Consider the following 55,847-nt stretch of genomic DNA (forward strand, 5'->3'; position numbering starts at 1 on the left):
ATCTCCGGGGTGGTCATGAGGCGATCGTAGCCGTGACCTGCATCCGGACCAGGTCCTTGGCGAAACCCCCAGTCGCAAGTGGTGGCTCGGCGTGCGGCCGCACTCTGACGACGCAGCGCAGGATGTCTCGTCTTGAGCAGTCGGCCGTCATCCATGTGATCGCCGCGGGCAGGCGGGCCCGGTCCGTCGGCATCCACGCGACGGCGCAAGACGCGTGCGGGCACGGCATGGCTGGGACCTCTCGATGGCCAGGATCTTGGGCGTCACGCGATTTCCCGTAAGTGAACGGATCGCTCGCCAACCTTGCCGGGCAGCCCCCGCAGGGGAGCTGGAAAGTTCCGAAGAACCCAGCAGGCGACGGACATCCACCGTGAACCAAGTGCCGCCTGCTTCCCTGTCCCCGAAGTGATATCACCACCGCAATGTCATTGAGACTGCTCCAGCCCCTCACCCAAGACCGCGACGACCGCGCACTTCCCCCACCTGCAGCAACAGCCCAGAGAGACGGCCCGCCTCGACCGCCTGTGTCACGGTGGTGGGCTCTTCGGCGCCTGTCCCTCTGGTGCACCGATGTGTGCGGCAGCTTGAGCAAGTCGGCGGTGACGACCCGGTGCGTGCCCCCGGCTACGAGGTTGTCCCCTTACCGGCCGACCGGTTCCGACCCGTGGTGGGGTGGCAGGCCTGCAGGAGAGCCGCGCAGGGTCCCAGGAAGGAATCGGCGCCTCCGTCACCACCCTCCCTACTGGCAGTACCTGGATCTGCTCCGCCTCGGCGGGGCGCCCTGCGCATTGCGGGCGTGCTGCTGGGTGAGTTCCGGCGTACGGCGGTCCTGGTTCCGCTCGAGGACGACCCCGGCCTCGACGGTGATTACGGCCTTTTGACTGCGGACTTGGGCGGCATCCGTTTCATCCTCGCGTTCTCCGACGAACAGTCCCTGGCCCGTTACGCCCAGGCGCGCGGCGAGATGGCACGCTAGTGGACGTACCAGACGATCCTCGGCGCCTGGCTGCGTGGCGGTACCGGCGGCCGGAGTGCCGTGCGGGGTGGCCCTGTATTGCGCGGACGGTTTGGACGGTGTGCTCTTCCCGCCGGTGCCGACAGGGCGAGGACATCGTGAAGCGCTCACCAGGCCGCCGGTGGACGGAGCCATGGCTGTCGTGCCTCCGCCGACGACGCCGTATACGGGCGTCTGACTGGTATCTCTTCGGGATTCGAACCCGAGACGCCGACCATCCGCGGGCAAGCTCACCAGACGTTGTGCTGCAGCCACAAGTGATGGCATCCCGCCCGTGTGCACCCTGACGAGCCAGGCTGTGACGAGGACTGGAACATCCTGCACGAGCACCTCATACAGTGGCCGACCCGAAGGGGTCGCCCGTCCCTATACTTCTGGGACTTTTCAGGGACTTTCAGCGCTGTCTGGGGGACTTCCGAGGGACTTTTCGCCGCCTGACGCGGCAAGCCCCCGAAAGACCGGAAAGGGCCTCCGACACGGGTCGGAGGCCCTTTCCCAAGCAAAACCGCAGGTGGCGGCAGACGAGTCGGGCTGTACGCCGGGTTCTGTCGCCCGGGCGCCTCGCGGCGGCCGGGGAGACGGCCATCCATCTAGGACCGGCGTTGCCGCCGGTCTCGTGCGGTCTACCCGCGGACTCGGGCGGGCAGCCCTCGATCGTCCGCGCAGAAACACCGAGATGTTTCCTTTTGACCTTGCTCCAGGTGGGGTTTACCTAGCCGCCTGAGTCACCTCAGGCGCTGGTGGTCTCTTACACCACCGTTTCACCCTTACCGGGAACCGAAGTTCTCGGCGGTCTGTTTTCTGTGGCACTGTCCCGCGGGTCACCCCGGGTGGCCGTTAGCCACCACCTTGCCCTGTGGAGCCCGGACGTTCCTCGGGAAGGTCCACAAGGACCTCCACGCGGCCGTCCGCCCGGCTCGTCTGCCGTGTGGACCATGGTACCGGGCGTGTGGTGCGCCTCGGGCCCGCCGTCGCCGTCGCCAGGACCGAGCCGGCCAGGATGAGGGCGAAGGCGGCGAGGACGCCGGGGGTCAGGCTCTCGTCCAGGAAGGCGGCTCCCGCCGCCACCGCGACGGCCGGGTTGACGTACGTGATCACCGTCGCCCGTGTCGGGCCCGCCTCCTTGATCAGTTCCAGGAAGGCCACGAAGGCGACCGCGGTGCAGATGACGCCGAGGCCGGCGAGGGCGGCCAGGATCTGCGGGGAGGGGAGCCCGGAGGGGCGGGTGACGACCGCCGCGGGGGCGTAGAGCAGGGCCGCCAGGGTCAGGCAGGCGGCCGTGAGGTGGAGCGAGGGGACGTTCTTGAGGTGGCGGGCGGCTATGACGGGGGCGGTCGCGTATCCGATCACCGTCAGCAGTACCTCGGCCAGCGAGCGGGCGTCGCCGCCGGTCAGGTGCGGGACGGTGAGGACCGCGACGCCGGACAGGCCGAGGGTCAGGCCCGACACGCGGCGGGCGCCGAGGCGTTCCGTGTCGCCGAAGAGGCGGGCGGCGGCCACGCCGACGATCGGTACGCCCGCGATCAGCAGGCCGGCCGTGGAGCTGGAGAGGTGGCGCTCGGCGTCCGTGAGGGTCCACCAGGGGACCATGATCTCGATGCATGCGAAGGCCAGCATGGGGCGCCAGTGGGTTCGTACGGTCCGGGCGAAGCCGGCAAGGCCCCCTTGGCGGATCGCGAAGGGGAGCAGCAGCGCGGCGCCCACCGCGCAGCGCGTGAACACCACCGTCGACGGGGACACGCCGTCCACCGCCACTTTGATCATCAGGTAGGGGATGCCCCAGACGACTCCCATCAGGGAGAACAGGAACCAGCCGCGTGCGGTCATGGGGGGAGTTTCGGCCGCCGTGCGGTCAGCTGTCTTGAACGCTGTTGCGGTACGCCGTCGGCGACACGCTTGTTCGGTACGCCGCCGGGGTCACCCCCAGCACCCTGCGGAACCAGCGCGTCAGGTGCGCCTGGTCCGCGAAGCCCACGAGCGGGGCGACCTCCGCGGGTCGCAGGCCGCTCTCCAGCAGGGCGCGGGCCCGGTTCACGCGGTACTGGGCCAGCCAGGCGTACGGCGGTATCCCCATCGTCGTACGGAAGGCGCGCAGGAGCTGGTAGCGGGAGAGGCCCAGGTCGGTGGCGAGGGAGGCGAGTGACGGGGGAGCCTGGAGTTCGTCGGCGAGACGGTCGCGTACGGCGTGGGCTATGGGGGCCGCTCCCGGGACCGTGTCGCACGCCGGGCGGGCCGTGGAGTGGCGACGGGCGAGGGCGGCCAGCAGCCAGGGGAGGCGGGACTCGGCCTCCAGGGGGTCGGGGCAGGCGCTCAGGTCCGCGTGGGCGGTGCGCAGGGCGGCGGCCAGTTCGGGGTCGTCGAGGACGGGGTCCCGGAAGTGCGGGAGGCTGCCCAGAATTCCCTCGGTGAGCAGGGAAGGCTCGGCGTACAGCGCCCGGTAGGCGTAGCCGTCGGAAGCGGCCGGGCCGCCGGTGTGCATCTCGCCCGGAGCCAGCACGACGATCGAGCCGGGGCCGGTGTGGATGCGGCCGCCCCGGTAGTCGATGATCTCGGAGCCGCCGACGCAGACTCCGATGGTGAACTCGTCGTGGGCGTGCGGTGCGTAGCGGTGCTGGTCGAAGCGTGCGGTCAGCAGGTCGAGGGGCGGACCTTCATGGCCGAGAGTGGCCCGGGTCCAGCGGGCCTCTTCACGTCGTGCCCCCATGGCCACCTCCCCTGGTCTCGTCAAGGGTGCAACGCCGCAGGCCCGCGTTTCCATGCCGGCGAGGACCTCCTCGCTTGACCTTGCCGCAACGTCAACGTTTCTACTGAGGGCATGCGGATCGGAGAACTCGCCGTCACCGTCGGTGTCACCACGCGGACGGTACGGCACTACCACCATCTCGGGCTGTTGCCGGAGCCCGAGCGGCGCCCCAACGGCTACCGGGACTACACGCTGCGGCACGCCGTCGTGCTCGCCCGGATCCGGCGGCTGACCGAGCTGGGACTCGGGCTCGCCGAGGTGCGGGACGTGCTCGCGGACGACGCGGGGCGCGATCTCGCCGAGGTGCTCGAGGAACTCGACGCCGATCTCGCCCGGCAGGAGGCGGCGATCCGGGAGCGGCGGGACCGGCTGCGCGCCCTGCTGGACCGGGAGGGGAACCTGCCCGCCGAGGGCCCCGTCTCTCCTGAACTGGCCGCGCTGCTCACGGGGATGGCGCACGGCCCCGAGTCCCCCATGGCCGTCAGGGACCGCGAGGTGCTCGCTCTGATCGACACCGTGGCCTCGCCCGAGAGCCGGAAGCGGCTGATGGCGGCGCTGGGCAGCGCCTTCGAGACGCCCGCCGCCGTGGCACGGGCGCACGAGGTGTACGCGCTCCTCGACGCACTCGCCGAGGCCGACCCCGACGACCCGCGCGTGGACGAGGCGGCCCGGGCACTCGCCGACTGCCTGCCCGATTCCCTGCTCCTGGAGACCGATCTCGCTCCCGGCCTCGACGACGGCTTTCTGCGCGCCCTGTACGCCGACGTCGCCCCGGCCCAGGCGGAGGCGATCCGGCGGGCGATGCGGATGTTCACGGAGCGCGGGCGATGAGGATCGTGCGCGGCCTCGTACGGCATGAACTGCGCCTGTTCGCGAGCCTGTTGCTGTGGGTGACCCGGCGCACGCACGGCACGCGCGACGGCCGCCCCTTCGGTCACGCGCGGGGCCAGGGCGCCATGATGTGGGGGCTCGCCTTCGTGTGCGTCGTCGAGACGGCCGGGATGGCGGTGCTGCTGCGCGGGTGGCCGGTCGTCCACGCGGTCGTCCTCGTCCTCGACGTGTACACCGTGCTGATGGTCGTCGGCTTGCACGCGGCCGGTGTGACGCGCCCGCACATCCTCGACTCCACGCACCTGCGCGTCCGCAACGGCGCGCAGGTGGATCTGCGGATACCCCTGGTGGACATCGCGGCGGTGCGCCGCGAGCTGCGCACCACGCACGAGCGCGCCGGGGGCGAACTGAACCTCGCCGTGGGCGCCCAGACCGACGTGACCATCGAACTGGCCGCCCCAGTACCGCACTTCACGCTCCTGGGCCGGGAACGTCGGGTCCGTCTCGTACGGCTGCACGCGGACGACCCCGACGCACTCGCACAGGCCCTCACGCGGGCGCGAACCGTACCTTCGCCGTCCCCGGGTCGGCCTGGGTGAGGCGGACCCGCAACCGCTCCCCCAGCGGCAGCGTCCCGGTGCCGCCCTCGATGCGGGCGACGACCGCGGGGGACTCCAACTGGACGGTGCCGACCGTGGGCTGACGCTCCATCACGTCCACCACGCATCCGTCGAAGATGTCCCCGACCCGGTCCTTGAGGAGCGCGGCCTCGACGATGTCGACGCACTCGCGTTCCACGGTGCCCGCGCGCCGGGAGCCCTCGGCCATCTCCTTGGGGAGGGTGTCGAGGGCGGTGAGCACCCAGTCGGGGGGTGGTTCGTCCGCGGCGGCGGCCAGGCAGAGTTCCGAGGCGTAGCGGTCGACGAGACGGCGCAGGGGGGCCGTGCAGTGGGCGTAGGGCGCGGCCACGGCGGCGTGCGAGGTGACGTCCGGGAGGGCGCCGCCCCGGAACACCGTGTAGCCCGCGCCGCGCAGCAGCGTCGTGCACTCCTGGAGGAAGGCCGCGTGGCGTGGCAGGTGCGGGTCGAGGGAGCGGACGAGCCGCGCGTACGAGACGTGGTGCGGCCAGTCGATGTGCAGGGCCCTGGCCGTGCGGCGAAGGCGGCCGACCGCGCCGTCGGGGGCGGCGGGCAGCGTGCGCAGGACGCCGGTGCCGTGCGCGAGCATCAGGTCGGCCGCCGCCATCCCGGTGAGCAGGGAGATCTGCGCGTTCCAGGCGTCGGCGGGAAGGGGGGCGCGGTAGACGAGTTCGTACGTCCCGTCCGTCTCGACGATCTCCTGCTCGGGGACGTTGAGGGAGATCCCGCCGCGCTCCACCTCCAGACGCTCGCGCAGCGTCCCGATCTCCTTGAGAAGGGCGAGCGGCTCCTCCGCCGTGCCGTCGTCGATCCGCTTCTGTACGTGCGCGTAGTCGAGCTTGGCGCGGCTGCGGACGAGGGCCCGGCGTACGTCGACGCTCTCCGTGCGGCCGTCCGCGTCCAGGTCGATCGTCCAGAGCACGGCCGGGCAGGTCTGGTCGGGCAGGAGGCTCGCGGTGCCTTCGGAGAGCCGGGTCGGATGGAGGGGGACCTTCTCGTCCGGGAAGTAGAGGGTCGTCACGCGGCGGTGCGCCTCGGCGTCCAGGGCGCCGCCGGGGGCGACGAAGGCGGCGACGTCGGCGATCGCGTACCGGACGCGGTAGCCGCGGCCGTTCTCGCGGCGGGACAGGTGCATCGCCTGGTCGAGGTCGGCGGACGTCGGCGGGTCGATGGTGAGGAAGGGGATGTCCGTCGCGTCGTGGGGAGGCAGGCGGGGTGGCCGGGCGGCCTCCTCCAGTACACCGGGCGGGAAGCCCCCGGGCACACCGAGACCGGTCCGCAGGGCGGACAGGGCGGCCTGCAGAGGAGCCCCCGGTACGCAGGTGGCGCGGATGTGGCGGCACGGCATGGGTCGAGCGTAGGTCGCGCGCACGCGGCGGGCACCCCGACCGCACCCCTTAGGCTGGCGCCGGGCCACACCCACCGTTAGGAGAACACCACCGTGCTCGTGCTGCTGCCGCCTTCCGAGGGCAAGGCACCCTCCCGCCGGGGAACCGCGCTGAAGCTGGAGTCGCTGTCCCTGCCCGGGCTCACCGAGGCGCGTCGGGCGGTTCTCGACGAGCTGGCCGAGCTGTGCGCCGGCGACGAGGAGAAGGCCCGCGAGGTGCTCGGACTGAGCGAGGGCCTGCGCGGCGAGATCGCCAAGAACACGGAGCTGCGCAGTGCGGGCGCGCGCCCGGCCGGGGAGATCTACACGGGGGTGCTGTACGACGCCCTGGACCTGGCCTCGCTGGACACGGCGGCCAAGCGGCGCGCGAGCCGCTCGCTGCTGGTCTTCTCCGGGCTGTGGGGCGCGGTCCGGGTGACGGACAGGATCCCGTCGTACCGCTGCTCGATGGGGGTGAGGCTGCCGGGGCTCGGGGCGCTGGGCGCGCACTGGCGTACGCCGATGGCCGCCGCGCTCCCCGAGGCGGCCGGCGACGGGCTGGTGCTCGACCTGCGGTCCTCGGCGTACACGGGCGCGTGGAAGCCGAAGGGCGAGGTGGCCGGGCGGACGGCGACGGTCCGGGTGCTGCACGCGCCCACCCGGAAGGTGGTCAGCCACTTCAACAAGGCGACGAAGGGGCGGATCGTGCGGAGTCTGCTTTCGGCGGGGGCCGCGCCCGCCGATCCGGCAGAGCTGGTGGAGACCTTGCGGGACCTGGGGTACGAGGTGGAGGTGCAGGCGCCCGCGCGGGCGGGGACGGCCTGGGCGCTGGATGTGCTGGTGAACGAGGTGCATTAGAAGCCCCATGGAGGTGTCGTTGCAACATGCGCAACGCTCTTTGCGCATGTTGCGCGACGAGGGCACGATGAGCCCATGAGCTCACCGCTGCCCTCGGTTCCCGCCGCCTCCGTGCTGGATCTCGCCCCCGTGGTTCCCGTCGTCGTGGTGAACGAGGTCGCGGACGCCGTACCCCTGGCCACGGCACTCGTCGCGGGTGGGCTGCCCGCGATAGAGGTGACCCTGCGGACGCCGTGCGCGCTCGACGCCATCCGGGCGATCGCGGACGGGGTTGCGGGCGCGGTGGTCGGCGCGGGCACCGTCATCACGCCGGCTCAGGTGACGCAGTGCGTGGCCGCGGGCGCCCGCTTCCTGGTCAGTCCCGGCTGGACCGACGTACTGCTCGATGCCATGAAGGCGTCCGGGGTGCCGTTCCTGCCGGGGGTGTCCACGACCTCGGAGGTGGTGGCGCTGCTGGAGCGCGGTGTGCGGGAGATGAAGTTCTTCCCGGCGCAGGCGGCCGGCGGCACGGCGTATCTCAGGTCGCTCGCCGGACCGCTGCCGCAGGCCAGGTTCTGCCCGACGGGCGGTATCGGCCCCACCTACGCGCCGGACTACCTCGCCCTCCCCAACGTCGGCTGCGTGGGCGGGACGTGGATGCTTCCCGAGGACGCGATCGCCGCGAAGGACTGGGGGCGTGTGGAGAGCCTGGCGCGCGAGGCCGCCGCGCTCAGGCCACGCGGATGACGACCTTGCCGAAGGCCACACCGGACGCGTAGTGGCGGAACGCCTCGTGGACCTCGTCGAAGCCGAAGACCCGGTCGATGACCGGGCGGGCACCGTGCAGGGTGAGGGCCCGGTTCATGGACTCGAAGTGGGCCCGGCCGCCCACGAACACCCGGCGGATCGTCGCCAGACTCGCCGCGTACACCGGGCTGGAGATCTCGATACCGGGCCGGCGTGGGTTGCCGGTGGTCAGGAGCACGATCTGGCCGTAGAGCGCGGCGGCGCGCATCGACTGCTCGATGGTGTCGGGGCCGTTGGTCTCGACGACGAGATCGGCGCCGCGCCCGCCGGTCGACTCCCGCACAGCCGTGCCCCATTCGGGGTTCTCGCAGTAGGTGACGACGTGGTCCGCGCCGAGTGCCTTGAGGTGGATGCGTCCATGCTGCTCGGACGGGGTACGCCGCTCAATTCCCCGTGAGGTATGGCCGGACGGTCGTACCCGTGACGTACAACTGAGCCATGACCATCAGCACCGCCGCCTCGGTGACCGAACCTCCGCCCTTCGCCCGGGAGCTGCTGCGCTGGCGCACCGCGCGCCGGGTCAGTCAGCTGGAGCTCGCCTCGCGGGCGGGGACGACCCAGCGGTACGTCAGTTTCATCGAGCGTGGGCGGTCGGTGCCCGGCAGGGAGATCGTGATACGGCTCGCCGAGTCGCTCGGCCTGACGCTGCGGGAGCGCAACTCGCTGCTGCTGGCGGCCGGTTACGCGCCCGCGTTCGCGGAGTCACCGCTCGACGCGGTCGCGCTGAAGCCCGTACGGGAGGCGTTGGACAGCATCCTCGAAGGGCATCTGCCGTATCCGGCGGTGGTGGCGGGGCCGCGGGGTGAACTCGTCGCGGCGAACGAGGCGTTCGACGTGCTCACCGAGGGCGCGGACCCCGCGCTGCTCGCGCCGCCCGTCAACGTGCTGCGGCTCGCGCTGCATCCGCGTGGGATGGGATCGCGGGTGGTGAACCTGGACGCGTGGGGGCAGCACATCGTGGAGAACCTGCGGGCCCGTGCCGTGCGCAGCCCCGATCCCCGACTCGCCTCCCTGGTCGAGGAGTTGGCGCACTACGTACCGGCGAGTGAGCCCAGCGCCGACTATCTCGGCTTCGCCGTGCCGCTGCGACTGCGGTGCGCGGAGGGCGAGTTGAGACTGCTCACCACGCTGACGTCTTTCGCGACCGCGGTCGACGTGACGCTCGCCGAGCTCCATCTGGAGGCGTTCCTGCCGGCGGACCGGGAGACCGCCGAGATCCTGCGGGCCCGGGCCGCTCGGCGCGGGTGACCGCCGGGCCCGGGCCGCTCAGCGCAGGTGAGAGGTGTCGTTGAAGAGGCGCAGGCTGGCGTTGCCGTCCGCGTAGTACGCCACCGCCGACAGGGAGGCCGCGGACAGCTCCATCCGGTACAGGGACTCCGGCGGGGCGCCGATCGCGAGCCGGACGAGGCTCTTGATCGGGGTGACGTGGGTGACGAGCAGGACGGTGCGGCCCGCGTAGGAGGCGATGAGCTTGTCGCGGGTGGTGGCGATACGGCGGGCGGTCGCCGCGAAGCTCTCGCCGCCGCCGGTCGGTTCGGCCTTCGGGGAGGCGAGCCAGGTCCTCAGGTCCTCGGGGTGGCGTTCCTGCACCTCGGCGAAGGTGAGTCCCTCCCAGGCGCCGAAGTCCGTCTCGCGCAGGCCGTCCTCGATGGCGACGTCCAGTCCCAGGCGGGCGGCGACGGCGGCGGCGGTCTGGCGGGTACGGGTGAGTGGCGACGCCACGATCGCCTGGACGGTGCCGCGTGCGGCCAGCGCGGCGGCGACGCGCTCGGCCTGTTCCCGGCCCACGTCCGAGAGCGACGGGTCGGTGCCGCCGCTGCCGGAGAAACGCTTCTGGGGGGTGAGGGGGGTCTCGCCGTGGCGCAGGAGCACGAAGGTGGTGGGGGCGCCCATGTCGGGGGCCGCGCCCCAGCCGACGGTCGGTCGCGGGGCGGTGGCCACGTGCTGCGCGGCCCGCACATCGGCGTCGGCCTTCGCGGCTTCGCCACCGGGGTCCGTCGGAGTGCGGGGCTGTGGGGGCTGGTCGCGCCCACGCGGCGGAGCCGCAATGGTCACAGCCCCGCGCCCCTCATGGGGCGACCACTGTTCGCCCCGCTTGCCGGCGTCCATCGCCTCGTTGGCCAGTCGGTCCGCGTGCTTGTTCTGTTCGCGCGGCATCCACTCGTAGGTGATCCGGTCGGGCGGGAAGACGCGGGCCGCCTCCGCGGCCAGGGGCTTCATGTCCGGGTGCTTGATCTTCCAGCGGCCGGACAGCTGCTCGACGACGAGCTTGGAGTCCATCCGGACCCGGACGCGCGCGGCCGGGTCCAGTTCGTGGGCGGCACGCAGGCCCGCCACCAGGCCCCGGTACTCGGCGACGTTGTTGGTGGCGATGCCGATGTACTCGGCACGCTCCGCCAGCGTCTCCCCCGTGACCGCGTCGATGACCACCGCGCCGTACCCCGCGGGTCCCGGGTTGCCCCGGGAACCGCCGTCGGCCTCGACGATGAACTCCCGCACGCCCCGCGCCCCTTACAGACCGGACTCGGACGTACGCACCAGGATGCGACGGCAGTTCTCGCAGCGCAGCACGGTGTCCGGGGAGGCCGCCTTCACGTCGTTGACCTCGGTGATGTTGAGCTCCAGGCGGCAGCCCTCGCAACGGCGCTGGTAGAGCCGCGCGGCGCCGACGCCGCCCTGCTGCTGGCGCAGCTTGTCGTAGAGCTTCAGCAGGTCGGCGGGGATGGAGGCCGCGACGACCTCGCGCTCCTTGGTCACCGAGGCGCTCTCGCCGTCGAGGGACTCGAAGGCGGCGTCCCGGCGGCCGGTCGCGTCGTCGATCTTCGACTGCACGGAGGAGGTCCGCTCGGTCAGCTCGGCGACCCGCTCCTGCGCGGACTCGCGGCGCTCCATGACCTCGAGGACGACGTCCTCCAGGTCGCCCTGCCGCTTGGCGAGGGAGGTGATCTCGCGCTGGAGGTTCTCCAGGTCCTTGGGGGAGGTGACGGCACCGGAGTCCAGGCGCTGCTGGTCGCGGCCCGCGCGCTGGCGCACCTGGTCCACGTCCTGCTCGGCCTTGGTCTGCTCGCGGGCGCAGTCGCTCTCCTCGGTCTGCGCGGCGACGAGCAGGTCGCGCAGCTGCGTGAGGTCCTTGTTCAGCGACTCGATCTCGGCGTGCTCGGGAAGGGACCTCCGCTTGTGCGCGAGCTGCTGCAGGCGTACGTCGAGGGCCTGGACGTCGAGAAGTCGGATCTGGTCGGCGGGCGCGGCGTTCAGTTGGGGGCTCCCATTGCGTTAGGTGTTTCGGTGGACGCCGCGTGGGCGGTCCAGGGGTCGGTGACCGTCTTGGAGACGTGGACCCGCAGGCCCCATCCCTCGCGGTCGGAGATCTCGTCGAGCTGGGCGGCGGCCAGCTCGCACCAGGGCCACTCGGTGGCCCAGTGCGCCGCGTCGAGCAGCGCGAGAGGACTGTGGGCGCGGGCCTCTGATGCCGGGTGGTGGCGCAGGTCCGCGGTGAGGAAGGCATCGACGCCTGCGGCGCGCACGTCGTCGAAGAGGCTGTCGCCGGAGCCGCCGCTGACCGCGACGGTCCGGACGACCGCGTCCAGGTCACCGGCGACGCGGATGCCCTGCGCGGTGGCGGGCAGTCGCCCGGCGGCGCGCGCGGCGAGTTCACGGACGGTCAGCGGGTGGTCCAGCTCACAGACACGGCCGAGGCCGCGGCGGCCCTCGGGGTCGGTGGGGTCCGGCACGAGCGGCCGTACGACCCGCAGGTCGAGCGCCCCGGCGAGGGCGTCGCTGACTCCCGGGTCGGCGCGGTCGGCGTTGGTGTGGGCGACGTGCAGCGCGATGTCGTTCTTGATGAGGGTGTGCACGACCCGGCCCTTGAAGGTGTCGGCCGCGACCGTCGTCGTCCCGCGCAGATAGAGCGGATGGTGGGTGACCAGCAGGTTCGCGCCCAGCTTCACCGCTTCGTCGACGATTTCCCGAACGGGGTCGACGGCGAACAGGACGCGGGTGATCTCCTGGTCCGGCTCGCCGCACACGGTGCCGACCGCGTCCCATCCCTCGGCCCTCTCGGGGGGCCAGAGGGTGTCGAGCGCGGCGATGACTTCAGACAGACGGGGCACGGGGAAAAGGCTACCTGGCTCGGGCCGGTGTCCCACCGGTCGCGGGCCGGTCCCCGGGTGCGCGACCAGGGATCCCGGCGGCGGGCGGCCCCCGGCGATCCGGGCCCCACCCCCTTCTCCACGCACCGTTCAGCACACGCGTCCCCGTTCCCTCAGGCGAATCGCGGCACGGCCACCCTTATGTGTGAAGCGCCCGCCCGCCGGTCCCACGTCTGTGCGTGCGAAAACTAGCTTCGTCGCCGGAGGTGACCGAACGATGACGGCCTGTGCCACCGAACCTGCGGCGGAACCCGGGGACGAGCGGGCCACTCGCCCCACGGATGCGACCGCCCACCCCGCGGACGCGACCGCCTGCCCCATGGATGCGATCGTCCGCCCCGCGGCTGCGATCGCCCGCCCCACCTGTGTGATCGCCGCGGACGGAACCTACGCGGCCCGCCTCGCCCTCGACGGCGAGTGCTGGTTCCCGGAGCGCTGGACGCTGGACGGCCCCGAGCCCTACGCCGTACCGCTGCCGTCCCATCAGCCGGAGGAGCCCGGCACCGAAGTGCTGCCGATGTCCGACGGGCGGGTGCTGATCCACCGCGTCGCGGACGGGCGGCACACGTTCTCACTGTTGTACCCGACCGGTCCCGGCACCGGGGAGCTGCTCCTGGGCGCGGTGGAGTGCCACGACGAGCACACCCGGCTGCGGCTGCTGCCGCCCGCGCCGGACGGGGAGTACGCGTACGCCCTCGCCACGGGCCGCGGCTCCACGGCGGTGTGGCTGGTGGTGGGCGGGGCGTTCGGGCCCGAGCACCTGGCCGAGGTGCCGGGCCGCTGTTCGGGCGGGGTCTGGCTGGACGGCACGGGGCGCCTGCTGGCCCTGGACCGCCACCAGGACGGCCGCACCAAGACGGTGGTCGTCGACCTGGGGCGCGGCGGTGAAGTAACGCCACTGCTGCAGATCGCCGAGGACAGCGACGACCGGCTGCTGCTCGCGGACGCCGACAGCGGACTGCTGCTGGTCCGCTCCGACGCGCCGTCCCCGGGCCACGACCGCCTCGGCTGGGGCGTCCTCGGCAGCACCCTGCCGATCCGCTTCCCCGACTGTCTGCGCGCCACCGACTGCACGGTGACGCCGTTCGCGATCCAGCCGGGGCAGGTACTGACGCCGGAGCGCTGCGCGGTGGCCCTGTGCATCGACGGGCCGGCCGGCAGCTGGGTGGGTGTGTGGCGGCCGGTCGAACGCCAGGTCCACCATCTCGCGGCCCCGGAGGGCTGGTTGGCGGGCGCGGGCCTGTGGACCAGGGAGGGGGTCCTCCAACTGCCGTACGCGACGGGGTCGGTGCCGTGCGGGGTGACGAAGGTGACGGCACCCGTCGCCGCGCCGACGGCGGAGGCACCCCCTCCGCCGGAACGGCCCGCGACGCGCCCGGTCCCCCTCCAACAGGCACCGCTGAGCGGGCAGTCCCCCGTGAAGAGGCGGCCCCTTTCCACCCGCCCGGCACCCGAGGACGAGGCCGTCCGGGCCGAAGGGGGGCCCGGGGGAGAGAACTGGTCACCCGCCCCCGTTCCCGCGTGAGCGACCGGTTAGAATCCCCCGGCTGCAAAGAAGGATCTTGTTGACGGGGTGAACACTTCCACATGAGCGAAACCAGCACCATGGAACCGCCGGCCACCGACGCCCACGAGGCGACGGTCCAGGACGAAGGCCACGGCAAGCACCGCGGCCCGGTCTCCGGCCAGGACGACGAGGCGACCCCCCACGGCCGCCACCGCAAGCCGTCCGACCAGCAGAACACATCGGCCTGACGGTAAGCAGGACCAGCGATACGGCCCCGCCCGCGCTCGGCGCGAGCGGGGCCGTTTCGTGCGGGGCGGACGGGCCGGGGGAAGCAGGGGGAACTGCGGGAACTAGAGGTGCTTGAGTCCCAGTACCTCGGCCGCCGCGAACGTCTCCCCCGGTGGCCGCTCCGCGTAGTACGGGCCGAGCAGTGCGTCGAGTTCGTCGTAGGTGAAGGCGTCCTGCTTGGTGTCGAACTTGGCTGCCACCCGCGGCCGTTCGACGACCGCGACCATGCCGCCGTGCACGACGAGCAGCTGTCCGTTGACGTGCGCGGCGGCGGGCGAGGCCAAGTAGCCGACGAGGGGCGCGACATGCTCGGGGGCGAGGGGATCGAGGCCCTGCTCGGGCACCTCGAAACCGTGGAACACGTCCTCGGTCATCCGGGTCCGGGCACGCGGGCAGATGGCGTTGGCCGTCACGCCGTACTTCGCGAGCGCCAGCGCGGTCGAGGTCGTCAGACCGACGATGCCGCCCTTGGCCGCCGCATAGTTGGGCTGTCCCGCCGAGCCCGCGAGGAACGCCTCCGAGGAGGTGTTCACGATCCGCCCGTACACCGGCCCGTCCGCCGCCTTGGACCGCGCCCGCCAGTGCGCGGACGCGAAGTGGGTCGTGTTGAAGTGGCCCTTCAGGTGCACGCGGATGACGGAGTCCCACTCGTCCTCGGACATCGAGAAGACCATCCGGTCGCGTAGGATGCCCGCGTTGTTGACGAGGATGTCCAGCTTCCCGAACGCGCCGATCGCCAGGTCGACCAGCTCACGGGCCCGTTCGCGGTCGGAGACGTCCCCGGTGTGGGCGAGGGCGTGGCCGCCCGCGGCGCGGATCTCGGCGGCGACCTCTTCGGCGGGGGTGGCCGAGGCCGCGCCGGAGCCGTCCCGTCCGGGCTGCCCGTAGTCGTTGACGACGACGGCGGCACCCAGGCGGGCCAGTTCCAGCGCTTCGGTGCGGCCGAGCCCGCGTCCCGCGCCGGTGACGATCGCGGCGAGCCCTTCAAGTGGCAGTGACATCGAAGTCCTCAGCAATCGTGGCAACGGTCGTGGGGGCAGTCGTGGGGGTCAGCCGGCAGCGGCCGTGGGGGTCAGATCTCGATGCACGTACGCAGCGCGGTTCCCGTCCGCATCTGGTCCAGCGCCTCGTTGATCCCGGCCAGCGGCACCCGGTGGGTGATCAGGCTCTCCAGGTCGATGCGGCCCGCGCGCCACAGGGCGACCGTCCGCTCGTACGACCGCAGAACGTCTCCGCCGCCGTACATGGACGGCAGGATCCGCTTCTCGTCGAAGAACAGCTCGAACATGTTGAGCTGCAGGAAGTCGTCCATGGCGCCCGCGCCGACGATGACGAGGGTGCCGCCGCGGCGGGTGTTCTCGTACGCGGTGCGGGCGGTGGCGGAGCGGCCGACGACCTCGAAGACGTAGTCGAAGCCCTCGCCGCCGGTCACCGACTGCTTCGCGCCCGGGAGTTCGTCGGGCGAGACCGCCTTCGTCGCGCCGAACCGCAGAGCGGCCTCCCGGCGTGAGGCGACCGGGTCGACGGCGACGATCTCGGCGGCGCCCTTGAGGCGCGCGCCCTGGATCGCGGAGATGCCGACGCCACCGCAGCCGATCACGGCGACCGAGGAACCGGCCGCCACGTCCGCGGTGTTGAGGGCGGCGCCGAGGCCGGTCGTCACTCCGCAGCCGATGAGGGCCGCGATGTCGAAGGGCACGTCGTCCGGGATCGGTACGGCGGAGCCCGCGTCGACCACGACCTCCTCGGTGAAGGTGCCGGTCCCGGCGAAGCCGAAGACGTCTCCGCCGGGGCGCCTGAAGTTGGGCGTGCCGGCGTTCATGAAGCCGGCCAGGCACAGCTGGCTCTGGCCGCGCTTGCAGGCGGGACAGACGCCGCAGGCGGGCAGCCAGCAGACGACGACCCGGTCGCCGGGCTTGAGATGGGTGACGCCCTCGCCGACCTCGACGATCTCCCCGGCGCCCTCGTGGCCGGGTACGAACGGCGCGGGCTGCGGCAGTACGCCGCTCATCGCGGACAGGTCGGAGTGGCACAGCCCGGTGGCCCGCACCCGGATCCGCACCTTGCCCGGCCCGAAGCCCACCGCCTCGATGTCGTCGAGGACTTCCAGCTTGTCCTGGCCTATCTCGTGCTGTACGGCTGCGCGCATGGTGCGGCTCCCCTCGACAACGGGCTGATCACTGACGGGCTGGGCTCAGGAGTGTGTGACGACGGTGTCGGCGAGGACCGGCGCGTCATCGCGCTCGGCGGCGCTCACGGCCACCCGGACGCTGCCTTCCTGCCGCCACATACGGATGCGCAGGGTCTCCCCCGGGTACACGACCCCGGCGAAGCGCGTGGTGTACGAGCGGACGCGCGCCACGTCCCCGCCGAGCAGCGTGTCGACGACCGCCTTGACCGTCATCCCGTACGTGCACAGCCCGTGCAGGATCGGCCGGTCGAACCCGGCGAGCTTGGCGAACTCGGGGTCGGCGTGCAGCGGGTTCCAGTCGCCGGACAGCCGGTAGAGCAGAGCCTGTTCCTCGCGGACCGGGCGCTCGACGGTCCGGTCCGGCGCACCGGCGGGCTCCTCGAGGCGGGTGGAGGGGCCGCGGTCGCCGCCCCAGCCGCCCTCTCCCCGTACGAAGATCTGGGCGTCGTTCGTCCACAACGGTCCCTCGGCGTCGGCGACCTCGGTGCGCATGACCAGGACGGCCGCCTTGCCCTTGTCGTATATGGCGGCGATCCGCCCGGTGGCCAGGGCCTTGCCCTCGACCGGGATCGGGCGGTGCACTTCGATGGTCTGGCCGCCGTGCAGGACGCGGGCGAGGTCGACGTCGACGCCGGGCATGGACAGGCCGCTGATCACTCCGGGGGAACCGGCGCCCGCGACGGTGGCGAAGCTCGGCAGGACGTGCAGCTTCGATTCGAGGGTGTAGCGCAGTTCGTCGGGATCCGTCGCCGGGACGCCCGCTCCGAGGCCGAGGTGGTAGAGCTGGACGTCCTTGCGGTCCCAGGTGATCTCACCGCTGCGGGGTTCGGCGGCGAGGGCCTTGGCGGCGTCGATGGGCATGGGGCTCCTGATCAGTAGCGCGAAAGACCTCGGTGCGGCCGTCCGCACCGTCGGCCGCACCGAGGTCGACACTGGCCGATCTAGAACGCGTTCCAGTCCGGCGACCCTTGTATAGCCCAGCACTCGGCAGTTGTGAAGGCTCCTGACGCCCTGTCAGGTCAACGGCCCGTCCGCCCGGCCGTGACATTTGTCCTGCCGGAGTCCGTACAAGCGCATCTGCCGGGCAGGGGCCGCGGATTCGTACCGTCTCAGACATGACACAGACAGGTGGGACAGAGCGTGCCGTGTCCTTCACGGGGGCGGTCAAGGCGTTCGGCGCGGTGCGCGCCGTGGACGGGGTGGATCTGGAGATCCGCCGCGGCGAGACGGTGGCGCTGCTGGGGCGCAACGGCGCGGGGAAGTCGACCACGATCTCCCTGCTGCTCGGTCTGAACGAGCCGGACGAGGGGACGGTCGCGCTCTTCGGCGGCCCCCCGGAGGCGGCGGTGCGCGCCGGGCGGGTCGGCGCGATGCTTCAGGAGACCCGGCCGGTGCCCCGCGTGAGCGTGCGTGAGCTGGTCTCCTTCGTCGCGGGCCGCTATCCCGCGCCGCTCCCGGTCGCCGACGCGCTGGAGCTCGCGGGGATCGCGGATCTGGCCGGACGGCGCGTCGACCGGCTCTCCGGCGGACAGGTGCAGCGGGTGCGGTTCGCGGTGGCGCTCGCAGGGAACCCCGACCTGATCGTGCTCGACGAGCCCACCGCCGCGCTGGACGTGGAGGCGCGGCGCGCGTTCTGGGACTCGATGCGGTCCTATGCGCGGCGTGGCCACACCGTCCTGTTCTCCACGCACTACCTGGAGGAGGCCGACGCGCATGCCGACCGGATCCTCGTCATCGACCACGGCCGGCTCGTCGCCGACGGGACCGGCGAGCAGCTCAAGCGGTCGGTGGGCGGCAACCTGGTCTCCTTCGACCTCGCGGGCCGGGGCACCGAGGGGCTGACCCTGCTGCCCGGTGTGGTGTCGGTGGAGGTGCGCGGAGACCGGGCCCGGCTGCGCACGGACGACTCGGACGCGACGGTGCTCGCGCTGGCGGAGCTCGGTGCGATCCGCGGCCTGGAGGTCGTCCCCGCATCCCTGGACGACGCGTTCATGACGCTCACCTCACATGTTCTGGAGACGGTGTGATGCTGGACTATCTGCGCCTCGAAGTGCGCCGGACGCTGCGCGACACCGGCTTCGTCATCGGCGGCATCGCGATGCCCGTGATGATGTACCTCCTGTTCACCAACCTCGGTGACGGCAGTGACGGCGGCTGGCAGACCGGCTCGATGATCGGCATGGCCGCGTACGGGGCGGTGGGCTCGGCCCTGAACACCGGCGGCGGGGTCGCCGAGGACAAGTCGATCGGCTGGCTGCGGCAGCTGCGGGTGACCCCGATGACCCCGCGCGAGGTGGTGCTCGGGCGGACGCTGACCGGCTCGGTGACGGTGCTGCCCGCGATCGCCGCGGTGCTGGCGGCGGGCGGCCTGGTCAACGGCGTACGGCTGGAGGTCTGGCAGTGGGCCGCCGTCGCGGTGCTGCTGTGGCTCGGCTCGATACCCTTCACCCTGCTCGGCCTCGGCAACGGCTACCGGCTCACCGCGCAGACGACCGGTGTCGCGAACATGGTGTGCAACCTGGGGCTCTCGGTGGTCGGCGGTCTGTGGTTCCCGCTCACGCTCTTCCCGGGCTGGCTCCAGTCCCTGTCCGGCTTCACCCCCACGAACCGCATCGCCCAGCTCGGCGTGTCCGTCGCCGAGGGCGGCGCACCGGCGCTCGGCGCGGTGGCGGTTCTCACGGCTTGGCTACTGGCCTTCGGTTCGTACGCTGTGGTCTCGTACCGCAGGGCCGCGCGGACCATCTGAAGCGGACCGTCCGAAGGGGGAGCGGGGACATGTCCTGGATACGAGAGGTCACTTGTCAGGTGAAGGAGTGGCGAGCGGCGCGGGCGCGCTGGCGGGCCGACATGGAACGCTTCAAGGCCGAGCAGCGGGCCGCCCGCAGAAGCGGCGGGAAGATGCCCGAGAACCCGGGCCCGCCGCCCACCGGCTTCGCGCTGCTGCCGTGGCTGCTGATGGGGATGGGCGCCTTCTCCAACCTCCTCCAGGGCAAGACCGCGAACCCCTGGATCGGCGGCCTGGGTCTGTTCATCTTCAACTCCCTCTACATCTACGTGACGTTCCGCGCCTTCGTGAAGGAGGCCCGCGAGGCCCGGTCCACCAAGGTGGCGCTCGCCTTGATGGGCCTGGTCACCTGTGGGCTGGCCCTCGGATACGGCGGCAGCTGGCTGTACTTCTTCCCGCTCCTCGGCCTGGCCACCGGCGCGGTGCTGCGGGGCCCGCGGCTCGGTCAGATCGGTCTCGGCCTGACCGCGCTCGCGGCGGTGGTCTCCTTCGTCCGGGCGGGCTGGGACGCGGTGAACGTCGCGTACGGCACCTTCCTGTCCACCATGGTGACGGCGGCGATCCTCTCCCTCTCCGAGGCGGTACGAGAGCTGCGCGCCGCCCGCGAGGAGCTGGCCCGCCGTGCCGTGGAGAAGGAGCGCCTGCGCTTCTCCCGCGATCTGCACGACCTGCTCGGCCACACGCTCTCCGTCATCGTGGTGAAGTCGGAGGCGGCCCGCCGGCTGGCCCCACGGGACCTGGACGCGGCCCTCACGCAGATCACGGACATCGAGTCCGTGGGCCGGCAGGCGCTGACCGAGATCCGCGAGGCGGTGACCGGCTACCGCGAGGGCAGCCTCACCACGGAACTGGACCGGGCCCGCTCGGCCCTGTCCGCGGCGAGCGTCGACCCCGTGGTCCGCCAGTCCGGCGCACCGCTGACCCCGCAGAACGAGGCCCTGCTGGGCTGGGTGGTCCGGGAGGCGGTGACGAACGTCGTACGGCACAGCGGCGCGACCCGCTGCGAGATCACCGTCGAGGGCGTACCGGGCGGCCATGTCCGCCTGACCGTCACGGACGACGGCACCGGCGCGGGCGCCTCGACCGGTCCCGCCGAGGGTGTCGGCGGGACCGGGCTGAAGGGCCTGACGGAACGCCTCGCGGCGGCGGGCGGGTCGCTCAGGGCCGGCCCGTCGCCGCGCGGCGGCTTCGCGGTGACCGCCGAACTCCCGGTGGAGGCGGCGGACCTGGCGTCCTCTTCGGTGGCTACGGCGCCCAGGGAGCCGTGACCGCCCAGCTCACATCGTCCGTCCACGAGGTGGCGCTGTCGAAGGTGTTCGAGCCGCCGTCACTCGCTATGTAGACGTTGTAGTTGTAGTGCCGGAGGTATCTCGTCGGGTAGTTGTACGAAGCGAACGAGGTCCCCGTCCCGCTCTTGCCGGTCCCGGCGCAGAACGTGGCATCCTGTCTGAACTGGGTGGTGCCGACCATGGGTTGTCGGTAGAGCTGGTAGTTGTAGTGGCGCAGGAAGTCGCCCGGGTAGTTCCGTGACTCGAAGGAGTAGCAGGAGCTGTCGGCGAGGCCCCTGCGGACGATCCAGGTGGCGTCGCTCTTGTCGAGCGTCGAACTGCTCGACGTGATGGCCGAGATGACCGCCGCGTTGTTCTGGTGGCGGATGTAGTCGGTCGTGCAGCACGAGGTGGTCGCGCGCAGCGAGATCTCCGACCCGGCCGTCAGTGAGCCGGTGCTGCCGGTCGCACCGCCGTAGCCGGCGGAGACGATGTTGGCCTGGACGGAGTCGTCGGCGGCGTCCGTCGGGATGCCCGAGGTCATGACGCCCTCGAAGAAGGACCCGATGGAGCCGTTGCTGTTGTCGCCGCCGGTGCCCAGGACGATCGCGCCCTCCTGATGCATGGGCGAGTAACCACTGGTGGTGGGTTCACCCCCGGAATAGGTGGTCGTGAGACCGCCCGATTGGGCGTTGCCGTATTTCAGCGCGAAATGGTTCTGACCGTTGTTCTTCAGCAAAGCGGTCACGAACGGCATCGACCCGGTGCCGGTGTTCGATGTGTTCTTGCTGTAGCCGGAGTCCGACTGGAACAGGCCGTTCTCCAGGTCGGCCTGCACCCAGGGGCCCTGGCCGTAACAGGGCGAGAACCAGCACTCGGTGCCGAAGTTGATCGCGTCCATGTGGCCGTTGCCGGTGTCCTTGTTGTTGGTCTCGGCGTTGCCGTAGTCGAAGCAGCAGCTGCCGTTCACATGGGTGCCGGAGGTCACCATGTACATCCCCTCGGCCGCCCCGTTGGTGGCCACTCCCGAGGTGGAGTTGTCCCGGTAGCCCATGCCGGCCGAGATCTCCAGGCCGTAGACCTGGTGGCCGCCGACGGTCACCGGCAGCGCGTCCGCGGGCGCCCCGACGTCGGCCGCGCCCGCCCCGCCCGCGCCCTCGACGGTGAGGTCGTTGTGGCGCGCGGACTGGTCGTAGATCTTGGTGATGATGCAGGTGGTGCCGGAGCAGAAGGAGTCCTGCGCCGCCGCGTTCGCGTACCCGCCGGCCGTCAGGAGACCGATGTTCGCGGTGGCGCTGTCGGAGGCGCGCTGCACCTGGTAGAGCGAGCCGTTGTACGACGAGTAGAGCGCTCTGACGAGGCTGTGCGCGGCGACACAGGGCGTGCTCGCGGCGGCGTAGACGTCACAGGGCAGCGATCCCGCGGCGGTGGCCGCCGGGGTCCCGACGGCGAGCGCGACGACGGCCGCCAGCACCGACAGCACGGCCAGCACGGCGCTTCTCGGGCGCGACGATCTTGGTAACACCATGCACCTCTTCCGTTCCTGGTAGGACAGTGCGGGTATCCGGTCGAAATACCGGACATCGTTCGATCGAAATACCGAACCATTCCCGGTCGAAATGCCGAACGTTTGCGAATATCGGCCCGACACAGGAACGGCAAAGGCGATCGCGGAATGTCGAGGCGATTGTTTGCCCGGAGTCAAGGGCCGTCAAGATGCGCGGAGTCGAACCATGGAGAGTTTTTAATGACCGGCGAAGTGCGCACCACGACGGGTCACGCGTCTTCCCCCGCCTTACGCTTGGCCCCGTGAACGAGATGCCCCGGGACCACCGGCCCACGAAGTCCGTGCGTGTCCTGCTTGCCGAGGATCAGGGAATGATGCGGGGCGCGCTCGCCCTGTTGCTGGGGATGGAGCCGGACATCGAGGTCGTCGCCCAGGTCGCGGCGGGCGACGCCATCGTGGACGCGGCGCTGATACACCGCCCGGACGTGGCCCTGCTGGACATCGAGCTGCCCGGGATGAGCGGCCTGGACGCCGCCGCCGTACTGCGCGAACAGGCGCCGGACTGCCGCGTGTTGATCCTCACCACCTTCGGCAGGCCCGGGTATCTGCGGCGTGCGATGGAGGCGGGCGCCGCCGGGTTCCTGGTCAAGGACGGACCCGTGGAGGACCTGGCCGAGGCGATCCGGCGGGTGCTGACCGGCGAGACGGTCATCGACCCGGCGCTCGCCGCCGCCGCGTTGAGCGCCGGACCCAATCCGCTCACCGCCCGTGAGTGCGACGTCCTGAAGGCCTCGGTGGACGGCGCCACCGTCGCCGACATCGCCTCCAAGCTCCACCTCTCCGAGTCGACCGTCCGCAACTACCTCTCCTCCGCGATCGGCAAGACGAACACCCGCAACCGCATGGAGGCGATGCGGGAGGCCCGCCAGCAGGGCTGGCTGTAGTCACCGAGGGGGCGACAGCCCGCGCTGCCACTCCCGTCCCGCGCTCCCCGTCACTTCGTCACCGCCACCGACTTGAAGGTCGTGCCCTTCGGCGCCAGGCACACGAACCAGTTCGCCCGGGACCCGGCCACCGGGCGGATCACCATCTCGTCGCTGTTGACGCCGTATCCCTCGGGCACCCTGCGCACATCGGTCGTCGTGCCGTCCTTCCAAGTGCAGGTGACGCGCTGGGCGGCCTTGCCGACCTGACCTGCCACCAGTCGCTCGGGGCCGTGGGCGGCGGTCCCCAGCAACGGGCCCGCGAAAGACTGGAGGTCCGTGCCCGAGAGACCTTCCTCCTTCGCCGTGTTGAACATCATGATCTCCGTGCCCAGCCCGCTCACGCTCCGGCGCAGGAAGTACGTGGTCTTACCGATCAGGTCGGAAGCCTGACGCACGTCCGCCGGCCGCTCCCGGTACCCGCCCATGGCGTCCAGTTGAGCTTCTGCTTCCACTTCGTCCTGCGCGGCTCCCCACACATCGATGAACACCTCCCACGTCTTGCCGTCCTCGTATCCGACCGCGAGCGTGGTCCGCTGAGCCGCGAACACGTGCCGCTCCTCAGCCGTCGGCGGCCGCGTGGCCACCGGCGCCACCCGGCGTCCCTCGCCGTCCAACCCCCCGGCCAGCGCCAGCGTCCCCGTCGAACCGGCGATCACCAGCGCCGCGGCTGCCGCCAGTGCCCAGCGGCGGGCCTTGCGGCGGCGGCCACCGCGGACCACCGCCTGGTAGGGGGCTATGCCGATCTCCGCCTCGTCCGCGGCGTCGGCCAGCAGGAGGGCGATGTCCCTGTGTGTCATGTCGTGGTTCGTCTCCCGGTCCGCGCTCATCACTTCCGCCCTCCGTGCGTCACCATGTCCGCCAGGCCCGGTATGGCGCGCAGCTTCGCGATCCCCTTCGCCGCGTTGCTCTTCACCGCGCCCACCGAACAGCCCATCGCCTCCGCCGCCTGGCTCTCGCTCAGGTCCTCCCAGTACCGCAGGACCACCGCCTCGCGCTGGCGCGGCGGCAGTTGGACGAGCGCCGTCAGCAGGGCGCTGCGGTCGTCGGCCTGGGCGATCCGGTCACCTTGGTCGGGCAGCTCGTGCGTGAGCCCCGAGTCGTCCTTCGGCGCCAGGAACTCCTTGAGCCTTCTGCGGTGTTTCCGGGCATGCGCGTTGATCATCACGCGCCGTACATAGGCCTCCGGGTCGTCGGCCGCGCCGACCCTGCGCCAGGCCACATAGACCTGCTCCAGCGTCGTCTGGACCAGGTCCTCGGCGGCGTGCTGCTCCGCCGTAAGGAGAAATGCCGTACGCATCAACCGCGGCCAGCGGCCGATGACAAAGCGCTGGAACTCCTCGTCCCGAGCCTGCTTCCGATCCCCCATGGGCACCTCCTAGATGTACAAAGGAGTCCACGAGGACCGGATTTCGTTGCCTCGACGGCAGGAGATCTTCGGTGGCCTCAGCGAGCGGAGATCCTCGAGGGCAGCCACAGCAGCATCAGCACCACCCCGCCGAGCAGTACGTACCCGCCCGTACGGAAGACCAGCGCGTACCCCGCCGTCAGGGCCTGGGCCGACGAGCCGCTCCCCGTGCGGGAGGCCGCGATGGTCGACATGACGGCGAGTCCGAGTGAACCGCCCATCGTGCGGGAGGTGTTGACCAGCCCGGACACCAGACCGGCGTCTCCCGGCGCCGCGCCGGAGGTCGCGAGCGAGGCGAGCGGAGTGGCGGCCAGCCCCGCGCCCGCCATCATCAGGATCCCGGGGAACATGACCGCCGTCAGGTACGAGCCGTCGGCCGTCATCGTCGACTGCCAGCCGAAGCCCGCCGCCGCGACCAGCGACCCGATGACGGCGACGTTGCGCGCCCCGACCACCGGCATGAGCCGCGGCGCGAGCTTCGAGCCGAGGACCACCGCCAGTGAGCTCGGCACCAGCGCGAACCCGGCGCCCAGCGGCGAGTAGCCGAGCACGTTCTGCGCATACAGCGTCATGAAGAACCACATGCAGAACATCGCGGAGCCGCACACGAACATGGCCGCGTTCGCCGACGCCACCGCCCGCACACCGAGCAGGCGCAGCGGCATCAGCGGCACCCGCGTCCGCGCCTCGACCAGGAGGAACAGGCCGATCAGCGCGATCCCGGCACACAACGGCACGAGGGTCGCGGCCGCCGCCCACCCCTCCGCCTCGGTCTGCACGATCCCGTACGCGAGGGTCGCGAGCCCCGCCGTCACCAGCAGCGCGCCCGGCAGATCGAGCCGCCGCCCGTCCCCGGCCCGGCTCTCCACGAGCCACCGTGCGGCGCCCGCCAGCACCACCGCGCCCACCGGCACGTTGATCAGCAGCACCCATCGCCATGACAGCCCGTCCACCAGCAGGCCGCCGACCAGACCACCCACCGCCCCGCCCCCGGCGCCGACCGCCGTCCAGGTCGCGATGGCCCGTGCGCGGGCGGCGCCCTCCGGGACCGCCGAGGTGAGGATCGTCAGCGTCGAGGGCGCGAGCACCGCCGCTCCGAGCCCCTGCGCGGCCCGCGCGAGCAGCAGCTGCCAGCCCGCCTGGGCGAGCCCGCCGCCGAGCGAGGCCACCGTGAACAGCGCGAGCCCGACCAGGAACATCCGCTTGCGCCCGTACAGATCACCGGCCCGCCCGCCGAGCAGCATGAACCCGGCGAAGGCGATCGCGTACGCGTTGACCACCCACTGCAGCCCCGGCGCGCTCAGCCCCAGGTCGGTCCGCATGGACGGCAGCGCCACGTTCACGACGGACACGTCGAGCACCACGAGGAACTGTCCGGCGCAGGCGAGCGCCACCACCAGCCAGGTGGGCGGCGCGACGCGGGCTGATATTCGGGTGTCTTCCGCGGCTCGAAGCATGAGTGTCATGCTCTCAACCGCCCTACGGTCCTTGCATCGGGATTTCGCCGCACTCGCCCTGGGCCACAGGTCCTAGGGCCACAGGTCCTAGGGCCGCCCGTGTACCGGGCATCGAGGCTGCCTCGAACCCGGCATCGCGGCAGCCTCGAACATCGCGGCAATCTGGAGCGGACCCCCTGGTGATCAGCCCGCCGCCCGGAGCAGCGTGACCACCGCCGCCCCGCCCAGCCCGATGTTGTGGGCGAGCCCGACCCGTGCGCCCGGCACCTGCCGAGCTCCCGCCTCGCCCCTCAACTGCCACACCAGTTCGGCTACTTGGGCGATCCCGGTCGCCCCCAGCGGATGCCCCTTGGAGATCAGCCCGCCGGACGGGTTCACGACCCACCGCCCGCCGTACGTCGTGGCCCCCGACTCGACGAGCTTGCCGGACTCCCCCTCCTCGCACATCCCGAGCGCCTCGTACGTCAGCAGCTCGTTGATGGAGAAGCAGTCGTGCAGTTCCACGACGTCCACGTCGTCGATGCCGAGTCCCGACCGCTCGTACACCTGGCGCGCGGCCTCCCGCGACATCGGCTGCCCGACGACGTCGACACAGGAGCCGGACGCGAAGGACTCCTCGGTGTCGGTGGTCATGGCCTGCGCGACGATCTCCACGGCCTGGCGCGCCGGCTCGTGCCGCTCCAGGAACCGTTCGGACACGACGACCGCGGCGGCGGCCCCGTCCGAGGTGGGCGAGCACTGGAGTTTCGTCAGCGGCCGGTGCACGACCCGGGCGGCGAGGATCTCGTCGACCCCGTACACGTCCTGGAACTGCGCGTAGGGGTTGTTCGCCGAGTGGCGGTGGTTCTTGGCGCCGACGGCGGCGAGCTGTGCCTCGGTGGTGCCGTACTTCTCCATGTGCTCGCGCGCCGCGTCGCCGAAGATCTGCGCGGTGGGCGGGGACATCTCGAAGCCGTGCCGGGCGGCCATGACGCCGTAGTGGCGGGCCACCGGTGACGTCGAGAAGTCTCCCCCGTCCGCACCGCCCCCCAGCGCCCCGCGCTTCATCTTCTCGAAGCCCAGCGCGAGTACGCAGTCCGCGACCCCGCCCTCGACGAACTGCCGGGCCAGCATCAGCGCGCTCGATCCGGTGGCGCAGTTGTTGTTGACGTTGTAGACGGGGACGCCGGTCAGACCGAGTTCGTACGCGGCGCGCTGGCCGGCGGTCGAGGGCTGGAAGCAGTAGCCGACAGGAACCTGTTCCACCTCGGTGTAGGTGATCCCGGCGTCCGCGAGCGCGGCACTCCCCGCCTCCCGCACCATGTCCCAGTACTGCCAATCACGGGTCTCGGGCTTCTCGAACCTGGTCATCCCGACCCCGGCGACGTAGGCCTTCATGGCGCGCAGACTAGAACACGTTTCACTTACCCGCCAGGTCTGATGCCGGGTCAGTTCTTCATGGGAAGGTCAAGATTTCGTTAGTACGCCGAAGCATCGGAATAGTTGCCCGGGCGCACCGGGTTCCTCTTGCACGTATCCCGCACGGATCGCCCACCGCTCTCCTCCTCCTTCTTCCTCCCTCTCTCTTTTGGCCTGGAGGCCTCACGCAATGACGCACACGACGACCGCCCAGCCCACCCGGAGGCCCGGCGGCGCGATCGTGCCGGTACTGGCCTTCGCGGGCATCGTTGTCGCGGTGATGCAGACCCTGCTCGTTCCGGTCATCAAGGACCTGCCGGAGCTGCTGGGCACCGCACCCAGCAACGCCACCTGGGTGATGACCTCGACACTGCTCGCGGGAGCCGTGGCCACGCCGATCATGGGTCGGCTCGGTGACCTCTACGGCAAGCGGCGGATGCTGCTCGCGAGCCTGTCCGTGATGGTCGTCGGCTCGCTCATAGCCGGTTTCACCAGCGCACTGCTGGTGATGATCGTCGGCCGCGCCCTGCAGGGCTTCGCCATGGGCGCGATCCCGCTCGGCATCGGTCTGATGCGCGACATGCTGCCCCGCGAGAAGCTCGGCTCGGCGATGGCCCTCATGAGCTCCTCCATCGGCGTCGGCGGCGGACTCGCGCTGCCGGTCGCGGCCCTGGTCGCGCAGCACGCCGACTGGCACGCCCTCTTCTTCCTCGCCGCCGGTCTCGGCGCCGTCGCGATCGTCCTCACCCTCGTCGCCGTACCGGAGTCCCCGATGCGCGCCGAGGGCACCTTCGACGGGCTGGGCGCGGCGGGCCTCTCCGCGGGCCTCGTCCTCTTCCTGCTGCCGATCACCAAGGGCAGCGACTGGGGCTGGACCTCGGCCACCACGCTCGGCCTGTTCGCCGCGGCGGCCGTCGTCCTGCTCCTGTGGGGCGTGATGGAGCTGCGCGTGAAGGCGCCGCTGGTCGACCTGCGCACCACCGCCCGCCGCTCGGTGCTCTTCACCAACCTCGCCTCGATCATGGTCGGCGTCTCCTTCTACGTCGTCTCGCTCGTCCTGCCGCAGCTGCTCCAGCTGCCGAAGGCCACCGGCTACGGCCTCGGCCAGTCGATGGTGGTCGCGGGTCTGTGCGTGGCGCCGCTCGGCCTGACGATGATGCTCACCGCGCCGGTCTACGCCCGGATCTCCGCCAAGTACGGCCCCAAGGTCACCCTGATCCTCGGCATGCTGATCATCGCGATCGGCTACGGCGCCGGCCTCGGTCTGATGAGCGCCGCCTGGCAGACCATCGTGATCTCGGTGGTCCTGGGCGCGGGCATCGGCCTCGCCTATTCCTCGCTGCCCGCGCTGATCGTCGGCTCCGTCCCGGCCTCGGAGACGGGCGCGGCCAACGGCCTCAACACCCTGATGCGCTCGATCGGCACCTCGGTCTCCAGCGCCGTCATCGGCATGGTCCTCGCCAACACCGCGAACAACGTCGGTGGCCTCCAGGTCCCCACCATGCACGGCTTCCGGGTCTCCTTCCTGATCGCCACCGGCGCGGTCGCCATCGGTCTGCTCTTCGCCCTGCTGCTGCCGGGCCGGCGCCCGGCGACCAAGCCGCAGCTGCGCGCGAGCAGCGAGGAGGACGCGGCCCTGGAGCGCGCCCACGAGGTGCTCCGTGGCTTCCGCGGCCGGGTGCTGGACGCCGACGGCGGCACGGTCGCCCGTGCCAAGGTCACCCTGATCGACCGGCGGGGCCGCCAGGCGGGCGCCACGCTCTCCGAGGCGGACGGCAGCTACACGCTCGCCGTGCCCGCCGAGGGCGCGTACGTCCTCGCCGCCAGGGCACCGGGCCACGGCCCGCTCGCCTCCTCGGCGACCCACTCCGGCGACGACCGCCCCGTCGAGCTGGACCTCGCGCTGCCGAGCGAGACCGTGCCGGCCCAGGCCTGATCCGAACGACAGGCCCTGGGGCCCGGCCCGACCGCGCCACACCCCCGTCGCCGCTGCGGCGGGGGTGTGGTGCACCATGGGGCGCTCACAGGCACGTACACGCGCACCCGCACTCGCACAGGCACAGGCAGACGTGCGACGCCGCCGTTCGCACCCGATGGAGGACCCCCGATGCAGGACCCCATGCCCGCGGCACCCAAGCCGGAGATCCTGGCCGCCTTCGAGGCCGCGAAGGGGTTCATGCCGCTCCATGAGGGGCTCGCGCTGTACGAGGCCGCGGTCGAGGCGGGCCGGCTCGGACTGCCCCTGCTCGAGGTCGGCACGTACTGCGGGCGCTCCACGATCCTGCTCGCGGACGCGGCGCGCGCGGCCGGGGTGACGGCGATCACCGTCGACCACCACCGGGGCAGCGAGGAGCAGCAGCCCGGGTGGGAGTACCACGACCCGGCCACGGTCGACCCCGAGATCGGCCGGATGGACACCCTTCCCACCTTCCGCCGCACCCTCCACCAGGCGGGGCTGGAGGACCAGGTGGTCGCGATGGTCGGCCGTTCGCCGCAGATCGCCGCCTTCTGGCGCACGCCCCTCGGTCTCGTCTTCATCGACGGCGGCCACACGGACGAGCACGCCTGCGGCGACTACGAGGGCTGGGCGCCGCACGTCACCGAGGGCGGCCTCCTCCTCATCCACGACGTGTTCCCCGACCCGGCCGACGAGTTCACCGGCCAGGCCCCCTACCGCGTCTACCTCCGGGCCCTGGAGTCCGGCGCGTTCACCGAGGTCTCGGCGACCGACTCGCTGCGCGTCCTGCGGCGAACGGGAGCGGGGATCTGAGAGCGCGGTTAGAGTCGCTGACGTGTCGTACGTAGGTCCTGACTTCGATCCTCCCCACCCCCGTCGCTCCCGGCGTGGGCCGATGACGCTGGCGGTCGCCGCGCTGGTACCGGGGGCGCTGGTGGGGTGGCTGGTGTGGCAGGCGGTGGGTGACTCGGGCGGCGGGGGCAGTACGTCCGCCACGTCGACGACCTCCTCGGGCACAGCCGGGGCTTCCTCCGCGGCACCCGGATCCGCCTCCGCCGCGGCGCGGACACCGAGCGCGTCCGGGACGGACGACGGGAAGCCGCCGAGCTCGACCTTCTCCGGCCCCGCCACTCCCGCGGCCTCGGACCTGCCCGCCGCCGCGGGACCCCTCAAGGGCAAGGTCGTCGTCATCGACCCCGGGCACAACCCCGGCAACTTCCGGCACTCGGCCGACATCAACCGCAAGGTGGACATCGGCACGAACCGGAAGGAGTGCGACACGACCGGCACGTCGACCAACGCGGGTTACACGGAAGCCCGGTTCACGCTCGACGTCTCCCGCCGGCTGCGTACGCTCCTGCAACAGGAGGGCGCCACGGTGAAGTTCACCCAGGACGGCGACCGTTCCTGGGGCCCGTGCGTCGACGAGCGGGCCCGCATCGGCAACGACGCGCACGCCGACGCGGTCGTCTCCATCCACGCGGACGGCTCCGCGGCCGGCAACCGCGGCTTCCACGTCATCCTCCCCGCGTCCGTCCACTCCGGCGGCGCCGACACCCGCGCGATCGTCGCCCCCTCCCGCGATCTCGGCGAGCGCATCGCGGGCAACTTCGTCCGCGACACCGGCAGCGCGCCCTCCAACTACATCGGCGGCGGCACCGGACTCGACGTCCGCAGTGATCTCGGCGGTCTCAATCTGTCAACGGTTCCGAAGGTGTTCATCGAGTGCGGCAACATGCGCGATAGCAAGGACGCCGCGTTGCTGACCAGCGGCGCATGGCGGCAGAAGGCGGCGCGTGGGATCTCTGAGGGAATCGTGAGTTTCCTGCGCGGGTAGTGATCGGCGGATCGAACCCGACGGACACCCTGATCGGACGGGCGATAGTGTCGTCCCTACGATGAGGGGCCAGCCCCGCGCTTCACACCACGGCCTGAGGGCGCCATGCCCGACGACAACACGGTGTCAGCGACGCCTCCACCGATGACGAGACGACTGAACCGAAGGACCTTGAAGTGAATATCCGCTCCCTCACTCGAGGCGACGGCGTGGTGATCGGAGCAGCGGTGTTGCTGTTCATCGCGTCGTTCCTCCACACGTACGACAGCTCCGGCAGCAACGCCCCCAATGCCTGGGACAACCTGGGCCTCGTGATGAGCATGTACGTCGGCGGCATCATCGGTGCGGCTCTGATCATTGTCTCCCGCTCGCTCCCGCAGCCGCGCAAGGTCATCGGGCTCGACCTCGGCCAGGTCGGGGTAGCGCTGTCCGTCTTCGCCGCGTGGACCGCCTTCTGGACCATCGTCGACCCCCTGGGGGCGTTCAGCGACAGCTTCGGCAGCGCGAACATCAGCTCGGGCTCCGGCCTCATTCTCGGCCTGATCGCCACCCTGCTCCTGGCCGGCGCCGCCATCGCCACCCCCCTCGTCCCGGCCCTCCAGGCCGCGCTCGTCCCCGCTCCCAAGCCCGCCGCGCCCCAGCCCTACGGCGCCCAGCCGCCCGGGGGTTACGGGTATCCCGGTGCCCAGCAGCCGGGTCAGGCCTTCGGCGGTCAGCCGCAGCAGGGGCAGGCGTTCGGCGGTCAGCCCAGCCAGCCGCAGCAGGCGCCGGCCCCGCAACCGCAGCCGCCCGCCGGTGACTTCTCGCCGTTCTGGTTCGCCGTACCGGTGCCGCGTCCACTGTTCTCGGAGGACGGTTCGCAGGCGCCGATCGCCGAACTCGCGCCGGGTACCTGGTACCTGGCCGTGGAGCAGCGCGGCGCGAACCTGGTGGCGCAGACGCAGGACGGCCGTCGCGGCGTGCTGCAGGACACCTCCGGGATCCAGCGCGGCTGATCTGCCGCGTCCGCTCCCGTACGGCCTCCTACGGCCCCTCGTCCTTCCGGGCGGGGGGCCGTTGCCGTACAGTCGGCTGGCCCGCACGTGACTGACGTCCCGTCAGAACCGGACATCTGGAGGGTTCATGCGGCTCGGCCTCGCACTCGGCTACTGGGGGCGCGGCCCCTCCGCGGACCATCTGCCGCTCGCCCAGGAGGCGGAGCGGCTCGGCTATCACTCCGTGTGGACCGCCGAGTCCTGGGGCTCGGACGTCTTCACCCCGCTGACCTGGATCGCCGCGCACACGACCCGTATCCGGCTCGGCACGGCCGTCGCGCAGATGGCCGCCCGCTCCCCCACGACCACCGCGATGCACGCGCTCACCCTCGACCACCTCTCGGGCGGGCGCATGATGCTCGGCCTCGGGCTGTCGGGGCCACAGGTCGTGGAGGGCTGGTACGGTCGTCCGTTCCCGAAGTCGCCGCTGACCGCGACGCGGGAGTACGTCGACGTCGTACGCCAAGTCCTCAGGCGCGAAGGGCCCGTCGAGCTGGACGGCCGTTTCCACAAGCACCCCTACCGGGGCGAGGACGGCACCGGGCTCGGCAAGCCGCTGAAGCCGATCACGCATCCGCTCCGCGCCGACCTGCCGATCCTGCTCGGCGCCGAGGGGCCGAAGAACATCGCGCAGACGACCCGGATCGCGGACGGCTGGCTGCCGCTGTACTGGTCGCCGACCCGCCCAGGGGCCTACGAGGCGGCGCTGAGCGATCTCCCCGCCGACTTCCTCGTCGCGCCCATGGCCCATGTCCGCGTCTGCGACGACGTCGCCGAAGGGCTGCTGCCCGTGAAGGCGATGCTCGGCTTCTACATCGGCGGGATGGGGCACGCGGCGCGCAACTTCCACGCCGATCTGATGGCACGGATGGGGTACGAGGAGGAGGCCCGGCTCATCCAGGAGCTGTTCCTCGCCGGACACCGCCAGGAGGCGGTGCTCGCCGTCCCGGACGCGTTCGCCGACGAGATCTCCCTCGTCGGACCACGTGAACGCATCGCCGAGCGGCTGGAGTTGTGGCGCAAGGGCCCGGTGACGGACCTGCTGGTCCTGTCACCGGACCCTCACACGCTACGGGTCCTCGCCGAGCTCAACTCCTAGCCGCGGCACGGTCCTCGCCGGGCTCGACTCCTGGGAACGGTAGGGCGGGCGGGCTCAGCCGCCGGACAGCTGCGAGGCCGACGGCACCTTGTCGGTGACCGGGGCGCCCGCGCTCTTGCCCGCGTCCTTCACCTTGTTGATGATGTCGCCGAACGAGCCCACGGTCGCGTCCGTCGACTCACCCTTGCGGAGCTTGGACGGCAGGCTCTTGAGGGAGTCGATGCCGGCGCTGAGCGGGGCGAGGGCCTTGGAGAGGGTGGGGTCGCCCTCGGCGTTCCTCTTCGCGGCCTTGAGCCGGTTGTACGCGAACGTGCCGGCGAGGGCCGCCTTGATCAGGGCGGTCCTGCGGCCCTTGGCGCCCTTCTTGAACTTGCCGGCCTTCCAGGGCTTCACGATCCACTGGTAGGTGGCTCCGGCGGCCAGGCCCGCGTTCGCCACGAAGCGGGTCTTGGAGAGCTTCTGTTTCTCCACGGTGCTGCTGCTGGACGGGGTGGCGGCCGCCACGACGGCGGCGGTGTTCTTGGTCGCGTTGCCGCCACTGCCGCAGGCCGTGGCGCCGGCGAGCAGGGCGCAACAGACGGTGAGCGCCACAGCGAGGCGCCGTATCGGTACGGGCACGGTGTCCTCCCGGGAAGGGAACGGTTCTCCCGGTTTCCGGGAGACACGGCTCTTCCAGCAGGCTCACCCGAACACGGCCGCTGCGCCACTCGGGCGAGGCGTTCGGGTTCCGTCCCCCAGGGGTTTCATCCGCGGATACGCGGCAACCCGGAGGTCATGTCCCCTCGATATCGCAACGGTTCCAACCAAGCGGGCACGGTCGTCGCGATCGTCGCCGACGTGATGGCCGTCATCCTCGGCCTGTGGATCCTGATGTACCTCCTGGACGCGAACCGGGCCAACGACCTGGTCCAGTTCGTCCACAACGTGGCGAGTTGGCTGGCCGGCTGGTCCCGCGACCTGTTCACCTTCGACAGGGCGTGGGCTCGCGTGGTCGCGGGTTACGGCCTGGCCGCCGTCGTGTACCTCTTCGTCGGCCACGCCATCGCCAACCGCATGCACCGCCACTGAGCCGCCCCCGCAGCGCTGCCGACAGGCCCCAGGCCGGACTGGGCCCAGGGCCGGACTGAGCCCAGGGGCCGGACAGGTCCTAGCAGCACTCCGCGTCGAGGCCCAGCGGCAGGCGCTCGCCGCCGAAGACCGCGCAGGTCGCCTCGTCGCCGCCGAGCGCGGCGACGGCGAGGAGCAGCGAGCCGGCCGTCCAGCTGGTGAGTTCCTCGGGCCAGATCGTCCGGGCGTCGAAGACGTAGCCCGTCCAGTAGAGGCCCGTCTTCGGGTCGCGCAGGTGCTGGATGGACTGGAGGATCTCCAGAGCACGGTCGGACTCGCCCACGGCCCACAGCGCCAGGGCGAGTTCGGCCGACTCACCGCCGGTCACCCACGGGTTGGGCACCACACAGCGCACGCCGAGCCCCGGAACCACGAACCGGTCCCAGCCCTCCGCTATCCGGGCCTCGGCCTCGGCGCCGGTCAACGCGCCGCCGAGCACCGGGTAGTACCAGTCCATCGAGTAGCGGTCCTTGTCGAGGAACCGCTCGGGGTGCCTGCGGATCGCGTGCCGCAGCGCGCCGACCGCCAACTCCCAGTCGGGCTGCGGCTCTTCGCGTTGCTCGGCGATGGCGAGCGCGCAGCGCAGCGCGTGGTGGATGGACGAACTCCCGGTCAGCAGGCCGTCCTCGACCGCCGTGCCGTCGTCCTCGCGCTTCCAGCCGATCTGCCCGCCGGGCTGCTGGAGGCGCAGCACGAACTCCACGGCCGCGTAGACCGCGGGCCACATCCGGTCGAGGAAGGTGTCGTCGCCGGTCGCGAGGTAGTGGTGCCAGACGCCGACCGCGATGTAGGCGCAGAAGTTGGTCTCGCGGCCGCGGTCGGTGACGTCGTCCGCGTCCCCGTCGGCGTAGGCCGCGTACCAGGATCCGTCCTGGTTCTGGTGCCGGGCCAGCCAGTCGTACGCCCGCTCGGCCGCCTCGTGCTCCCCCGCCGCGTCCAGTGCCATGGCCGCCTCGGTGTGGTCCCACGGGTCGAGGTGGTGCCCGCGGAACCACGGTATGGCGCCGTCGGGTCGCTGCACCCCGAGGATGGCCCGCACCGTGGCGGCGGCCTCCTCGGCGGTGAGGACCCCGGGCAGGACGAGGTGTTCTGTCCGGGGCGTGGTCACGAAGCGTCCACCGCGGCGGCGTCGAGGGGCAGGTGGGGCTTGGTCGCGTACGCCACGAAGCTCTTGCCGATCAGCGGGTTCAGCGCGTTCTCGGCGACCCGGGTGGCCAGGGGCTTCTTCATGATGTCCCAGACCAGCAGCTTGTGGTACGCCCGCACGGGCAGCACCTTGTCGTTGTCGACGCCGAACGCGCACTTCAGCCACCAGTAGGGGCTGTGCAGGGCGTGGGCGTGATGGGTGCCGTACGGCTTGAGCCCGGCCTCCTTCATCTTGCCCAGCAGTTCGTCCGCCTTGTAGATGCGGATGTGGCCGCCCTCGACCTCGTGGTACGCGTCGGACAGGGTCCAGCAGACCTTCTCCGGTCCGTAGCGCGGCACGGTGATCGCTATGCGCCCGCCCGGCTTCAGCACGCGCACCATCTCGGCGAGGACGCCCTTGTCGTCCGGGATGTGCTCCATGACCTCGGAGATGATCACGACGTCGAAGGACGCGTCGGGGAAGGGCAGCGCGAGCGCGTCGCCCTCCATCGCGGTCGCGGTGGCGCCGGCCGGGGCCTCGCCCGCCTCCTTCATCGCCGCGAACCACTTGGCGACCTCGCGGATCTCCTCGCCGTTCTGGTCCAGCGCGACGACCTGGGCGCCGCGCCGGTAGCACTCGAACGCGTGCCGGCCGGCACCGCATCCGAGGTCCAGTACGCGGTCGCCCGGGGCGAGCGGGAACCGGGAGAAGTCGACGGTCAGCACGTGGCCCTGCTTTCACGATCGGAGGTGGGGGTGACGCCCGTCGCCGGGCCGAAATCTACGGGGCCAGGGGTCCCTGCGGGGCCGGTGGTGGAGCCGGCGCCGGGGGTGGAGACAGCGCCCGCACCGACCGTGGCGACGGCTGCCGGGGCGGGGGCGTCCGCCGTGGCGGCCTCGCGGGCGGAGGCCGCCGCCACGGCGGACGCCTGCGTGTCCGGGGCCGCAGCGCCCGTCAGGGCGGTACCCGGCGCGACGAGGGTCCCCCCGCGCGAGCGGAGCCGAGCGTGGGAGAGGGCCATGGCCTCGCGGTAGTGGGCCACCGTGCCCTCGGCGGCGCGGGCCCAGGTGAAGCGGTCCAGTACCCGCGCGCGCCCGGCGGAGCCGAGCCGTGCCCCGAGTTCCGGGTCGCCCAGCACCCGGCTCAGCGCGGCGGCCAGCGCCCCGGAGTCGCCGGGCGAAACCGCGAGGCAGGTCTCGCCGTCGGGTCCGGCGACCTCCGGGATCGCCCCGCCGGTGGTGGCCACCAGCGGCGTCCCCGTGGCCATCGCCTCGGCGGCGGGCAGGGAGAACCCCTCGTACAGGGAGGGCACGCAGGCGACCTCGGCGGAGCGTACGAGGTCGACGAGCTCCGCGTCCGAGATGCCCTTGACGAACTCGACGGCGCGCTCGAGGCCGTAGCGCTCTATGGCCTGGGCGACCGGCCCGTCCTCGGCACGCTTGCCCACGACGACGAGATGCGCGCCGGGGTGCTCGGTGCGCACCTTGGCGAGGGCCTCGACGAGGTGGATGAGCCCCTTGAGGGGCACGTCCGCGCTGGACGTGGTGACGATCCGGCCCGGCACCTGCGGCACGGACGGATCGGGCGAGAAGAGGTCGGTGTCCGCGCCGATGTGCACGACGTGGACACGGTCCCGGGCGACGCCCAGATGGTCGACGATCTCCTGCTGCGAGCTGCCGGAGACGGTGAGCACGGACGGCAGACGGCGCGCGACACGCTTCTGCATGCGCGTGAAGGCGTACCAGCGGCGTACGGACGCGCGGCGTCTGCGCCCCTCGGCGGCGTCGAGCTCCAACTGGCGGTCGACGGTGATGGGGTGGTGGATGGTGGTGACCAGCGGCGCGCCGACGTCGCCCAGCAGCCCGTACCCGAGCGTCTGGTTGTCGTGCACGACGTCGAAGTCCCCGCGCCGGGCACGCAGATGGCGGCGGGCGCGCAGGGAGAAGGTCAGGGGTTCGGGAAAGCCGCCGGTCCACATCGTGCCGACCTCGACCGCGTCGATCCAGTCGCGGAACTCCTCGCGCTTCGGGGTGCGAAAGGGGTCCGGCTGGCGGTACAGGTCGAGGCTGGGCAGTTCCGTGAGGGTGAGGTTGTGGCTCAGCTCGGGGAGGTTCTCGTCCAGCACGGGGTACGGCTGGGATCCGATGACCTCGACCCGGTGGCCGAGGCGGGCCAGTTCGCGCGAGAGGTGCCGTACGTACACGCCCTGACCGCCGCAGAACGGGTTCCCCTTGTACGTGAGGAGCGCGATGCGCAACGGTCCGTCACCGTTGGTGGCCGCGCCCGCTCCGGGGCCCGCCTCCATGGCCTCAGCGGTCACTTACGGCCCCCTTCTCCCTGCACTTTCCCGCGAGATTACGCCGGGACGCTAATCTAGAACAAGTTTCAGACTTGATCGTTCGAGGAGCACTGAATCTACCGGCAGGTAGCGTCTCTGTGAGCAGTGGATCAGGTGATCCGCGCCACGACGGAAGCGTCGGAGCGGATGACATGACGGATGTGTTCTGACCCACGGAAGTGTCTGCCATGCTGTCTCGTCGCTCCTCCAGCTGAACCACGGAACGGGACCCATGCCTGCGGAAGTCAAGGTGGAAGCCAAGTCCGCGCGACCCGCCGCGCAGCCGGCCTCTCCCCCGCTCACCGAGCGGCAGGAGGCACGCCGCCGCCGGATCCTGCACGCGAGCGCGCAGTTGGCCAGCCGGGGCGGCTTCGACGCCGTGCAGATGCGCGAGGTCGCAGAGTCCTCGCAGGTCGCCCTCGGCACGCTGTACCGCTACTTCCCCTCGAAGGTCCATCTGCTGGTCGCCACCATGCAGGACCAGTTGGAGCACATGCACGGCACCCTCCGCAAGAAGCCGCCGGCCGGGGACACGGCGGCGGAGCGGGTGGCGGAGACGCTGATGCGGGCCTTCCGCGCCCTGCAGCGCGAGCCGCACCTCGCGGACGCCATGGTCCGCGCGCTGACCTTCGCGGACCGCAGTGTGAGCCCCGAGGTCGACCAGGTGTCCCGGCAGACCACGGTGATCATCCTGGACGCGATGGGGCTGGACGACCCGAGCCCCGCCCAGCTCTCCGCGGTCCGGGTCATCGAGCACACCTGGCACTCGGCCCTGATCACCTGGCTCTCCGGCCGCGCCTCCATCGCCCAGGTCAAGATCGACATCGAGACGGTGTGCCGCCTGATCGACCTGACGGAGCCGACCGAGAAGCCCTAGGCATGCTTGGTGCACGAAGGGCCGGTGCACGAAGGCACGTGAAAACCTACGAGACGGGTTCCCTTCGCCGGCATGGTCCGGATCAGGTAATGGAGGTCGCCTTCCGGTCCGACTACTACCTTCAGGCCTCTCAGCCCGACCGTCGACGTCGGCCCCGGCGGAAGTTGCTGCCTCTCGCCAAAGTCGGCTACTCCGGTTGAACTCCCTCACTCGCCTCGTAGGCCACTACCAGCATAGAACGCCTACAGCCGAATGAAACCACCCAAAGAGGTACTTTTTTTCGACATCGCGCCCCACCTCAGTCCTCCGGTGGAAACACCGGCTCCCCGCTGCCCAGCAGCGTGATCATGATGGCCTCCACCGGACAGCTCTCCGCCGCCTCCAGGATCTTCTCGTTCGCGTCGGTCTCCGCCTCGGCCGGATGCGACTGCATGGCGGTGTCGAGCCGGAAGGCCTCCGGGGCGCGGTGGACGCACTGGGCGGAGCCGATGCAGACGGAGCGGTCGACCTCGACCCCCCAGCGGTCACCCATCCTCAGGCCTCCCAGCCGGCCGGCAGGTGGATCATCTTGTGCTCAAGGAACTCGCCGTACCCTTCGGGCCCGAACTCCCGCCCCAGCCCCGAGTTCTTGTAGCCGCCGAAGGGGCCGAGCATGTCGAGGCTGAAGGTGTTCACGGAGTACGTGCCGGTACGGACCTGCCGCGCGACGTCGATGCCGTGCGCGACGTCCGCCGTCCAGACGCTGCCGCTCAGCCCGTAGTCGGAGTCGTTGGCGATCTTCACGGCCTCCTCCTCGTCGCCGTACGGGAGGAGGCAGATCACCGGCCCGAAGATCTCCTCCCGAGCGATCCGCATGGAGTTGTCGACGTCTCCGAAGAGGGTCGGCTCGACGTACCAGCCCCGGTCGAGCCCGTGCGGACGGCCACCGCCCGTGAGGATCTTGGCGCCTTCCTCCTGGCCGATGCGGATGTAGTCGAGGTTGCGCTGCTGCTGGCGCCTGGCGACCAGCGGACCGACCTGGGTGGCCGGGTCCAGCGGGTCCCCGACGACCAGCGCGCCCGCCGCCGCGGCGAAGGCGTCCGCGAACTCGTCGTAGCGCGAGCGCGGCAGCAGGATCCGGGTCTGCGCGACGCACGCCTGCCCGTTGTTCATCCAGGCCGCCGAGACGATCCCGGGGACGGCGGTGGCGAGGTCCGCGTCCGGCAGGACCACCGCCGCCGACTTCCCGCCCAGCTCCAGCGTCACACGGGTGAGGTTGCGCGAGGCGACCTCCATCACGCGCCGGCCGGCCGCGACCGATCCGGTGAAGGAGACCTTGTCGATGCCGGGGTGTCCGACCAGGTACTCGCTGACCTCGCGGTCGGCGGGCAGGATCGACAGGACGCCCTCCGGCAGCCCGGCCTCCTTCGCGATCTCGCCCAGCAGATAGGCGTCCAGCGGCGATTCGGGCGACGGCTTCAGTACGACCGTGCAGCCGGTCAGCAGCGCGGGCGCGAGCTTGGCGGCCGCCACGAACTGCGGCACGTTCCACGGCACCACGGCCGCGACCACGCCCACCGGCTCGCGCCGCACGAGGATCCGCCCGAGGACGCCGTCGCGTGTCTCCTCGTACGTGAAGTTCCGCGCGACCGTGAGCGCCGCGTCCCACACCATCATCGCGCCGAGGGCCTGCGCGAGGACGCTCCAGGAGTACGGGGAGCCGTTCTCGGAGGAGATGACCCGAGCGATCTCCTCGTGCCGTACCGCGATCCCGTCCTTGATCCGGGTGACGACCTCGATCCGCTCGTCGAGGCTCATCCGGGGCCAGGGTCCTTCGTCGAACGCCCGGCGCGCGACGGCGACCGCCCGGTCCACGTCCTCGGTCGACGCGTGCGGGACGCGTCCGATGACCTCCTCGGTGTGCGGCGAGATCACCTCGATGACGTCCTTGCCCAGGGGGTCCGTCAACTCCCCGCCTATGAACAGCTGTCCGTGCTCCACGAGCTCGGTCATGACCGACCGCCTCCCTGGTTTCTGACGCTTCATCAGATATGAGAACTGATACCAGCTCCGGTCGACGGAGTCCACGGGCCGGACCCATGACGCGCGCACCGACGCACACACCGCCCACAGAACGGTTGGTTTGAGCACCCAATGGAATCGGTTCTAGTTATAGTGGCGAGAACACGGCGATTGGTGGGAACCCATGACGCAGGTGACCGATCACGGCGGGGGCGTACGGTCGATCAGGGTCCCCATCCCGGACAACCCGCTCGGCACGACGCTGGTCCATCTCGTCGACACCGACCTGGGCCCCGTGCTGATCGACACCGGCTGGGACGACCCGGCCTCCTGGGACGCCCTCGCCGCCGGGCTCACCGCCTGCGGCGTCTCCGTCGCCGAGGTGCACGGCGTGGTCATCACCCACCACCACCCCGACCACCACGGTCTGTCGGGCAAGGTGCGGGAGGCCTCCGGGGCATGGATCGCGATGCACGCGCTGGACACCGCGATCGTGCGGCGGACCCGGGAGAACCGGCCCGAGCGCTGGTTCTCCTACATGGCGGACAAGCTGGCGTCCTCCGGCGCCCCCGAGGAGCACGTGGCCCTGCTGCGCGCGGCCCGCACGGCCCGGCTCTCCACCGGCCTGCCCGCCTTCGCCCCCGCGCTCCCGGACCGTGAGATCGTCCCCGGCGAGCTCCTCGACCTGGCGGGCCGCCGCCTGCGTGCGATCTGGACCCCGGGCCACACGCCCGGCCACGTCTGCCTCCACCTGGAGGAGACGCACCCGGCCGCTCTCCCCGGCAACGGCCGCCTCTTCTCCGGCGACCACCTGCTCCCGAAGATCACCCCGCACATCGGCCTGTACGAGGATCCCGACGACGCCACCATCGCCGATCCCCTCGGCGACTATCTGGACGCCCTGGAGCGCGTCGGCCGGCTGAACCCGGCCGAGGTACTCCCGGCCCACCAGCACGCCTTCACCGACGCGCCCGGCCGCGTACGGGAGCTGCTCGCACACCACGAGGACCGGCTCACCGGCCTGCTCGCCCTGCTGTCGACCCCGCTCACCGCCTGGCAGCTCGCCGAGCGCATGGAGTGGAACCGCCCTTGGGAACAGATCCCCTTCACCTCCCGCAACATCGCGGTGTCGGAGGCCGAGGCCCATGTGCGCCGCCTGGTGAAACTGGGCCGGGCGGAGGCGGTGCCAGGGAGCGATCCGGTGACGTACGTGGCGTTGTAGTGCGTGGGAGACGGCGGGAACCGAGCTGATGGCAACGGCTCTTGGACCCCCTGGAAGCACGTCTCGCCGAGCGCGCCTGCGAGCGTCTCGTCCTCGACTTCGTCCACCGTCTCGACCTCGGTGAACATCGGGCACTACGACGACGATGCCACCTTCCGCCGGGTCGACGGGACCTGGCTGCTCTCGACCCGCACCCTGTTCCTGCCCTTCGGCGGCCCCACCCCACGTCAGCGGCCCTCCGCCGCGTAGTCGAGCCCCTCCTCGTACGGCATCCCGAGCCCCTCCTCGTACGCCGCGCGGTAAGCGCGGTCGCCGATCTCGGCGCGGATGCGCAGTTCGTGGGAACGGCGGGTGGCGAGGAGGTCGGGCGAGCCCATCTGGGCCCGGCCGGTGAGTTCCCAGACGCGTTCGCCGATGCCGAGGAGGCGGGCGGCGCGCGGGCCGTCGCCGGCCGCGACGACCGCGGCGGCCAGGACGTCCAGCGCCATGGCCGCGCCGACCGTGTTGTGCAGCAGGCCGTGCCCGGCGAGCGCGGTGCGGGCGTTGTCGACGGCGGCGCGGACCTCGCCGCGGGCCAGGTCCGTCTGGGCGACGATGCCGTCGGCGAAGGCGCCCGCCCACGACTCCCCGCACTCCACGCTGGCCTCGCGCACCTCCTCGGCCACCGTCCGCGCCCCGTCGTCGTCGCCGCGCAGCAGGTGCGAGAAGGACAGCGCCACCCGGACCTGGAGCTGGGAGGCCCCGAACCCGTCCTGTCTGATGGGCAGTCGGGGCGTGGCGGACAGTACGTCGATCGCCTCGCCCAGCCGTCCGCTCAGCGCCAGCTGGCCCCCGGTGAGATACGCGGCGGCCACCACGGCCACCGGGTCGGCCTGGGTGTCCGCCGCGTCCGTGCAGCGCTCCGCCCAGTCCGCCGCGACCTCCAGGTCGCCCTGGAGCAGCGCCACCGCGCCGCGTGCCCACAGGGCGCGGGTGCGGTCGGGTCCGGGCGGCGGGTCGGCGGCGAGCGCGAGGTCCAGACAGTGCTGGGCGTCGCGCAGAGACCCGCAGTGCCGCCACAGGAAGCCGAGGTCGGCCGCCATCCCCAGGGCGATCCGGCGGTCGGGGTCGGTGAGCGCGCAGTCCATCGCGGCGCGCAGGTTGGCGTGTTCGGTGAGGGTGCGTTCGCACCAGGCGACCTGCCGTCCGGTGTTCCACTCGGTCCATCCCTGGCGGACCAGCCGCCGGAAGTGGTCGCGGTGGCGCAGCCGTACGGCGTGTTCCTCGCCGAGGGCGCGCAGCCAGTCGGCGCCGAACTCCCGGACGGTGTCGAGGAGTCGGAAGCGGGCCGGGTCGGTGCGGTGGCGCTGCACGATGGACTGCTCGACGAGCCGGGCCAGCAGTGCGGCGATCCGTCCGGCGGGCAGCGGGCCGCCGGCGCAGACCTCCTCGGCGGCGCCCAGGCAGAAGCCGCCCGCGAACACCGAGAGCCGGGCCCACAGCAGCCGCTCCAGCGGTGCGCACAGTTCGTGGCTCCAGCCGATCGCCGTGCGCAGTGTCTGGTGGCGTGGCGGTCCGGCGCCGTCACGCGGGGCGCTGAGCAGGTCGAGCCGGGACGGCAGGCGTTCGCCGAGCTTGCCGTGGAGCTGGGCCAGGGACAGTTGGCAGAGGCGGGCGGCGGCGAGTTCGAGGGCGAGCGGGATGCCGTCGAGGCGGCGGCAGACGGCCTCCACGGTGGGGCGGTTGGTGTCGTCGAGGGTGAACCCGGTGATGGCGGCGCGGTCGGCGAACAGGGTGACCGCTTCGTCGGCGACCGGCAGCGGGTCCAGGGGCAGTACGAGTTCGCCGGGCAGTCCGAGCGGTTCGCGGCTGGTGACGAGGACACGCAGGCCGGGGAGGGCGGGCAGCAGGGTCTCGACGAGTGCGGCGCAGTCCGCGAGGACGTGTTCGCAGGAGTCGAGCACGAGCAGCAGCCGTTTACCCTCGGCCCATTCGGCCACCACCTCGGTGACGGGGCCGGTGGACTGGTCGGTGAGCCGCAGCGCCTCCACGACGGCGAGGCCGACCAGGCCCGCGGTGTGCAGGGGGGAGAGTTCCACCAGCCAGACGCCGTCGGGGTAGGCCTCCTGGACCCGGCCCAGGGCGCGCAGGGCGAGCCGGGTCTTGCCGACCCCGCCGACGCCGACGACGCTCAGGAGCCGGTGCATGCCCACCGAGGGGCCCAACTCCGTCTCCAGCCAGTGGAGTTCCTCCCGCCGTCCGACGAAGCTGTGCGTCTCGGGCGGGAGATTGCCGGGGCCGCCGCCGGTCGGATGCGTCGGCTCGGTCGTTTCGTCGGACACAGCGACCAGTCTGGACGGATCATGACCGGCTCCGGCGACTGTCCGGGAACTCGGACAGAAAGGCGTCGGCACCACGACAGTTGCGGGCACCTTTCGACGAGATGCGATCAACTCCCTGTGGGTGAGCATGCGGCGGTCTCTGTTCGGAGATCGTCGGGTGATGGGCACGAGGGAGCAGGGGCAGCGAGATCGACGAGAACGCCAACACGACCAAGGACATCAAGAACAGTGGGATCGGCCGGAGCGGCGGGAACACCGGATGCTGCTCGCGCCGCTCGTCACCTGTCTGCTGATCGCCGTCCCGGATCTGCTCTTCGACCGGGTACCGCCGCTCATCGCCCTGCTGCTCATCGGCCCGCTGCTGGCCTGCGCCCGGCTCGGCGTCCGGCACACCGTGCTGGTGTGCTGCTGGTCGGCGGTCCTGGGCCTGGCCATGGGGATCGGCGACGGCGCGGTGCCGAGCGCCGGCTTCGGCGTCCGCTGGGGCGGACTCCTCGTCGGCTGCGCGCTCACCGTGTACGCGGCCCGGCAGCGCGACCGCCTCCACGACCGGCTGGCGCGGGCCCGCGAGGTGGCCCGGGTCACCCAGACGGCGGTCCTGCGGCCCATCTCCCGTACCTTCGACGGCACCCGGGTCTGTACCCGGTACCACAGCGTCTCGCACGAATCGGCCGTCGGCGGCGACCTGTACGACGTCGCGGTGACGCCGTACGGCCTGCGGGTCCTCGTCGGCGACGTACGCGGCCACGGCGTCGAGGGGCTGCGGCTGGCCGCCGACACCCTCACGGCCTTCCGTGAACTCGCCCACGCCGCACCCGACCTGACGACCCTCACCGCCGAACTCGACGCCCTCCTCACGCCCGGACTGGGCCCCGAGGACTTCGTCACCGCGGTGCTCGCCGAGTTCGCGCCCGGCGAGGTGCGGCTCGTCAACTGCGGCCATCCGCCCCCGCTGCGCTCCGGCCACCGCATCGAACTCCTCGAACCCCTCGTCCCCACCCCGCCGTTGGGCCTCGGTCCCGATCCGCGCCAGTACCGCGTACGGCTCCAGCCCGGCGACCGGCTGCTCCTCTACACCGACGGCCTCACCGAGGCCCGCGACGCGCAGGGCGCCCCCTTCCCCCTCCTCGGCGAGGCGGCGCTCGCCCTGCGCGAGGCGCTCCCCGACGAGGCCCTGCGAGCCCTGCACGCCCGCCTGCTCGCCCACACCGGCACCGCTCTCGCCGACGATCTCGCCCTGGTCCTGTGCCAGCCCACGGAGACAACGGTTCCGGCACCGGTGCCGTGACCGACGCATCTCCTACCGGGCGAGTACCTGGCGTGCGAGGCGGGCTCGGGCCGGGGCCAGCTCGGCGTCGAGCGCATGCCGTCGCTCGTCGTCCGCGACCACCGCGGCGGCCACGGCGGGCCTGGCGACCAGGCAGGCCCGGCGCAGGTGGGTCGGTGGGTGGGTCGAGTCGACGCTGTGTCCGCGCAGGACTCCGGCGCGGCGCTGGCGCTCGTACTCGTGCGCGGGGATCGAGTCCACGTGAGCGGCCAGTTGGTCCCACAGATCGCGCCACGGCTCGCGACGCTCCGCGTCCTGGGTCCGGATCACCTGGCCGGCGTTGGACATGCGCAGCAGCAGGCTCTCCGCCGAGTCGGTCACGAGGAGGCGGTCCATGAGTGCCACGGCGGCTTCGGTGGAACCGGCCCGGGCCGCGGCGGCGTCGGCCAGGTACTCGGCGCGTTGTTTCGCGCGCATCGTCAGCTGGTCGAGCAGCATCAGCAGGCCCTGGGCGGCACCGTAGGGCAGCAGATAGACCACGTTGAGCGCCATCTCGGGGACGGTGGGGTGAGAGATCGGGCGCATCAGATAGCGCCACGTGGCGAGGGACTGGAGCGCGTTGGCGATGATCAGTCCGTGCCGGGCGTCCCCGTTGGCGTAGTGACCGAGTTCGTGTCCGAGCAGCGCGATCCGCTGTTGCGGGGTGGTGATCTCCCAGAGCCCGAGCCCGATGGTCAGCAGGCGGCGTCGGCGCACTCCGTAGGTGGTCACGCTCGCGTTGACGTCGGTCGTCAGGGCGATGGCGTGGACCCCGGACGTACCGACGACGGAGGCGATCTCATCGACCAGGGCGAACAGTTGGGGCGCCTCGGCCCGGAGCAGCACAGGCGCGTCGTCCGGCAGCCGTCCGAAGCGGGGCCGAAGGAGCCAGGCCAGCAGGAGGAGGATCACTCCGACCACCGGCAGAGCGGTGCCCCAGCCGAGTGTCACCAGCAGGATGCCCGTGCCGAGCAGGGCGATCGTGGCACCGTGGATGGCCAGCGCGACGGCGTACGCCAGGACGCCGGCCGTATCGCGGCGCGGACGCGGCGCGCCGTCGGTCGACACCTCGGCCAGCAGTGCCTCCCCGTGCTGCCGGGCCAGCGACCGCCGCAGTCCCTCCAGCCGCCCCGGTCTCTCTTCCGGCTCGCCGGGATCCACGTTCCATCCGCAGGCCGCACACCACGCCGTGAACCGCGGGTCGGTGCGCACCTCAGTGCTGCATTCCGGGCACGACTGAGCCCTCTCGTCCACGGTGCCGCGCATCTTCGTGTCCCCCCTGGACTCCAGGTCCCCCCCGGGACCGGCGAATTTCGACGTGTTCGAACAGAGCACATCGCGAGCGCAGCATAGGCCCGCGAGGGGGCGCTCACAGCCACTCCTCAGGCGATTCCTACGGGCCGGTACAGTAAGCAGGTCGTCATCACACCCGTACGCGGAGAAGCCGGTGCAATTCCGGCGCTGACCCTTCCCCAAGCTCTCGACTGCGCTTGAGCAGGGGAGGCCCCAATCGTGAGCCACCCACAAGCGTGGCGAGCCGGATCGCCTCGTCCGGGACGTGACCGGCTCGTGCCACCGGCAGCCTGCCGGTGGCCGGCACCGTCGAGGGATACGGGGTCGGAGCCGCTCGGGGCCAAGCCTGCGCCCGGTGCTGCCCGGCTTCCGCAGGGAGAGTCATGATTGTTCGCCGCAGCGCCGCGGTACTGGCCGCCACCGTAGTGATCGGTACGGCCCTGGCCCCGGCCGCCGTGGCCGAGGGCGCCTCGCCTTCGCCCGCCCCGGCGATACCCTCCGGCCTCTACGGCACCTCCGACCCCACCTACGACGGTGTCTGGCGGCAGTCCCTCGCGCTGCTCGCCCAGCACACCGTCGGCGTGAAGCCCGCGGCGAAGGCCGTCGACTGGCTGACCGGGCAGCAGTGCGCGAACGGGGCGTTCGCGGCGTACCGCGCCGACGCGTCGGCGAAGTGCGACGCCAAGACGATGGTCGACACCAACAGCACCTCGGCGGCCGTGCAGGCCCTCGCCGCGCTCGGCGGCCACGGCGGCGAGACGGGCAAGGCCGTCGCATGGCTGAAGTCAGTGCAGAACAAGGACGGCGGCTGGGGCTACACGGCGGGCGGCGCGAGCGACGCGAACTCCACGTCCGTGGTGATCGGGGCGCTGGCGGCGGTGGGCACCAAGCCGGCGGACGTCTCCAAGGACGGCAAGTCGCCGTACGACGCCCTCGTGAAGCTGTCGATCCCGTGCGGCGGGGCCGACGGGGGCGCGTTCGCCTACCAGCCGGACAAGAAGGGCAAGCTCGCGGCCAACGCGGACGCGACGGCGGCGGCCGTGGCCGCAGCCCTGGGCAAGGGCCTCGCCGGTGAGCCCCTGAAGCCCGTGGCCGACCCCCTCTCCTGCAAGGCCGCCGACAGCCCCGAGAAGGCGGCCCAGAACGGTGCCGCGTACCTCGTCAAGGCGCTCACCAAGGACCAGCACCTCACGTCGGTGATGCCCGGCGCCAAGAACCAGCCCGACTACGGCAACACGGCGGACGCGGTCGTCGCGCTCGCGACCGCCGGGCACGGCGACAAGGCGGCCGACACGATGCGCTGGCTGGAGACCCACTCCGCGCAGTGGGCCGAGCAGGCCGGACCCGCCGCGTACGCGCAGCTCGTCCTCGCCGCCGACGCGGCGACGTTCGACCCGCGCGACTTCGGCGGCCAGGACCTCGTCAAGCAGCTCAACGCCACCGGCCCCGCACCCGCGTCCCTCCCGGCCGAGCCCACGGCCTCCGCGTCCGCGTCCGCCGCGGACACCGCGAAGAAGAAGGACGACGGCGGCGTCAGCGTCTGGTGGATCATCGGCGTCGGTCTCGTCGGCGGCATCGGCATCGGCTTCCTGATCAGCGCCCGCAACAAGAAGCAGCAGCCGTGAGCCGCCGTCGGACGTGCGCACTGGTCCTGTCCCTGCTCCTGCTCATACTCGGCGGCGCGGGACAGGCCCGAGCCGTCGGCTACCGCTACTGGTCGTTCTGGGACCTGACCGGCGGGAAGTGGACGTACGCGACGCAGGGCCCGTCGACCGCGCGACCGTCCGACGGCGACGTACAGGGGTTCCGTTTCGCGGTGAGCGCGGACTCGCAGGACGCCTCCAAGCCGCGCGGCCACGCCGACTTCGCGTCCATCTGCGCGAAGACGCCCGCCCAGGCGGGCCACAAGCGGGTGGCCCTCGTCATCGACTCCGGCACGACCGCGGACGCCCCGGGCGGCGAGACGCCGCCCGCACCGCGGACGGTCTGCGCCCGCGTCCCCGCCGACGCGACCACGGCCGAGGCGCTCGCGACGGTCGCCAAGCCCCTCCGCTACGACACCAACGCCCTCCTGTGCGCCATCGCGGGCTACCCGGGTAAGGGCTGCGGCGACCAGGTCACGACGTCACGCACCACGCCTTCCGCCACCAAGAAGGCCAACACCGACGCCGAGTCCGCGCCGGACCGGCACGGCCCGTCACTCGGCCTGCTCGCGGGAGTCGTCGCGGTCGCCGCGCTCGGCGGGGCGGCGGTCTGGCAGACCCGCCGCCGCCGGCCCTGAGCACGGCGACCGACGATGGCACGCGCGCCGAAGGCACACCGTTCCAACGCCCTCCCCCCAGGAGCCTGGTGGATCTGGGCCCTGGGCCTGGGAACCGCCGCCTCCCGCACCACCAACCCCCTCCTGCTCGCCCTCCTCATAGCCGTGGCCGGCTATGTGGTGGGCGCCCGCCGGACCGACGCCCCCTGGGCCCGCTCCTACACCGCGTTCGCCAAACTCGGCATCGCCGTCCTCGGCATCCGGCTGGCGTTCGCCGTCTTCCTCGGCTCCCCCATTCCCGGCACCCACCTCCTGGTCACCCTCCCCGAACTCCCCCTCCCCCACTGGGCCCAGGGCATCCGTGTCGGCGGCCGGGTCACCGCCGAGGGCCTGCTCTTCGCGCTGTACGACGGCCTGAAACTGGCCACGCTCCTCATCTGCGTCGGCGCGGCGAACGCCCTCGCGAACCCGGCACGGCTGCTGAAGTCGCTCCCGGGCGCCCTGTACGAGGCGGGCGTCGCGGTGGTCGTCGCGCTCACCTTCGCGCCGAACCTGATCGCGGACGTCCAACGGCTGCGCGCCGCCCGCCGTCTGCGTGGCCGCCCCGACCGTGGCCTGCGTGGCCTGCTGCACGTCGGACTCCCGGTCCTGGAGGGCGCGTTGGAGCGTTCGGTCGCCCTCGCGGCGGCGATGGACGCCCGCGGCTACGGCCGCACCGCCGAGGTACCGCCCGCCGTCCGCCGTACGACCACCGCCTTGACGCTGGGCGGTCTGCTCGGCGTCTGCGCGGGGACGTACGGAGTGCTGACCGCCGAGGGCGGCACCTACGGCCTGCCCGTGCTGCTCGCCGGAGTGGCCGCGGCGCTCGGCGGGCTGTGGCTGGGCGGGCGCCGCTCGGTCCGCACGCGCTACCGCCCGGACGTGTGGGGCGTACGGGCCTGGCTGGTGACGGGCTCCGGAGCCGCGGTCGCCGCCGGACTGATCGTCTCCGCCACGTACGACGCCTCGGCCCTGAGCCCCGGTGTCCTCCCGCTGACCGCCCCCGCCCTGCCCCTCTGGCCCGCGGCGGCGATCCTGCTCGGCCTGCTCCCCGCCTTCGTGGCCCCGACACCCCACGCGCGGGAACCCTCCACCCCCAAGGACCCCTCATGATCCGCTTCGAGGATGTCTCCGTGACGTACGACGGAGCTGTCGAACCCACCGTCCAGGGCGTGGACTTCGAGGTCCCGGAGGGTGAACTCGTCCTGCTGGTGGGGCCCTCCGGTGTCGGCAAGTCGACCGTGCTCGGCGCGGTCTCCGGTCTCGTGCCGCACTTCACGGGCGGCACCCTGCGCGGCCGGGTCACGGTCGCCGGACGAGACACCCGCACCCACAAGCCGCGCGAGCTCGCGGACGTGGTCGGCACGGTGGGCCAGGACCCGCTGTCCCACTTCGTGACGGACACGGTCGAGGACGAACTCGCCTACGGCATGGAGTCGTTGGGCCTCGCGCCGGCCGTGATGCGCCGCCGCGTCGAGGAGACCCTGGACCTGCTGGGCCTGGCGGACCTCCGCGACCGCCCGATCGCCACGCTCTCCGGCGGCCAGCAGCAGCGCGTCGCCATCGGCTCGGTCCTGACCCCCCACCCGCGCGTCCTGGTCCTCGACGAGCCCACCTCGGCCCTGGACCCGGCCGCCGCCGAGGAGGTCCTCGCCGTCCTGCAACGCCTGGTCCACGACCTCGGCACGACCGTCCTCATGGCCGAACACCGCCTCGAACGGGTCATCCAGTACGCCGACCAGGTCGCCCTGCTCCCGTCCCCGGGCGCCGCGCCGGTGCTCGGCACCCCGACCGAGATCATGGCCGTCTCCCCGGTGTACCCGCCGGTGGTGGACCTGGGCCGGCTGGCCGACTGGTCCCCGCTCCCCCTCACGGTGCGCGACGCGCGGCGCAGGGCGGGGTCCCTGCGGGAGCGGCTCACGGAACTCGTCCCCGAGCCGAGGACCCCGCAGCCGACAACCCGGCGACCGAGGGCCTCGCAGCCGACAGCCCCGCGGGCGACGGTTCCACGGGCGACGGCCCCTGCCTCGATCGAGGCCCTCGCCGTCCGCCACGGCCGCGTCGAGGCGCTCCGGCGCGTCGACCTCCTCACCGCCCCCGGCGAGATCATCGCGCTGATGGGCCGCAACGGGGCCGGGAAGTCCACCTTCCTCGGCACGCTGGTCGGGCTGGTCCGACCGGCGGCCGGTTCGGTCCTGGTCGGGGGCGCGGTCCCGCACCGGACGGCACCACGGGACCTCGTACGCCGGGTGGGTCTCGTACCGCAGGAACCGCGCGACCTGCTGTACGCCGACACGGTCGCCGCCGAGTGCGCGGCGGCCGACGAGGACGCGGGGGCCGAGCCCGGTACCTGCCGGGCGCTGGTGTCGGAACTGCTGCCGGGCATCGGGGACGACACCCACCCCCGTGACCTGTCGGAGGGGCAGCGGCTGGCGCTCGCGCTGGCCGTCGTCCTGACGGCCCGCCCCCCGCTCCTGCTCCTCGACGAACCGACCCGCGGCCTGGACTACGCGGCGAAGGCCCGTCTGGTCACGGTCCTGCGCGGACTGGCCGCCGAGGGTCACGCGATCGTCCTGGCCACCCACGACGTGGAACTCGCCGCCGAGCTCGCGCACCGTGTCGTCGTCCTCGCGGACGGCGAGATCGTCGCCGACGGCCCCACGGCCGAGGTGGTCGTCGCCTCCCCGTCCTTCGCCCCCCAGATCACGAAGGTGCTCGCGCCGCAGCCGTGGCTCACGGTCACCCAGGTCAGGGAGGCCCTCGCATGACGACACCGGAGGTCCGGACCAGAGCCGTCCGCCTCGGACCCCGCTCCCTCGCCGCCCTCTGCCTCGTGAGCGCCGTCGGGGTCGCCGGGTTCGGCTGGCCGCTCTTCGCCGATCCCACCTCGCAGGTCGCCGCGCACGCGCAGGACGCGCCCTGGCTGTTCGCGGGCCTGCTGGTGCTGCTCGTCGCCGTCGTCACGGCGACGATCTCCGAGTCCGGGCTCGGCCCGAAGGCGGTGGCCATGCTCGGGGTGCTGGCCGCGACCGGCGCCGCGCTGCGGCCGATCGGTGCCGGGACGGCCGGGATCGAGCCGATGTTCTTCCTGATGGTGCTGAGCGGCCGGGTGCTCGGACCGGGGTTCGGGTTCGTGCTCGGGTCCGTGACCATGTTCTCCTCCGCGCTGCTCACGGGCGGGGTGGGTCCGTGGCTGCCGTTCCAGATGCTCGCGATGGGCTGGTTCACGATGGGTGCCGGGCTGTTGCCGGGCCCCGACCAACTGCGGGGGCGCGGGGAACTCGCCCTGCTCGCGGCGTACGGGTTCTGCGCCGCGTTCGCGTACGGCACGGTCATGAACCTGGCCGGCTGGCCCTTCATGGGCGCGCTGGCCTCGAACGTCGCCTTCGACCCGCATGCCGACGTGACCGCCAACCTGGCCCGTTTCCTCGCCTACTGCCTGGCCACCTCCCTCGGCTGGGACCTGGGCCGGGCCGTCGTCACCGTCGTCCTGACCCTCGCGCTCGGCGCGCCCCTCCTCAAGGCGCTGCGCAGGGCGACGCGGCGGGCCGCCTTTGAGACCCCGGTCACCTTCGAACCCCGGTGACGTGCGGCCCAGGTCACACCACCCGGACGCGCTCCGTAGTCACCCGCGCACCTTCCGCCAGCCGCGGGGTGAAGCACCCCATAGGACCCACGTCACATACGACGCGCGCTAGTAGCGCCAAAGGCGTGGCATGCACGCGTCGTCAACCCCTCTGACCTGGGGTTTGAGACCCAGGTCACACGAGGCACGTTTCCCCCAGATGCGACCACCACTAGTAAAAGGGGTCATTGCGGACACCCCCCTGAGCCTGTTTCTCTGAAGCAGTCGCAAGGCGCCACGAACCCACCCGGGTCGCGGCGCCGATGTACGCCCCCACCACACGTCGTGTGGTCACGGCGCACCGCGACCGCCCTGTTTCCTAAGAGAGGTTCTCCGCGTGTCCGTCTCCTTCATCCGCAACATCGCCGCTTCCCCGAAGAAGGTCCTCACCACCGCCGCCGTGGCTGCCGCCGCCACCGGCATGGTCCTCGCCGCGAGCCCCGCTCAGGCCGCCACCGGCCAGGCCTCCTCCGCCCAGGCGATCGCGCACCAGATGATCCCGGACGCCGCGCAGTTCAGTGCCTTCAGCAAGATCGTCGAGCACGAGAGCGGCTGGAACCCCAGCGCGACGAACTCCTCCTCCGGCGCCTACGGCCTGGTCCAGGCCCTGCCCGGCTCGAAGATGTCGGCCGCCGGTGCCGACTGGAAGTCGAACCCGGCCACCCAGATCAAGTGGGGTCTTGACTACATGAACTCCCGCTACGGCAGCCCGGCCGCCGCCTGGAACTTCTGGCAGGCCCACAACTGGTACTGAGCGGCCCACCGGTCACCACCGGAGCCACACGGCACCCGCATACGCGAAGGCGGCGGCCCCCCGATCCCCGGGGCCGCCGCCTTCGCCATGCCCATCCATGCCCATCCATGCAATCGGGCTACTCGGTCTGCTCGGTCTGCTCGGTCTGCTCGTAGAAGTGCTGCCGCCGGCCGACGAGCCGCTCGTACATCTTCCGCTGCTCGGCGACGTCGTCCTTGTTCTTCTCCAGCTCGTCGAGCCACTCCCGCTTGATCTGGTCCAGGAACGCGCGCCAGTCCCCGCTTCCCTGGGCCTTCCCCAGCTCCCGCAGCTCCACCAGTCGCTCGTTGTGCTTCAGCCCGCCGCTGCCGACCTTGTCCCCCTTGTGACCGTGCAGGACCGACTCGGGGTTGGCCGTGGCCTCGGTGGACCGGGCGTTGTGCACATAACCGACCGGGCTCTCGGCATGGGGTTTGATCGTCTCGATGCCGACCAGCAGGGAGCCGTCCTTGGCGGCGGTGGGCGGGGTGAGAATCAGCAGCATGTGGCCGTACGAGCCGTTCGGCAGGACCACGTCGCCGTTCCAGTCCCGCGAGCCGAACCCGCCGCCGGAGATGTCCATGCCCATGAGCTGCGGACGCTCGGGCCCGACATGGGGCACAGCCGGCGTCAGATAGTTCGTGACGGACGCGCCGATGCCGCCCTTCTCCTGGAACTTGCCCGGCTCGCCCCCCTTCTTGTTCTTCTCGATGGCGGTGCGGTGCGTGGCGAAGTCGCGCTTGTCGACGAACCCCGCGCGTCGGCCCTGGTCCGTGACGCCCAGGAAGTCCGTCAACGACTGGGACGACTCGCCCGCGCGCAGGGCGGGGATGCGGATGTTGACGCGGCCGCCGTGGGCGAGCGCCCGCACGACGTCACCCTCGCGGTAGTCGACATGCGCGGCCACGCCCTCCCGCGGGTCGTAGGTCTTCAGCCCGTGCTGCAGCAGGAGCAGGACGGAGGTGAAGACGTCACGGGCCTTCGCGTCCTTCGCCGCGTGCTTCACCGTCTCGGGCTTGTCCACGTCGGGGTGGCGGCGTTCGGGCGGGAGTCCGGCCGGGTGCAGGGTGTCGACGGCGGTCTGCCGTATCTGCTCGTCCCGCTCGGCCCGCAGGGGCTGCTTCTCCTCGTCCGGGACTCCGGGAGCCTTGGTGGTCATGAAACGGCCGAGGGTGTAGTCCGGGGCGATCGGGGTGGGCGCGCCCGCCGCGCGCGTGCCCGGCGCGTTCTGCTGGAAGGCCAGGGTCGCGGCGAGGATGCGTTTGCCCGGAAGGTTCCGCAGCCAGTCCTTGTGGTCGCCCTTGATGTAGTCCTCGGACTCCTTGAAGGTGCCGATACCCACCTTCGCGAGCCACCGAGGGTTCAGCTCGGAGAGCGTCCTGATGTCCTCCAGGTCCTGGGCGCCGAACAGCTCGCCGCTGATCACCCGCCGTTCCAGGGTGCGCTTCAGGCGCGCGGGCCCCTCCGACATCCAGTGCTCCGGCCACCACGTGCCCGGCGCCAGGGGGTTCACCTTCATCTTCGCCACGACGACATGGCCCTCGATCGACCGGCTCAGCCGCGTGATCACGGCCGAGCCCTGGTCCTCCCGGCCGGACTCCTCGGCGGCGGGAGGCGCGCTCGTGCTCGACTCCCCCACCCTCTGCACGGTCACGGACGCCGCCCGGTTGCCGGCCGTGCGCTGGATCGCCGCCATCTCGGCGGGCGTCCTGGGCGTGGCGTCCGACCCGGTCCGGGCCTGGTGGGGGCTCGGGGAGGCTGGGCGTGGCAGGGGCGCGGTACGTGCCGGTGATCCCGCCCGTGAGCGCCCGCCCTCGCCGTACTGCCGCCTGTCCATACGTCTCTCCACCCACCTCTTCATCCACCGGGCTCCCGCCGTACGCCTGAGCGCCCGCTTCCGTTGTCCCCAGAGGTATAAGGAGTCATGGTGACTCCGGGGCACACCCGGACGGAAGGACACAAGGGGCAGCACGCGGGACCTCACGGGCACGGTTGCCCCGGGGCGCGGCGCACCGGCCGGACACGCGGGGCGCCCTGGTGTCCGGGAGTCCTCCGCGTCCGTGGTGGACTTGAGCACACCGTGCCCGTCACTCCCACCGGAGCCCCCGTGAGCGAACAGAGCGCAGAGGGTGCAGAGGGCGCGGAGAACACCGGGCCGCCGTCCGCCGACCCCGAGGCGCCCGGGGTGCGTCTGGTGGTGGTGCTGCTGTCGCTGACCGTGGTCAGCGGGCTGATCGACGCGGTGAGCTATCTCGGACTCGGGCATGTCTTCACGGCGAACATGACCGGCAACGTGGTGGTGCTCGGCTTCGCCGCGGCCGGCGCCCCCGGCTTCTCCGTCCCGCACACCTCGACCTCGCTGGCCTTCTTCCTGGTGGGCGCTGCGGCCGGGGGCCGGATCTCGGCGCGGTTCGGCGGGGGCTCACGCCGGACCTGGGCACAGGTCACGCTCACCG

Annotated in this window: 52 protein-coding genes, 1 other RNA gene, 3 pseudogenes and 1 riboswitch (2 of these 57 only partly in view); of the genes and pseudogenes, 30 read left to right on the forward strand and 26 right to left on the reverse strand. The window is 71.9% G+C overall.

What is annotated here, in order from left to right; genetic code table 11:
* Positions 1–17, reverse strand: partial view of a DUF262 domain-containing protein gene (locus ACIRA5_RS05635; RefSeq protein WP_403687594.1) — the start only. 1,150 nt of this gene lie to the left of the window's left edge; only the first 17 of its 1,167 coding nucleotides appear in the window; the start codon lies at positions 15–17; its stop codon lies beyond the left edge, outside the window.
* A 779-nt stretch (positions 18–796) separates the two neighbouring features.
* On the opposite strand from ACIRA5_RS05635, the gene ACIRA5_RS05640 reads away from it, so the two are divergent.
* Positions 797–976: a hypothetical protein gene (locus ACIRA5_RS05640; protein ID WP_403687596.1), complete on the forward strand. Its 180-nt coding sequence runs from the start codon at positions 797–799 to the stop codon at positions 974–976.
* A gap of 557 nt (positions 977–1,533) precedes the next feature.
* Here the strand turns inward: ACIRA5_RS05640 and rnpB are convergent.
* From rnpB to ACIRA5_RS05655, 3 genes and pseudogenes are all read right to left on the reverse strand, one after another.
* An RNA gene (gene rnpB, locus ACIRA5_RS05645) (RNase P RNA component class A) lies at positions 1,534–1,935 on the reverse strand.
* Between the two features lie 118 nt (positions 1,936–2,053).
* A pseudogene (locus ACIRA5_RS05650) lies at positions 2,054–2,842 on the reverse strand (DMT family transporter); the annotation flags it as partial.
* Between the two features lie 25 nt (positions 2,843–2,867).
* The gene (locus ACIRA5_RS05655; protein WP_403687598.1) at positions 2,868–3,719 is read right to left on the reverse strand and encodes an AraC family transcriptional regulator; all 852 of its coding nucleotides are present in this window, start codon (positions 3,717–3,719) and stop codon (positions 2,868–2,870) included.
* A gap of 111 nt (positions 3,720–3,830) precedes the next feature.
* Here ACIRA5_RS05655 and ACIRA5_RS05660 point away from each other — a divergent pair, with 111 nt between their 5' ends.
* Together ACIRA5_RS05660 and ACIRA5_RS05665 are read left to right on the forward strand one after the other, a co-directional pair.
* Positions 3,831–4,589, forward strand: a complete 759-nt coding sequence (locus ACIRA5_RS05660) for a MerR family transcriptional regulator (RefSeq protein ID WP_403687600.1) — start codon at positions 3,831–3,833, stop codon at positions 4,587–4,589.
* Positions 4,586–5,188, forward strand: a complete 603-nt coding sequence (locus tag ACIRA5_RS05665; RefSeq protein ID WP_403687602.1) for a hypothetical protein — start codon at positions 4,586–4,588, stop codon at positions 5,186–5,188. The genes ACIRA5_RS05660 and ACIRA5_RS05665 overlap by 4 nt, the downstream gene beginning before the upstream one ends.
* Here ACIRA5_RS05665 and ACIRA5_RS05670 read toward each other — a convergent pair.
* Positions 5,139–6,575: an RNB domain-containing ribonuclease gene (locus ACIRA5_RS05670; protein WP_403687605.1), complete on the reverse strand. Its 1,437-nt coding sequence runs from the start codon at positions 6,573–6,575 to the stop codon at positions 5,139–5,141. The two genes, ACIRA5_RS05665 and ACIRA5_RS05670, sit on opposite strands and share 50 nt — an antisense overlap.
* A 93-nt stretch (positions 6,576–6,668) precedes the next feature.
* Here ACIRA5_RS05670 and yaaA point away from each other — a divergent pair, with 93 nt between their 5' ends.
* A complete protein-coding gene (gene yaaA, locus ACIRA5_RS05675; RefSeq protein WP_403687608.1) occupies positions 6,669–7,451 on the forward strand; it encodes a peroxide stress protein YaaA in 783 nt (260 codons plus the stop codon).
* A 75-nt stretch (positions 7,452–7,526) separates the two neighbouring features.
* Complete coding sequence (gene eda / locus ACIRA5_RS05680; RefSeq protein ID WP_352045632.1) at positions 7,527–8,177, forward strand: bifunctional 4-hydroxy-2-oxoglutarate aldolase/2-dehydro-3-deoxy-phosphogluconate aldolase; 651 nt, start codon at positions 7,527–7,529, stop codon at positions 8,175–8,177.
* On the opposite strand, the gene ACIRA5_RS05685 is transcribed toward eda, so the two are convergent.
* On the reverse strand, positions 8,161–8,625 hold the full coding sequence (locus tag ACIRA5_RS05685; protein ID WP_403688586.1) for a zinc-binding dehydrogenase: 465 nt from the start codon (positions 8,623–8,625) through the stop codon (positions 8,161–8,163). The two genes, eda and ACIRA5_RS05685, sit on opposite strands and share 17 nt — an antisense overlap.
* Positions 8,626–8,675: 50 nt before the next feature.
* On the opposite strand from ACIRA5_RS05685, the gene ACIRA5_RS05690 reads away from it, so the two are divergent.
* Positions 8,676–9,485 (forward strand): helix-turn-helix domain-containing protein, encoded by an 810-nt coding sequence (locus tag ACIRA5_RS05690; RefSeq protein WP_403687611.1) that lies wholly within the window; start codon positions 8,676–8,678, stop codon positions 9,483–9,485.
* Between the two features lie 18 nt (positions 9,486–9,503).
* On the opposite strand, the gene ACIRA5_RS05695 is transcribed toward ACIRA5_RS05690, so the two are convergent.
* From ACIRA5_RS05695 to ACIRA5_RS05705, 3 genes are read right to left on the reverse strand one after another with little or no spacing between them, the layout of a single operon-like run.
* On the reverse strand, positions 9,504–10,736 hold the full coding sequence (locus tag ACIRA5_RS05695) for a bifunctional RNase H/acid phosphatase (RefSeq protein ID WP_403687614.1): 1,233 nt from the start codon (positions 10,734–10,736) through the stop codon (positions 9,504–9,506).
* A 12-nt stretch (positions 10,737–10,748) separates the two neighbouring features.
* Positions 10,749–11,492 carry a zinc ribbon domain-containing protein gene (locus tag ACIRA5_RS05700; RefSeq protein WP_403688589.1) on the reverse strand — a complete coding sequence of 248 codons (744 nt, stop codon included), beginning with the start codon at positions 11,490–11,492 and terminating at the stop codon, positions 10,749–10,751.
* Entirely contained in the window at positions 11,489–12,346 is an 858-nt protein-coding gene (locus ACIRA5_RS05705; protein WP_403687617.1) for a Nif3-like dinuclear metal center hexameric protein, read from the reverse strand. The genes ACIRA5_RS05700 and ACIRA5_RS05705 overlap by 4 nt, the downstream gene beginning before the upstream one ends.
* A 256-nt stretch (positions 12,347–12,602) precedes the next feature.
* Here ACIRA5_RS05705 and ACIRA5_RS05710 point away from each other — a divergent pair, with 256 nt between their 5' ends.
* Positions 12,603–13,910, forward strand: coding sequence for a hypothetical protein (locus ACIRA5_RS05710; RefSeq protein ID WP_403687619.1), 1,308 nt, complete (start codon positions 12,603–12,605; stop codon positions 13,908–13,910).
* A gap of 62 nt (positions 13,911–13,972) precedes the next feature.
* Positions 13,973–14,140 (forward strand): hypothetical protein, encoded by a 168-nt coding sequence (locus ACIRA5_RS05715; protein WP_403687621.1) that lies wholly within the window; start codon positions 13,973–13,975, stop codon positions 14,138–14,140.
* Between the two features lie 102 nt (positions 14,141–14,242).
* Here the strand turns inward: ACIRA5_RS05715 and ACIRA5_RS05720 are convergent, their stop codons facing one another.
* From ACIRA5_RS05720 to ACIRA5_RS05730, 3 genes are all read right to left on the reverse strand, one after another.
* Positions 14,243–15,181: a 3-oxoacyl-ACP reductase gene (locus ACIRA5_RS05720; RefSeq protein WP_403687624.1), complete on the reverse strand. Its 939-nt coding sequence runs from the start codon at positions 15,179–15,181 to the stop codon at positions 14,243–14,245.
* Positions 15,182–15,252: 71 nt separating this feature from the next.
* Positions 15,253–16,329, reverse strand: coding sequence for a Zn-dependent alcohol dehydrogenase (locus tag ACIRA5_RS05725; protein WP_403687627.1), 1,077 nt, complete (start codon positions 16,327–16,329; stop codon positions 15,253–15,255).
* A 45-nt stretch (positions 16,330–16,374) separates the two neighbouring features.
* On the reverse strand, positions 16,375–17,232 hold the full coding sequence (locus ACIRA5_RS05730; protein ID WP_403687629.1) for a MaoC/PaaZ C-terminal domain-containing protein: 858 nt from the start codon (positions 17,230–17,232) through the stop codon (positions 16,375–16,377).
* A 254-nt stretch (positions 17,233–17,486) separates the two neighbouring features.
* On the opposite strand from ACIRA5_RS05730, the gene ACIRA5_RS05735 reads away from it, so the two are divergent.
* Genes ACIRA5_RS05735 through ACIRA5_RS05745 form a run of 3 tightly spaced genes read left to right on the forward strand, consistent with a single transcriptional unit; the run spans position 17,487 to position 20,424 of the window.
* Positions 17,487–18,398 carry an ABC transporter ATP-binding protein gene (locus ACIRA5_RS05735; RefSeq protein WP_403687632.1) on the forward strand — a complete coding sequence of 304 codons (912 nt, stop codon included), beginning with the start codon at positions 17,487–17,489 and terminating at the stop codon, positions 18,396–18,398.
* Positions 18,398–19,117, forward strand: coding sequence for an ABC transporter permease (locus tag ACIRA5_RS05740; protein WP_403687635.1), 720 nt, complete (start codon positions 18,398–18,400; stop codon positions 19,115–19,117). Before ACIRA5_RS05735 ends, ACIRA5_RS05740 begins: the two co-directional genes overlap by 1 nt.
* 29 nt (positions 19,118–19,146) lie before the next feature.
* Positions 19,147–20,424, forward strand: a complete 1,278-nt coding sequence (locus ACIRA5_RS05745) for a sensor histidine kinase (RefSeq protein ID WP_403687638.1) — start codon at positions 19,147–19,149, stop codon at positions 20,422–20,424.
* Here the strand turns inward: ACIRA5_RS05745 and ACIRA5_RS05750 are convergent.
* Positions 20,402–21,952 (reverse strand): alpha-L-arabinofuranosidase B, encoded by a 1,551-nt coding sequence (locus tag ACIRA5_RS05750; protein ID WP_403687642.1) that lies wholly within the window; start codon positions 21,950–21,952, stop codon positions 20,402–20,404. The genes ACIRA5_RS05745 and ACIRA5_RS05750 overlap by 23 nt on opposite strands.
* A 290-nt stretch (positions 21,953–22,242) precedes the next feature.
* Here ACIRA5_RS05750 and ACIRA5_RS05755 point away from each other — a divergent pair, with 290 nt between their 5' ends.
* Positions 22,243–22,875, forward strand: a complete 633-nt coding sequence (locus ACIRA5_RS05755) for a response regulator (protein WP_403688591.1) — start codon at positions 22,243–22,245, stop codon at positions 22,873–22,875.
* 50 nt (positions 22,876–22,925) lie between these two features.
* On the opposite strand, the gene ACIRA5_RS05760 is transcribed toward ACIRA5_RS05755, so the two are convergent.
* From ACIRA5_RS05760 to ACIRA5_RS05775, 4 genes are all read right to left on the reverse strand, one after another.
* Positions 22,926–23,744, reverse strand: coding sequence for a hypothetical protein (locus tag ACIRA5_RS05760; protein WP_403687645.1), 819 nt, complete (start codon positions 23,742–23,744; stop codon positions 22,926–22,928).
* A complete protein-coding gene (locus ACIRA5_RS05765) occupies positions 23,744–24,283 on the reverse strand; it encodes a SigE family RNA polymerase sigma factor (protein ID WP_403687647.1) in 540 nt (179 codons plus the stop codon). The genes ACIRA5_RS05760 and ACIRA5_RS05765 overlap by 1 nt, the downstream gene beginning before the upstream one ends.
* Positions 24,284–24,360: 77 nt before the next feature.
* Positions 24,361–25,788 carry an MFS transporter gene (locus ACIRA5_RS05770; protein ID WP_403687651.1) on the reverse strand — a complete coding sequence of 476 codons (1,428 nt, stop codon included), beginning with the start codon at positions 25,786–25,788 and terminating at the stop codon, positions 24,361–24,363.
* A gap of 174 nt (positions 25,789–25,962) precedes the next feature.
* Entirely contained in the window at positions 25,963–27,156 is a 1,194-nt protein-coding gene (locus ACIRA5_RS05775; RefSeq protein ID WP_403687653.1) for a lipid-transfer protein, read from the reverse strand.
* Between the two features lie 211 nt (positions 27,157–27,367).
* Here ACIRA5_RS05775 and ACIRA5_RS05780 point away from each other — a divergent pair, with 211 nt between their 5' ends.
* From ACIRA5_RS05780 to ACIRA5_RS05800, 5 genes are all read left to right on the forward strand, one after another.
* Positions 27,368–29,113: an MFS transporter gene (locus tag ACIRA5_RS05780; RefSeq protein WP_403687655.1), complete on the forward strand. Its 1,746-nt coding sequence runs from the start codon at positions 27,368–27,370 to the stop codon at positions 29,111–29,113.
* Between the two features lie 183 nt (positions 29,114–29,296).
* On the forward strand, positions 29,297–29,947 hold the full coding sequence (locus ACIRA5_RS05785; RefSeq protein WP_403688594.1) for a class I SAM-dependent methyltransferase: 651 nt from the start codon (positions 29,297–29,299) through the stop codon (positions 29,945–29,947).
* A 22-nt stretch (positions 29,948–29,969) separates the two neighbouring features.
* The gene (locus ACIRA5_RS05790) at positions 29,970–30,971 is read left to right on the forward strand and encodes an N-acetylmuramoyl-L-alanine amidase (RefSeq protein WP_403687657.1); all 1,002 of its coding nucleotides are present in this window, start codon (positions 29,970–29,972) and stop codon (positions 30,969–30,971) included.
* Between the two features lie 176 nt (positions 30,972–31,147).
* Positions 31,148–31,966: a DUF5336 domain-containing protein gene (locus tag ACIRA5_RS05795; protein WP_403687660.1), complete on the forward strand. Its 819-nt coding sequence runs from the start codon at positions 31,148–31,150 to the stop codon at positions 31,964–31,966.
* A 127-nt stretch (positions 31,967–32,093) separates the two neighbouring features.
* Positions 32,094–33,104: an LLM class F420-dependent oxidoreductase gene (locus ACIRA5_RS05800; protein ID WP_403687663.1), complete on the forward strand. Its 1,011-nt coding sequence runs from the start codon at positions 32,094–32,096 to the stop codon at positions 33,102–33,104.
* 54 nt (positions 33,105–33,158) lie between these two features.
* Here ACIRA5_RS05800 and ACIRA5_RS05805 read toward each other — a convergent pair whose 3' ends face one another.
* Positions 33,159–33,722, reverse strand: a complete 564-nt coding sequence (locus ACIRA5_RS05805) for a hypothetical protein (protein WP_403687665.1) — start codon at positions 33,720–33,722, stop codon at positions 33,159–33,161.
* A gap of 156 nt (positions 33,723–33,878) precedes the next feature.
* Here ACIRA5_RS05805 and ACIRA5_RS05810 point away from each other — a divergent pair, with 156 nt between their 5' ends.
* Entirely contained in the window at positions 33,879–34,172 is a 294-nt protein-coding gene (locus ACIRA5_RS05810; protein WP_352045653.1) for a hypothetical protein, read from the forward strand.
* A 79-nt stretch (positions 34,173–34,251) separates the two neighbouring features.
* Here ACIRA5_RS05810 and ACIRA5_RS05815 read toward each other — a convergent pair whose 3' ends face one another.
* From ACIRA5_RS05815 to ACIRA5_RS05825, 3 genes are read right to left on the reverse strand one after another with little or no spacing between them, the layout of a single operon-like run.
* Positions 34,252–35,319 carry a prenyltransferase gene (locus ACIRA5_RS05815; RefSeq protein WP_403687668.1) on the reverse strand — a complete coding sequence of 356 codons (1,068 nt, stop codon included), beginning with the start codon at positions 35,317–35,319 and terminating at the stop codon, positions 34,252–34,254.
* Positions 35,316–36,062 (reverse strand): class I SAM-dependent methyltransferase, encoded by a 747-nt coding sequence (locus tag ACIRA5_RS05820; RefSeq protein WP_403687670.1) that lies wholly within the window; start codon positions 36,060–36,062, stop codon positions 35,316–35,318. Before ACIRA5_RS05820 ends, ACIRA5_RS05815 begins: the two co-directional genes overlap by 4 nt.
* Entirely contained in the window at positions 36,056–37,657 is a 1,602-nt protein-coding gene (locus tag ACIRA5_RS05825) for a glycosyltransferase family 4 protein (protein ID WP_403687673.1), read from the reverse strand. The genes ACIRA5_RS05820 and ACIRA5_RS05825 overlap by 7 nt, the downstream gene beginning before the upstream one ends.
* 250 nt (positions 37,658–37,907) lie before the next feature.
* On the opposite strand from ACIRA5_RS05825, the gene ACIRA5_RS05830 reads away from it, so the two are divergent.
* Entirely contained in the window at positions 37,908–38,552 is a 645-nt protein-coding gene (locus ACIRA5_RS05830; protein ID WP_095854951.1) for a TetR family transcriptional regulator, read from the forward strand.
* Positions 38,553–38,594: 42 nt separating this feature from the next.
* A riboswitch (TPP riboswitch) is annotated at positions 38,595–38,770 on the reverse strand.
* A gap of 80 nt (positions 38,771–38,850) precedes the next feature.
* On the opposite strand, the gene ACIRA5_RS05835 is transcribed toward ACIRA5_RS05830, so the two are convergent.
* Positions 38,851–39,084: a ferredoxin gene (locus ACIRA5_RS05835; RefSeq protein WP_054230941.1), complete on the reverse strand. Its 234-nt coding sequence runs from the start codon at positions 39,082–39,084 to the stop codon at positions 38,851–38,853.
* Positions 39,085–39,086: 2 nt separating this feature from the next.
* A complete protein-coding gene (locus ACIRA5_RS05840; RefSeq protein WP_403687676.1) occupies positions 39,087–40,544 on the reverse strand; it encodes an aldehyde dehydrogenase in 1,458 nt (485 codons plus the stop codon).
* Positions 40,545–40,737: 193 nt separating this feature from the next.
* Between ACIRA5_RS05840 and ACIRA5_RS05845 the strand changes: the two genes are divergently transcribed.
* Complete coding sequence (locus ACIRA5_RS05845; RefSeq protein WP_403687678.1) at positions 40,738–41,775, forward strand: MBL fold metallo-hydrolase; 1,038 nt, start codon at positions 40,738–40,740, stop codon at positions 41,773–41,775.
* 41 nt (positions 41,776–41,816) lie between these two features.
* Positions 41,817–42,024 (forward strand): annotated as a pseudogene (locus ACIRA5_RS05850) (hypothetical protein).
* Here ACIRA5_RS05850 and ACIRA5_RS05855 read toward each other — a convergent pair.
* A complete protein-coding gene (locus ACIRA5_RS05855) occupies positions 42,003–44,096 on the reverse strand; it encodes an ATP-binding protein (RefSeq protein ID WP_403687681.1) in 2,094 nt (697 codons plus the stop codon). The pseudogene ACIRA5_RS05850 and the gene ACIRA5_RS05855 overlap by 22 nt on opposite strands.
* Positions 44,097–44,355: 259 nt before the next feature.
* Between ACIRA5_RS05855 and ACIRA5_RS05860 the strand changes: the two genes are divergently transcribed.
* Positions 44,356–45,384 (forward strand): PP2C family protein-serine/threonine phosphatase, encoded by a 1,029-nt coding sequence (locus ACIRA5_RS05860; protein ID WP_403687683.1) that lies wholly within the window; start codon positions 44,356–44,358, stop codon positions 45,382–45,384.
* Between the two features lie 12 nt (positions 45,385–45,396).
* Here ACIRA5_RS05860 and ACIRA5_RS05865 read toward each other — a convergent pair whose 3' ends face one another.
* Complete coding sequence (locus ACIRA5_RS05865) at positions 45,397–46,563, reverse strand: M48 family metallopeptidase (RefSeq protein ID WP_403687685.1); 1,167 nt, start codon at positions 46,561–46,563, stop codon at positions 45,397–45,399.
* A 515-nt stretch (positions 46,564–47,078) separates the two neighbouring features.
* Between ACIRA5_RS05865 and ACIRA5_RS05870 the strand changes: the two genes are divergently transcribed.
* The 6 genes and pseudogenes from ACIRA5_RS05870 to ACIRA5_RS05895 all read left to right on the forward strand — a co-directional run bounded on the left by ACIRA5_RS05870 (position 47,079) and on the right by ACIRA5_RS05895 (position 53,373).
* Positions 47,079–48,320 carry a prenyltransferase/squalene oxidase repeat-containing protein gene (locus ACIRA5_RS05870; RefSeq protein ID WP_403687687.1) on the forward strand — a complete coding sequence of 414 codons (1,242 nt, stop codon included), beginning with the start codon at positions 47,079–47,081 and terminating at the stop codon, positions 48,318–48,320.
* A complete protein-coding gene (locus tag ACIRA5_RS05875) occupies positions 48,317–48,976 on the forward strand; it encodes an SCO2322 family protein (protein WP_403687690.1) in 660 nt (219 codons plus the stop codon). The genes ACIRA5_RS05870 and ACIRA5_RS05875 overlap by 4 nt, the downstream gene beginning before the upstream one ends.
* Before the next feature lie 27 nt (positions 48,977–49,003).
* Positions 49,004–50,107, forward strand: a pseudogene (locus ACIRA5_RS05880) (CbiQ family ECF transporter T component); the annotation flags it as partial.
* The gene (locus tag ACIRA5_RS05885) at positions 50,104–51,762 is read left to right on the forward strand and encodes an ABC transporter ATP-binding protein (protein ID WP_403687692.1); all 1,659 of its coding nucleotides are present in this window, start codon (positions 50,104–50,106) and stop codon (positions 51,760–51,762) included. The pseudogene ACIRA5_RS05880 and the gene ACIRA5_RS05885, both read left to right, overlap by 4 nt.
* Positions 51,759–52,580 (forward strand): ECF transporter S component, encoded by an 822-nt coding sequence (locus ACIRA5_RS05890; protein ID WP_403687694.1) that lies wholly within the window; start codon positions 51,759–51,761, stop codon positions 52,578–52,580. Before ACIRA5_RS05885 ends, ACIRA5_RS05890 begins: the two co-directional genes overlap by 4 nt.
* 376 nt (positions 52,581–52,956) lie before the next feature.
* Positions 52,957–53,373 (forward strand): transglycosylase SLT domain-containing protein, encoded by a 417-nt coding sequence (locus tag ACIRA5_RS05895; RefSeq protein WP_403687697.1) that lies wholly within the window; start codon positions 52,957–52,959, stop codon positions 53,371–53,373.
* A 118-nt stretch (positions 53,374–53,491) separates the two neighbouring features.
* Here ACIRA5_RS05895 and ACIRA5_RS05900 read toward each other — a convergent pair whose 3' ends face one another.
* A complete protein-coding gene (locus ACIRA5_RS05900; RefSeq protein ID WP_403687700.1) occupies positions 53,492–55,030 on the reverse strand; it encodes a PE-PGRS family protein in 1,539 nt (512 codons plus the stop codon).
* Here ACIRA5_RS05900 and ACIRA5_RS05905 point away from each other — a divergent pair.
* Together ACIRA5_RS05905 and ACIRA5_RS05910 are read left to right on the forward strand one after the other, a co-directional pair.
* On the forward strand, positions 55,014–55,322 hold the full coding sequence (locus ACIRA5_RS05905; RefSeq protein ID WP_403687703.1) for a hypothetical protein: 309 nt from the start codon (positions 55,014–55,016) through the stop codon (positions 55,320–55,322). The genes ACIRA5_RS05900 and ACIRA5_RS05905 overlap by 17 nt on opposite strands.
* Positions 55,323–55,498: 176 nt before the next feature.
* On the forward strand, positions 55,499–55,847 hold the beginning of the coding sequence (locus ACIRA5_RS05910; RefSeq protein WP_403687705.1) for a YoaK family protein. 371 nt of this gene lie beyond the right edge of the window; only the first 349 of its 720 coding nucleotides appear in the window; the start codon lies at positions 55,499–55,501; its stop codon lies off the right edge, out of view.

The organism is Streptomyces sp. NPDC096311, assembly GCF_044763085.1.
Lineage (GTDB): Bacteria > Actinomycetota > Actinomycetes > Streptomycetales > Streptomycetaceae > Streptomyces.

Coding starts and splice junctions, on each gene's coding strand:
- ACIRA5_RS05655 (WP_403687598.1), bottom strand. CDS start 3,719: ATGGGGGCACGACGTGAAGAGGCCCGCTGGACCCGGGCCACTCTCGGC.
- ACIRA5_RS05660 (WP_403687600.1), top strand. CDS start 3,831: ATGCGGATCGGAGAACTCGCCGTCACCGTCGGTGTCACCACGCGGACG.
- ACIRA5_RS05665 (WP_403687602.1), top strand. CDS start 4,586: ATGAGGATCGTGCGCGGCCTCGTACGGCATGAACTGCGCCTGTTCGCG.
- ACIRA5_RS05670 (WP_403687605.1), bottom strand. CDS start 6,575: ATGCCGTGCCGCCACATCCGCGCCACCTGCGTACCGGGGGCTCCTCTG.
- eda (WP_352045632.1), top strand. CDS start 7,527: ATGAGCTCACCGCTGCCCTCGGTTCCCGCCGCCTCCGTGCTGGATCTC.
- ACIRA5_RS05690 (WP_403687611.1), top strand. CDS start 8,676: ATGACCATCAGCACCGCCGCCTCGGTGACCGAACCTCCGCCCTTCGCC.
- ACIRA5_RS05710 (WP_403687619.1), top strand. CDS start 12,603: ATGACGGCCTGTGCCACCGAACCTGCGGCGGAACCCGGGGACGAGCGG.
- ACIRA5_RS05715 (WP_403687621.1), top strand. CDS start 13,973: ATGAGCGAAACCAGCACCATGGAACCGCCGGCCACCGACGCCCACGAG.
- ACIRA5_RS05720 (WP_403687624.1), bottom strand. CDS start 15,181: ATGTCACTGCCACTTGAAGGGCTCGCCGCGATCGTCACCGGCGCGGGA.
- ACIRA5_RS05725 (WP_403687627.1), bottom strand. CDS start 16,329: ATGCGCGCAGCCGTACAGCACGAGATAGGCCAGGACAAGCTGGAAGTC.
- ACIRA5_RS05730 (WP_403687629.1), bottom strand. CDS start 17,232: ATGCCCATCGACGCCGCCAAGGCCCTCGCCGCCGAACCCCGCAGCGGT.
- ACIRA5_RS05735 (WP_403687632.1), top strand. CDS start 17,487: ATGACACAGACAGGTGGGACAGAGCGTGCCGTGTCCTTCACGGGGGCG.
- ACIRA5_RS05740 (WP_403687635.1), top strand. CDS start 18,398: ATGCTGGACTATCTGCGCCTCGAAGTGCGCCGGACGCTGCGCGACACC.
- ACIRA5_RS05745 (WP_403687638.1), top strand. CDS start 19,147: ATGTCCTGGATACGAGAGGTCACTTGTCAGGTGAAGGAGTGGCGAGCG.
- ACIRA5_RS05750 (WP_403687642.1), bottom strand. CDS start 21,952: ATGGTGTTACCAAGATCGTCGCGCCCGAGAAGCGCCGTGCTGGCCGTG.
- ACIRA5_RS05755 (WP_403688591.1), top strand. CDS start 22,243: ATGCCCCGGGACCACCGGCCCACGAAGTCCGTGCGTGTCCTGCTTGCC.
- ACIRA5_RS05760 (WP_403687645.1), bottom strand. CDS start 23,744: ATGAGCGCGGACCGGGAGACGAACCACGACATGACACACAGGGACATC.
- ACIRA5_RS05765 (WP_403687647.1), bottom strand. CDS start 24,283: ATGGGGGATCGGAAGCAGGCTCGGGACGAGGAGTTCCAGCGCTTTGTC.
- ACIRA5_RS05770 (WP_403687651.1), bottom strand. CDS start 25,788: ATGACACTCATGCTTCGAGCCGCGGAAGACACCCGAATATCAGCCCGC.
- ACIRA5_RS05775 (WP_403687653.1), bottom strand. CDS start 27,156: ATGAAGGCCTACGTCGCCGGGGTCGGGATGACCAGGTTCGAGAAGCCC.
- ACIRA5_RS05780 (WP_403687655.1), top strand. CDS start 27,368: ATGACGCACACGACGACCGCCCAGCCCACCCGGAGGCCCGGCGGCGCG.
- ACIRA5_RS05785 (WP_403688594.1), top strand. CDS start 29,297: ATGCCCGCGGCACCCAAGCCGGAGATCCTGGCCGCCTTCGAGGCCGCG.
- ACIRA5_RS05800 (WP_403687663.1), top strand. CDS start 32,094: ATGCGGCTCGGCCTCGCACTCGGCTACTGGGGGCGCGGCCCCTCCGCG.
- ACIRA5_RS05810 (WP_352045653.1), top strand. CDS start 33,879: ATGTCCCCTCGATATCGCAACGGTTCCAACCAAGCGGGCACGGTCGTC.
- ACIRA5_RS05830 (WP_095854951.1), top strand. CDS start 37,908: ATGCCTGCGGAAGTCAAGGTGGAAGCCAAGTCCGCGCGACCCGCCGCG.
- ACIRA5_RS05835 (WP_054230941.1), bottom strand. CDS start 39,084: ATGGGTGACCGCTGGGGGGTCGAGGTCGACCGCTCCGTCTGCATCGGC.
- ACIRA5_RS05840 (WP_403687676.1), bottom strand. CDS start 40,544: ATGACCGAGCTCGTGGAGCACGGACAGCTGTTCATAGGCGGGGAGTTG.
- ACIRA5_RS05845 (WP_403687678.1), top strand. CDS start 40,738: ATGACGCAGGTGACCGATCACGGCGGGGGCGTACGGTCGATCAGGGTC.
- ACIRA5_RS05860 (WP_403687683.1), top strand. CDS start 44,356: ATGCTGCTCGCGCCGCTCGTCACCTGTCTGCTGATCGCCGTCCCGGAT.
- ACIRA5_RS05870 (WP_403687687.1), top strand. CDS start 47,079: ATGATTGTTCGCCGCAGCGCCGCGGTACTGGCCGCCACCGTAGTGATC.
- ACIRA5_RS05885 (WP_403687692.1), top strand. CDS start 50,104: ATGATCCGCTTCGAGGATGTCTCCGTGACGTACGACGGAGCTGTCGAA.
- ACIRA5_RS05890 (WP_403687694.1), top strand. CDS start 51,759: ATGACGACACCGGAGGTCCGGACCAGAGCCGTCCGCCTCGGACCCCGC.